The organism is Alkalitalea saponilacus (assembly GCF_900168165.1).
Lineage (GTDB): Bacteria > Bacteroidota > Bacteroidia > Bacteroidales > Marinilabiliaceae > Natronoflexus > Natronoflexus saponilacus.
Window position 1 is genome coordinate 57,672 of sequence record NZ_FUYV01000007.1, and the last position, 57,671, is coordinate 115,342.

General features: G+C 38.5%; 23 protein-coding genes (1 of these 23 only partly in view). 12 read left to right on the forward strand and 11 right to left on the reverse strand.

The genetic code is table 11. From position 1 onward, the window contains the following. From B5X70_RS07540 to B5X70_RS07550, 3 genes are all read left to right on the forward strand, one after another. Positions 1-1,440 carry the 3' portion of a tetratricopeptide repeat protein gene (locus B5X70_RS07540; RefSeq protein WP_079557290.1) on the forward strand. Its footprint begins 30 nt before the window's first position, so the window shows 1,440 of its 1,470 coding nt (coding positions 31-1,470); its start codon lies beyond the left edge, outside the window; it ends in the stop codon at positions 1,438-1,440. A gap of 317 nt (positions 1,441-1,757) precedes the next feature. Further along, a complete protein-coding gene (locus B5X70_RS07545; protein ID WP_079557291.1) occupies positions 1,758-5,795 on the forward strand; it encodes a PAS domain S-box protein in 4,038 nt (1,345 codons plus the stop codon). A gap of 71 nt (positions 5,796-5,866) precedes the next feature. Beyond that, positions 5,867-8,857, forward strand: a complete 2,991-nt coding sequence (locus B5X70_RS07550) for an ATP-binding cassette domain-containing protein (RefSeq protein ID WP_079557292.1) — start codon at positions 5,867-5,869, stop codon at positions 8,855-8,857. A gap of 184 nt (positions 8,858-9,041) precedes the next feature. Here B5X70_RS07550 and B5X70_RS07555 read toward each other — a convergent pair whose 3' ends face one another. Further along, positions 9,042-11,591, reverse strand: a complete 2,550-nt coding sequence (locus B5X70_RS07555; RefSeq protein WP_079557293.1) for a PAS domain-containing hybrid sensor histidine kinase/response regulator — start codon at positions 11,589-11,591, stop codon at positions 9,042-9,044. Positions 11,592-11,865: 274 nt separating this feature from the next. On the opposite strand from B5X70_RS07555, the gene B5X70_RS18045 reads away from it, so the two are divergent. The 5 genes from B5X70_RS18045 to B5X70_RS07575 all read left to right on the forward strand — a co-directional run bounded on the left by B5X70_RS18045 (position 11,866) and on the right by B5X70_RS07575 (position 18,279). Continuing rightward, complete coding sequence (locus tag B5X70_RS18045) at positions 11,866-12,021, forward strand: hypothetical protein (RefSeq protein WP_157666518.1); 156 nt, start codon at positions 11,866-11,868, stop codon at positions 12,019-12,021. Between the two features lie 23 nt (positions 12,022-12,044). Beyond that, a complete protein-coding gene (locus B5X70_RS07560) occupies positions 12,045-15,290 on the forward strand; it encodes an ATP-binding protein (protein ID WP_079557294.1) in 3,246 nt (1,081 codons plus the stop codon). Between the two features lie 255 nt (positions 15,291-15,545). Next, a complete protein-coding gene (locus B5X70_RS07565) occupies positions 15,546-16,712 on the forward strand; it encodes a hybrid sensor histidine kinase/response regulator (protein ID WP_079557295.1) in 1,167 nt (388 codons plus the stop codon). A gap of 23 nt (positions 16,713-16,735) precedes the next feature. Beyond that, entirely contained in the window at positions 16,736-17,626 is an 891-nt protein-coding gene (locus B5X70_RS07570; RefSeq protein ID WP_079557296.1) for a hypothetical protein, read from the forward strand. 203 nt (positions 17,627-17,829) lie between these two features. Beyond that, positions 17,830-18,279: a hypothetical protein gene (locus tag B5X70_RS07575; protein ID WP_079557297.1), complete on the forward strand. Its 450-nt coding sequence runs from the start codon at positions 17,830-17,832 to the stop codon at positions 18,277-18,279. Positions 18,280-18,350: 71 nt separating this feature from the next. On the opposite strand, the gene treY is transcribed toward B5X70_RS07575, so the two are convergent. From treY to glgX, 3 genes are all read right to left on the reverse strand, one after another. Beyond that, a complete protein-coding gene (treY, locus tag B5X70_RS07580) occupies positions 18,351-22,598 on the reverse strand; it encodes a malto-oligosyltrehalose synthase (RefSeq protein ID WP_079557350.1) in 4,248 nt (1,415 codons plus the stop codon). A 61-nt stretch (positions 22,599-22,659) separates the two neighbouring features. Then, positions 22,660-24,516, reverse strand: coding sequence for a malto-oligosyltrehalose trehalohydrolase (gene treZ / locus B5X70_RS07585; protein WP_079557298.1), 1,857 nt, complete (start codon positions 24,514-24,516; stop codon positions 22,660-22,662). A gap of 9 nt (positions 24,517-24,525) precedes the next feature. Next, complete coding sequence (gene glgX / locus B5X70_RS07590) at positions 24,526-26,655, reverse strand: glycogen debranching protein GlgX (RefSeq protein WP_079557299.1); 2,130 nt, start codon at positions 26,653-26,655, stop codon at positions 24,526-24,528. Between the two features lie 514 nt (positions 26,656-27,169). On the opposite strand from glgX, the gene B5X70_RS07595 reads away from it, so the two are divergent. After that, a complete protein-coding gene (locus B5X70_RS07595) occupies positions 27,170-28,384 on the forward strand; it encodes a 6-bladed beta-propeller (protein ID WP_079557300.1) in 1,215 nt (404 codons plus the stop codon). Between the two features lie 22 nt (positions 28,385-28,406). Here B5X70_RS07595 and pbpC read toward each other — a convergent pair whose 3' ends face one another. After that, a complete protein-coding gene (pbpC, locus tag B5X70_RS07600; protein ID WP_079557301.1) occupies positions 28,407-30,767 on the reverse strand; it encodes a penicillin-binding protein 1C in 2,361 nt (786 codons plus the stop codon). Then, a complete protein-coding gene (locus tag B5X70_RS07605) occupies positions 30,706-36,183 on the reverse strand; it encodes an alpha-2-macroglobulin family protein (RefSeq protein WP_079557302.1) in 5,478 nt (1,825 codons plus the stop codon). Before B5X70_RS07605 ends, pbpC begins: the two co-directional genes overlap by 62 nt. A gap of 1,112 nt (positions 36,184-37,295) precedes the next feature. Here B5X70_RS07605 and B5X70_RS07615 point away from each other — a divergent pair. From B5X70_RS07615 to B5X70_RS07625, 3 genes are all read left to right on the forward strand, one after another. Next, positions 37,296-40,538, forward strand: coding sequence for a SusC/RagA family TonB-linked outer membrane protein (locus tag B5X70_RS07615; RefSeq protein WP_079557304.1), 3,243 nt, complete (start codon positions 37,296-37,298; stop codon positions 40,536-40,538). A 133-nt stretch (positions 40,539-40,671) separates the two neighbouring features. Beyond that, positions 40,672-42,543, forward strand: coding sequence for a RagB/SusD family nutrient uptake outer membrane protein (locus B5X70_RS07620; protein ID WP_079557305.1), 1,872 nt, complete (start codon positions 40,672-40,674; stop codon positions 42,541-42,543). Between the two features lie 210 nt (positions 42,544-42,753). Then, positions 42,754-43,731: a glycoside hydrolase family 43 protein gene (locus tag B5X70_RS07625; protein WP_079557306.1), complete on the forward strand. Its 978-nt coding sequence runs from the start codon at positions 42,754-42,756 to the stop codon at positions 43,729-43,731. 498 nt (positions 43,732-44,229) lie between these two features. On the opposite strand, the gene B5X70_RS07630 is transcribed toward B5X70_RS07625, so the two are convergent. From B5X70_RS07630 to B5X70_RS07650, 5 genes are all read right to left on the reverse strand, one after another. Next, complete coding sequence (locus B5X70_RS07630; RefSeq protein ID WP_079557307.1) at positions 44,230-45,387, reverse strand: glycoside hydrolase family 43 protein; 1,158 nt, start codon at positions 45,385-45,387, stop codon at positions 44,230-44,232. Between the two features lie 236 nt (positions 45,388-45,623). Next, positions 45,624-47,795: a glycoside hydrolase family 43 protein gene (locus B5X70_RS07635; protein ID WP_232468318.1), complete on the reverse strand. Its 2,172-nt coding sequence runs from the start codon at positions 47,793-47,795 to the stop codon at positions 45,624-45,626. 298 nt (positions 47,796-48,093) lie between these two features. Then, complete coding sequence (locus tag B5X70_RS07640; protein WP_079557308.1) at positions 48,094-49,230, reverse strand: glycoside hydrolase family 88/105 protein; 1,137 nt, start codon at positions 49,228-49,230, stop codon at positions 48,094-48,096. 158 nt (positions 49,231-49,388) lie between these two features. Next, positions 49,389-53,603, reverse strand: coding sequence for a hybrid sensor histidine kinase/response regulator transcription factor (locus B5X70_RS07645; protein WP_079557309.1), 4,215 nt, complete (start codon positions 53,601-53,603; stop codon positions 49,389-49,391). A gap of 307 nt (positions 53,604-53,910) precedes the next feature. Next, positions 53,911-57,042, reverse strand: coding sequence for a beta-galactosidase, LacZ type (locus B5X70_RS07650; RefSeq protein WP_079557310.1), 3,132 nt, complete (start codon positions 57,040-57,042; stop codon positions 53,911-53,913). Between the last annotated feature and the right edge of the window lie 629 nt (positions 57,043-57,671).

A 57,671-nucleotide genomic window follows, 5' to 3' on the forward strand; every position in this document is an offset into this window, starting at 1 on the left:
ATATTATTTTGCTGCAAAGCCTCTTATGCTGAAACACCCACTGCTGATTTGAGAGGAAAACCCAACTGGCAACTTCGTGGTATGGCGCGCAGTGCGCTTAGAATGAATGATCATCATCAGGCTGCGATTTTTCTTGAAGAGCTTTACAGAAGAGATGCATCCAACACTCATGTTGGCATGCAATTGGGAAATATCTATATGGAAACAAGACAATACCGAAACGCAAAAGATATCTTCAAAAAAATTTATGAATCCGACCCACGCAGTCAACTCGAAGCCCGGTTTAATTATGCTTTTCTGCTAAAAATGTTTCAGGAGTATGAAGATGCTTTGGAACATTTTGAACTATTAAGAATGCGTGCCAGACGAATTCCCGGTAACCACATCACCCGCGAGCGGGTTGAAAACCTCATTCAAGGGTGTAACATGGCCATTGCTCACCGCGACACAATGGTTCATACAAAAATTGAAAGACTGGGATCAACAATCAACACAAAACAGCCAAAAACCGGAGTCATCATCATTAACAACAATGAGTTTATTTACGGATCGGCAAGAAAAAACACTCCGGAGATAATAAAGCTGGATAAGCCATATGAACCGGTGATGCAGTTCTACAGTGCAAATTTTGACAACGATCAATGGACAAGTAACCCTGAAACCCCAGCGCCATTTTTTAACTTAAATAATTATGATACGGGGCGGGGAGCATTTTCCCCCGACAAACAACGGTTTTACATCTCCGGCTGTCAGACCAGATTTGATGGCAAAACCATTTGTCATTTATTTGTTTCTAAATACGATAACGGCGAGTGGAGCCAACCCGAAAAACTAGGACCAACCGTTAACAATCCTGAATACACATCAACTCAACCTACCGTAGGAACAACTTTTGATACCAACCTGGAGGTTCTCTATTTTATTTCAGACAGACCAGGAGGAGCCGGTGGCATGGACATTTGGTTCTCAGTTTACAACAAACGCACAGGAGAATACCAACAGGCACAAAACGCCGGCGTGTTTATAAACACGCCGCAGGATGAAGTCACCCCATTTTACGATGTAACAAGCCGCAGACTCTATTTTAGTTCCAATGGACTTCCCGGGTATGGAGGTTTTGATATTTTCTACACCGAGGGAGCATTGGTTACCTGGCAGCCACCTGTAAATCTCGGAAAACCCATCAACTCCTCCTGGGATGATACCGGCTTTGTTAAAGCAGGCGATTGGGGATTCCTTACTTCCAACAGACATATTGAATACAGCGAGAATCATATCTTTTTCACCCCTGACATATACAAATTCAGCAGAACCGATGAACTTTTTATGATAAGCGACATAAACATAGAACTTAATCAACTTAAAGAAACAAGATCATTTTTCAATCATTCCGTGAAAAAAAAGCGTATATTTAAAGATGTGGTGAATTTTGAGGAATAGAAAATAATTAATCAGTAAAAGTTGGAGCTTTTAACCCAATTAACAAACAGTATATTTAACGATAGATTTTGCAAAAACCAATAATTCAATAGGTTTAATCAATCATAGACACAATTTGATTATCATTGGTAAATTTCTGTTTACCTGGAATAAAATAACCAGATAAGCAGGGGCATTCGCTTGTTAATTGAGGAAATCATAAATTTAATAATTAGATTACAAAAAAAGTCTTGTCGAACGCTTCGAAATAAAGGAGCCTGATTTTTGGCGAATTCTCAAAAAGCATTAGGATCAATAAAAACAAAAGTTTTGGACACATGAAAAATCTGACCCTGATATTCATCCTTCTTTTTGGTCATGCTACCTTTTTTCTTCAAGTTTCAGCTGAAGACACCTCTATTTATGCTCCAATTCGCAGGCAAATTATTATAAAAGGAGATCAATTTTACCCTCCATATGAATTCATTAATGAGAAAGGAGAACCCGACGGGTTCAACATTGAATTGTTTAAAGCCCTTGCAAATGAACTAAACCTTGATTATAAACTGGAACTAGCACCATGGCACCAGGTTAGGGAAGAACTTGAAGCGGGAAAAATTGATGTCATTACCGGAATGTTGGTAAGCCCATACAGATCAGAAAAATTACGCTTTGGCATTCCACACAGCGTTATGACCCACGGACTATTCACTCATAAAGACTCGAAAATACGATCGATCAATGATATACACGAGTTGGAGATCATAGTTCAGAGAGGGGATATTATGCACGACTACCTTATTGAGCACCAGATAACTGACAGAATTATTGCTGTAGAAGATCAGCTGGAAGCACTCCGATTGCTGGAAAAAAATCAGCATGATGCGGCTCTATTAGGTAACTTTCAGGGGATGCACCTGATTAAAAACTACAAAATCAAAGATGTTGTGTTAAGATCCTCCGATATAGAACCGCAGCGTTATGCTATGGCTGTTAAAAAGGATAATGATGCACTTTTGTGGACGCTCAACATGGGATTGTATCAGCTAAAAGCCAATGGAACCTATGATGAATTGTATAATAAATGGTTTTCAATATATGAACGTGGGTACTATACAAAAAAAATACGCCCATATATTTTAGGGTTGCTAGCCTTCATATCCCTGTTGGTGTTTTTTGTTATAATACTCAGAAAAAGGGTAAAACAGGCATTGAAAAAGCAGAAAGAGAGTGAAGACAAACTTCTTTCATTAAGCAAGGTTGCTCCCATTGGGTTGGGAATGATAAAAAACGATATCATTCTGGAAGTAAATGATTACCTGCTACAGATTTTAGGTTATAAGCGTAAAGAGATTGAAGGTAAAAATATTCGCTCGTTTTTTGAAACGAGCGAAGAATTCAACAGAATTAAAAACATCATATTACAACAGATCAACTCAGATAATTTTGGCTTCTGCGAAGCCAAAATTATTAATAAATCGGGCGAGTATATATACACCATCATTACAGCAGGCAGTATGGATGATACGGTAAACAATGATACCGTAATATTTACCCTTGCTGATGTAACATCTCACAAACAAAATACCAATCTCATAAACGAAGCGAATGAGCGTTTGAGATTTCATCTCGAAAACACACCTCTGGGAGTGATTGAAATTGATAAAAATCTAAGGATTAAAGTGTGGTCCAGACAGGCCGAGAAAATTTTTGGATGGAGTGCAGATGAAACCATTGGAAAAACAGAGAAGGAACTCAACATGATTCATGAAGAAGATGAAGAGTTTGTGTGTAATGCACTGAAACAACTAGCAGCCGGCCATTTTAAAAGAAATGTCATCATCAATAAAAACATCAACAAAAACGGGAATATCCTGCATTGCGAATGGTATAATTCAGCCATTTACAATGATAACGGGGAATTGATTTCCATCTTCTCGTTAATAAATAATGTCACCGATCTCAGAAAGGCAGAAAAACAGGTACAGGAAGAGCAACAACGATTAAAATGGAGTGTGGATGCAGCAGATATTGGAACGTGGGAATGGAACATTCAATCAAACCGGATTCGATGTAACGACAACTACTACAACATGCTGGGATACGGCCCCGGCGAACTAAATATTGACTCATTTGATTCATGGGAAAAAATGGTTCATCCTGAGGATTTAGCAGAATCGAAAAAATTATTAATGAACCACCTGGAGAATCCTGATTCCATATATGAAACAGAATTACGAATGCGTCATAAGAATGGAGGGTGGCTATCGGTTTTGGACAGGGGACGAATTATCTCCCATACACCTCAAGGCTTACCGCTAATAATGGTGGGTACACATACTGATATTTCCAGAATAAAAGAGGCTGAAAAACAGATTCGCCAGAATGAAGCCAGACTTCAGAGCATGGTAAATCTTATGCAACAAGACACAAACAACATACGCCAATTATTTGATTATGTGCTGGAAGAAGCCATTAAACTTACTGAAAGTCAAATTGGTTTCATCTACTCATACAACCAAGATAATAACCAGTTTCAGATGCAGGCAGTATCTCAAAAAACAATGGCCAATTGCCGTATTGATAACTGGATTGAATGCCTCGAGCTGGACCAAACAGGCATGTGGGGGGAGTCAGTAAAACAAAAAAGACCCCTTATATATAACAATTTCACTAAAGAAATTCCATTGCGCAAGGGATATCCAGAAGGTCATATACCCATTGAGAAATACTTAACGGTACCAGTTATAATAGACGGCATAACAGTACTTGTGGTTGGATTGGCCAACAAACGAAACGACTACACACAGCATGATATTTTGCAAACAACCCTTTTAATGGATACCATATGGCATGTGACTGAAAAAAGAAAATCAGATAAAGAATTACAGAAACTCTCCGTTGCTACGCAACAGAGTCCTGCATCGGTTATCATTACTGATATAGACGGTATAATTGAATATGTAAACCAGAAATACCTTGATACAACAGGTTATAAAAAAGAAGAGATGATAGGTAAGCCTCTCACAATTCTAAAGCCAGATCATACAACATTAGAAGAGCACAACAATATTTGGAGAAGTTTAAAAAATGGGCATAATTGGAAAGGAGAACATCAAAATCAGAAGAAATCAGGAGATTATTATTGGGAATCCGTAAGTCTCTCACCAATTTTTGATGACAAAGGGATCATTACAAACTTTGTGATGGTTAGTGAAGACATCTCATACGACAAACAGTTACAATCAGAATTGATTGAAGCAAAAGAAAAAGCAGAAGAGAATGATAAGTTGAAAACCGCATTTCTTAACAACTTATCTCACGAAGTGCGCACGCCTCTGAACGCAATAGTAGGTTTTTCTGAATTAATTGACGATGACACTTTGGCATCGTCAAAAAAATCATTCTACGCCAAATCTGTTGTAAAAAGCAGCAAGCAACTGCTATCACTAATAGAAAACATCGTTAGTATTGCAGTAATTGAAGCCGGACAGGTAAAAATAAATGAGAGTGAAACAAACATCAATCATTTATTAAATGATGTTTATAACCAGATGATAGCTACCAACGAAAACAAAGAAGTAAAACTAAAGCTAGTCTCCTCTATTGACCGATGCAACGAAGAAATAATAACTGACCCCGGAAAACTGACTCAAATATTGACCAATTTAATTGATAATGCCCTAAAATTCACTCCAAAGGGATATGTAACATTTGGATGTTCGAAAAATGAACGGTATCTTAACTTTTTTGTTGAAGATAATGGAGTTGGTTTCCCAATGGAAATCCATGATGAGTTGTTCCAGAAATTCAGACAGGGTACAAACAGCATTTCCGGACTGCAGTCCGGTATGGGTTTGGGATTAACCATTGCTAAATCGTATATTGATATACTCAACGGTTCAATCTCGATACAATCAGATCCCGAAAAAGGCACTAAAATTGAAATAAAACTACCTTATAAACCAAAACAAAATAACATGACAGACGAAACATCTATTTCCCCCATTCCTGGAGGTAAAACCATTTTGGTTGCAGATGATGTGGAAATAAACCACTTGCTTATTGTTGAAATGCTTGAGGAACTAAAACTTAATGTTCTATATGCGCGAAATGGCATAGAAGCCATTAAAATGATTGAACGACTTCCGGCCATCGAACTCATTTTAATGGACATAAAAATGCCCGGCATGGATGGGTATAAAGCAACGGCTGAAATTAAAAAGCTGAAACCTGAAATCATCATCATTGCACAAACGGCATATGCTCTTGCGGGCGATAAAAACAAGGCACAGGAAGCCGGTTGTGATGATTATATTTCCAAGCCAATTGACCGGAAAGAACTCATACGTGTTCTTTCCCAATATCTAAAATAAACCCATTCGTTATAGAAACTCTGTCTGAGTAGTTATTATTTTAAGGTCAAAATATTAAACCAAGTCTGTTTATGAAGGAGAAGGCACTTCAAAGTATCGTTTCAATTTTTGCACTCATTGCTGTTTTTAAACCCGGCAAGGGGTACACGCTTATTTCCAACATACTGGAAGTTTACCTATCCTCCAATTTCACCAAACAAACTACCGACATATATCTTGACAAATTTCATCAGCGAATTAAAGAATATATTCAGGTACAGAATAAAAAACCATCCGTTTTTCACCACTATTTCACCAACGAAATTGAAGCACATTGCTACATTCTATCCCGTGAAATCACCATCTCACAAAGAATGCTGGTGCTTATATACCTTATCGAATATGCGCCATATATGTCGGGTAAAACTTCGCTGTACATCACCAGCGAAGCCACAGAACTGGTTAGAACCATAGCCGGCAAACTGGAAATTGATCAATCAGATTTCAATGACGCGTTGGCCTTTAGTACAGATGTATTTCAAAAAATAAGTGATCGCAATCCTCTTTTAATTATTAGCGACAACCAAAACCTCAGCATTCCTGGAACAAAAATTAGCCATGTTGAAAATCTGAATGGCCAACTTATTTTCTTAAAAATCAGTTCAATCAATACAGTATTGTTTAAAGTGAGCGGTCAGGCTCACTTTGAAATCAATAACAGGAAACTTTATAAGCGAAGAACTTACATTCTGAATAAAGGAGCAGTAATTCATACCAATAACGATTTCGACTTTTATTATAATGATATTACCAAGGCATTAACAAGAAGCTATTCAGGCCAGAAATTGGCACTTGAAGCCCATAACATCGATTACAGATTCCGAAATGGCAATTATGGCATCCGAAAAATGTCATTCAGTTGTCACTCAGGAGAAATGCTTGCCATTATGGGTGGCAGTGGATCCGGCAAGACCACCTTAATGAACCTGTTGATAGGAGCCAGAAAACCTGAAAATGGCGTTGTCACACTCAATGGAGTTAACGTCTTCACCAATCCTGATAAAGTTAAGGGTTATATTGGTTACGTACCTCAGGACGATGCCCTCAACGAGGAGCTGACTGCTTTCGAAAACCTCTATTTTATAGCCGGCCTGTCGTCGGGGAATCTTTCAAAAAACGAACGCATCAGGAAAGTCAATAAAATACTGAAAGAGCTGGATTTATTCCAAATTAAAGACCTTAAAGTTGGCAGTCCTCTAGAAAAAGTAATCAGTGGCGGACAAAGAAAACGATTGAATATAGCTATCGAGTTAGTACGCGATCCCGGAATCCTCTTTTTGGATGAACCAACTTCGGGTTTATCGTCAGCCGATAGCGAGAACATTATGCAAATATTAAAAGATGCCACGGAAAATGGTAGAATGGTGATTATTAACATTCATCAACCTTCGAGTGACATCTTCAAAATGTTCGACAAACTCCTTTTTATTGATAAAGGTGGTTATCCTGTCTATTTTGGCCCGGCCATACAAGTAACCTCATATTTAAAACAGGCATTAAAACTTGCAGATGCACACGAAAATGAATGTCAGACCTGTGGGAATCTGAATCCGGATGATATATTCAGGTTTGTTCAGACAACAAACATTGCAACACCACACCGATCAGGTTCGAAACGTGTTTATACTCCGGAAAGATGGCATCGGAGATACATGCGCAGCATCCAAGAAAACTTCACCATTTTCAATGAAAAAACCACCATGCTCTCTCCGAGCAAAGTTGACATACCAAATAAAGTCAAACAATTTAAACTCTATTCGTTACGCAACCTTTTCACCAAACTGGCTGATTATCCATATCTGATACTTTCATTATCCTTGCCACCATTACTGGGAACACTCCTGAGTGTATTCTCGAGATATATAAGTCCTTTAACCGACAGTTATAGTTTTCATGAAAATGAGAACATACCGCCGTATATTTTCATGAGTGTCATCGTGGCCATGTTTGTCGGGATTATGAGTGGATCCACAGAAATCATAAAAGACCGCAAAGCACTTAAACGAGAATCGTTCCTGAATTTATCCTTTTCATCCTATTTGGGAGCCAAAATGTTTTACCTGGTAACATTATCGGCTGTTCAGATGGCCTCTTATGTTTTGGTCAGCAAATGGATACTTCAAATTCCGGCAGGAAACATCTCTTTTTTTACCATCATGTGGACAACGGCAATTGCATCGGGAATTATCGGATTGTTGCTTTCAACCATATTTAAAACCACCGCATCAGTATATGTTTCAATTCCATTTATTTTGATTCCACAAATACTCTTCAGTGGTGCAGTTATTGATTTTAACAAAATCAATCCATTTTTCTCTTCAGATAAATATGTGCCGCCTATAAGTGAGCCAATGTTATCCCGATGGTCATTTGAAGCCATATCTGTAAGCCTTTTTATGAAGAGTGAATACTCAAATTATTTTTATGATCTTGATCAGAGCATATATCAAACAGCCTATTACAGGAATTTTCTCATACCTGAACTTGAGAAGGCTTTTTTCAGCGACACATGGAGCAGTGATCACTCTCTCACTCCCGATTCAGCAAATTTTGCACTAGTGAGAAATGGCTATGCACAACTGGTTAATCATATAGAAAAGAAACTACCTGAATTGAACGATCAACACATCAACGGCAACGATTTCAATCTGTTCATCCGCGAAGCAAGAAATGCACTTACAAAAATCAATGATTCGGTGCAGAACCAAAAAGATGAACTGATTAATGAGTTGGGCCGCGACAGATACCGGCAACTGCAACAAACACGAAACAAAAAACTGGCACAAATTGTCAGCGACGAAACCAATGTTGAAAAAATAAGGATCAGTGAAGATCAGTTCATCAGAAAAATGACTCCCATTTACTTTATGCCTGAAAATATTCACGGACGATCTCACCTCTATTCGCCTGCAAAGCGAATAGGAAACATTTTCATTGATACGCCGCGTTTTTGCAATTACGTTATATTTACAATGAGCTTAGTACTCCTGATAGTAATTTATTTGAACAGACCAAGATATTAATTATTAGACTGTTAGACTTATAGGTTTTTAGATATTAGATGCTATACGCATTGAGGTGCCGCCTAGCGGGATAAAATAAATGTGTACACTTGATATTAAGCACATTATGCGTACGGAAATCAAGTTCACATAGACCTGTAATTTAACCAAATAAAAACCCCAAACTAATTCTGCCATAAGCAAACTAATAAACACTAAGAATTTTGAAAAACTGAGTGGGATCTATAGGTTTTACAAGGTACTTGTCAAATCCGGCACGAAGGCAACGTTGTTTCTCCTCGGAAATCATATATGATGCCTGAGCAATAACCGGGAGCGGGGGATACATTTTCTTTATGGCTTTAAATAATTCAAACCCATCCATATCCGACAACCTGACATCAGTAAACACCACATCAATGTCCTTGTGATCAAAAAGGAGGTCAATGGCTTCAGAGCCATTGGTTGCAAATAACAACTGAACATTATGATGATTAACAGCAGCTTTTAACTCATCTACCTTTTCGTAACCATATTGAACGATTAGAACTTTCCCAACTTTGAGTACTGATTTTTCTTCATCCGATTCCTTTTTGGAATTGGAAACTCGTAGAGGAATTTTAATTGTAAAGCGTGACCCTATACCAGGTTCAGAATCAAGATCAATAGATCCTCCAAGCATATCGATTAAGCCTTTTACAATGGTTAAGCCAAGACCGAGGCCACCATAGAGCACCGATTCTGAGTCGCTGACCGTAGTAAATGGCAGGTAAATACTTTGATGAATGTTCTTGTTTATGCCAACACCGGTATCTTCAACCCAGAATAGAAGATGATCGTTATTTAAAATCCTGATACCGCTTCGAATATGCCCTTCCTGAGTAAACTTAACAGCATTATCAAGCAATAATTTCAGGACTCGCATCAACATCTCTTTTTCACAATATATTCTCTCATTAAGATCAGCATGTTTCTCTTCAATCTTAAATTGAATGTTATGCTTTCCCGATTTATTTAGTAACTCTTTTCCTTCCTCATTAAGATAATCAATGAGTTCATAAATTTCAAACCAGCTCTTTTCAACAACATATTCGCCGCTTTCAATGCGGCTCACCTCAATCAGAATATTCAGAATATTCAAAAGATTATCGCAACTTTCACGAATCAACTTTAAATAATAGTTCTGACTCTCTGACAGACCATCATGCTCCAGCAACTCTACAAACCCCAGAATGCCATTCATAGGAGTTCTCACTTCATGCGACAAATTGGAAAGGAAAACCGATTTTAATCGATTGCTCTCATCGGCCTGCGACTGTTGCTCGCTCAGCACTTGTTCGTATTCTCTGCGCGATGTAACATCCTGTGTAATTCTCAAAATACTTCGAACGTTACCATTTCTATCAAAAATGGGATAAAAAACTGAATTAAACCATTTATCCGGGTTGCCGGGAAATTTAAAGTCAGTGGTTTTCGTAACATTCCCATTTAGAGTTTCATCCAAATAGGACAACACATCTACATCAATCCCATCATTGATTAAATTCCGGATCCCCGGATTTTCCAACTCGCAATTATCTAAATTCAACAATATTTTCATGCTGTCATTGCAGAAATAAATTCTCAGGTCGGGATAAAGCAGCATCGCTCCATCCGAAAGGCTATTCAAAACCGCAAGTGCATCGAATATGGCTGGTGTGTTTACCACATCTTTTTCACCAATCTCGGTTTCACGCAATACAATCATTACATGAGTATAACCTTCGAGAAATATATATTGTGCCTTAAGCTCAATCTCATTAACTTGAGATTCATTAAAGGTTGCAGCGTATAAAATTAATCGCTGCCGCTCTCTAAAATTATTATTCAAAAGAAGTGTTTGATCATCTCGTCCTTTAAATCGTAAGTTTCGCCACAAATCCTTACCTGCCACTTCCCGGGAAACGAGTCCAAAATAATTCAATGCTTTTTGGTTGATCAATTCTACTTCATCAATCTGACCTGAGCGATTGATACTACAAAGCATAACACCTTCCCCAATGTTCTCAGAGAATGTAGTTAAACGTCTTCGCTGAAATTCAAGTTCAGTTTCAAGATCCTTCAATTTCGAAGATAAGGTGTTACTTTTTAAAACAAGAGTTTCTTTCTCTTCTTCAATAAGTTTTTCGTTGTTGATTCTCCTCAATACAATAAGAGCATATTCTCTGGCGGAATCTTTTTTATTCAAAAGCGAACCGGAGAATAGATACCAATCTGCATTTATTCTAAGTTCTGTAGTAGATTTTCCTTTGCGCCAAATAGATTTATGAAAATTTTGAATTACCTCACATTGCTCATTCTCGAGAGGCCAATGATTTATATTCTTGCCGGTTAACTTCACCGTTCTCAAATCCTTCCATAACAAATCATGACCATAAGATTGCAATATCTCGCCATTAATATCGGTAATAAGAACATTCATTCCCGGTTGATTCTGCAATACACGTACCAATAGTCGGTTTCGTTTTTTTAACAGAAGAATCAAACCACTTCTTTTTTGAATCTGTCTGTAAATAAGAAGGAAAAGCAATATCGCTGTTACACTAACATATCCGGCTCCTTTATAAGTTTGAAACATAGTCATGGTATCCTTATCTACAACAAAAGGTAATCGAATCCTGTCAGAAAAATAAATCCATAACAAGCCTGCAACCAAATAAAGTACCGAAATGGTTAGTGCTGAAACCCAACTTTTTTTAATAGAAGTTTTAAACATTCAAATGATTTTTCTGAGCGATGATGCTTTATTACTTTAATAAATAGATTTCATTTGTGAAACACAACTAAAAAAGATTTTATATCTACCTATTTCACAACCACGTAGGTGGTTGTGAATTTTTCAAAAAAAACTAAAAACCTGAAAAATTGACTTTCCTTTTGTCTTCTGTTCTTTATCTTTCGTTAAATTAATAAAATAGTTGCATTCCTATCAACTTTTTTCTGATTAAAATAGAGAGTCAATTCTAAAAACAACAATTAAAGAACTTTTCATGCATAACATCGTATTAATTAATGTGCGGGTAGTCGGTGTTGATTTAACCTTAATAAATCGAGCCATGCGAAGCAATTCTCAAACAGGGGAATCTAAGATCGGCTTAGCCAATGACTATGATGGCGAGTTCTCCCAAGACCTCGAGAACCATTGAATAACAAATTTTAGACACATGAAATGACAGAAGAAAACACTCTATATGAATTAATAGGTGCCATCCCTCATCCTCTAATTGTTATGGATAACCAAATAAAGGTTACTTATATCAACCAAAAGGCAAGGGAATTGTTAAAGCTGGACTCCAGCAAGGAATACCGGGTAACACCCGGACTACTTTTAAACTGTCAAAATGCGATTAATCTGGGAAGCTGTGGCACCACTCTGATGTGTAGTAAATGTCGTTTGATGGATGCCATTGATTATGTGTTGCAAAATCAATTGCCATTAAAAAACCAAACCGGAACAATCTACACGCATGAATCAGCAGGTCAAAGCATTTGGCGTTTAAAATTCGACTGTTCATTTCTCAATTTTAATTCAGGTATGGCATTAATATCTTTACATGATGCCTTACTTATGCCTCCCTCATTAAATGAGATCAATATAAGCAACCCTGAGGAATCGAATGAAATGAATTCGAGTGCCCATTTTGTCTTAAAAAGTGAGCTAACAGAGTCACTCCTCAATTCTGAAGCATGCTTAAACGCCCTTTTAAGTAATTCAGAGGATGCTCTCCTGATCCTTAACCACCAAAATGAAATATTGAAATGGAACAGCAGCTTCTCTAAATTAATTAACGAATCGGAAGCAATATTAACCCATGATTTAATTTCAGAATCCCTTCAATTCCAGTTTTTGGAAAATGGAGAATTTCAATGCAAAACATGGGAAGAGATAGTAAAGAACCTGAATGCTCAAAAATCTTTTGAAGGTACAATTACAGCAGGTCAATCGCACGATATTTGGGTAAAGCTTAACATCATCCCATTTTATAATGAGGAGAAGAAACAAACAGGAACCCTGTTATCATTTAAAGATTTATCGGTAGAACAAAATATGCGCGATCAAGCAATGCTCCACCGCTATGCGCTGGAGTATTTTCCTGCTGAATTCTACTATATTCATGCAGATGGCCGCATTCTATACGCCAACAAACAGGCAAGAGACATATTAGGCATCGATTCTGATCTCTACAGCCACTTAACTGTTAATGACATCAACCCAAAAATTGATGAAAAATGGTGGAATGACCAGATAAAGAGACTAGAAAACGATGAAACTCTGGAATTTGAGACTTTACATAAATCAGAAGATGGAGAACTTTACCCGGTGCTTGTCAAGATTTTCATGCCCGACACTGATCAGCCTGACCTGTTCTGCTACTACAGCCACAATTTAGAATCACATAAATCCATCGAAAACAGCCTCATTAAAGAGTCTTTTGTAAATGAGAGTCTGGCAGAAATCAGTCGCGAACTTACCATCCATAATGAATTAAGTTCTGTAGAGCTTTTGATTCGTCAGTATGCCCTACAAATAACAGAAAGTGCATTCGCGTTTCTGGCCTATCGTGATCCCGTTAACCAGGAGCTGAAAATCACCATCTACTCCGACAGTTCCGAAAATTATTTAAATGAAGTAAAAAGAATTGAGCAATATTTTGCAAAGCATTTCAACAACATCACTCCCGTTACAGAAGAAGAGCGTAATATTTCTGATCGCATCGTGAATACAACAAGCGAGTTATTAATTGAGGGAATTCCATTTAATGATCTCATTCCCTTTAGCAGAATCGCCTCGGCGGGCATCTTTTTCAACAACGAATACAAAGGACTTTTGCTGGTAGCCGACCGATCAACAGACTACGAAGAAGACGACAAAGAGCATCTTGAAAGCCTCGCCAATTTATTTGCCCTAGCCATAAACAGAATACAGGAAAAGCAGCGTTTGGTTGAATCCATGGAGCAGCTTGAACTGGCAATTAATGTCTCAAACATGGCCGTTTGGGACATCTACCCCGAAAAAGATGAAATAATCATCAACCCGGCGTGGCAGGAGAAACTGAACATATGCAGAGAGAATCAGCATCCGCGACTATCTGAAGTCATTAATCTGCTTCACCCTGAAGACATGCCTAATCTGTTAAAAGGCTACGAAGAACACAAAAACAGCAACTCCCCATACTTCGAAATTCCATGCAGGGTAAAAATAAAAAACGGATCATATAGATGGATGCAAGGAACGGGAAGAATCGTTACCCGAACCCCCGATGGTAAGATCCATCGGATTATAGGTCTGGCCACCGACAACACCGATCAGGTTGAACTTAACCGGCAGTTGTTACAATCTCGTGAAGAAGCCGTTGCAGCCAATCAGGCAAAAAGTGTATTCCTGGCCAGGATGAGTCATGAAATTCGCACTCCCCTGAATGCCATCATCGGGTTTGCTGATATTTTGAAAAAAAACACCAGCGAACCTGTTCAGATGGATTATCTCAATAACATAAAAAAAAGTGGAATGACCCTGATGAACCTCATCTCAGACATTCTGGACTATTCAAAAATTGAAGCAGGTAAGCTGGAACTAAGCAAAAACGATACAAATATCCGTAATCTTATATACGAAACCCAAAGCCTATTCAAACCTGCAATTGATGAGAAAAACCTTGAGTTTATTACAAAGATTTCGGAAAACACTCCACATTTTATCAGGCAGGATGAACTCCGGCTGCGGCAAATTATAACAAACCTGGTAAGCAACGCCGTAAAATTTACAGAAGAAGGGAAAATTGAATTAATTGTTTCTACCAAAACAATTAATAAAGAAAAGGTGAACATTACCATAAAAGTTATAGATACGGGTATTGGGATCAAACCCGAATCTCAAAAGAAAATATTTGAAGACTTCACCCAACAGGAAGATCAGGATAACCGCAGATACGGGGGTACAGGTCTTGGATTAGGCATTGTAAAACGGTTACTTGAGTTGTTGGGTGGAAGTATTGAACTTAAAAGCGAACCGGAGGAAGGTAGCACATTCACCGTTCATCTTCATCATTGCGAAATCATTCATAAAAAACCCATCAAAAGAGGTCAGGGAGAGGCAAACAATAAAAGCATAACACAAGTAGATTCTGAAACAACCAAAATTCATGTTCCAAACACCATCTCTGAAGAGTGCAAAGATGATTGCATCAATGAATTAAAGCCTATATGGGACGAATTTAGTTTTCGACCATCTTTTGGCCCGGTAAAGGAGATTACAGAAATCATGAAGCAAATTAGTCTGAGACATAAGGACAAATTCATGGAGAAATTAGCCTACCGCATTGATAGCGCCACAGCCTCATTTGATGTGGAAGAACTAAGCAAATCTATTGCAGATTTTAATTCCTATTCGGGAATTAATGATTATTTTGGATAAGAATTAGACGCGGAGACACAATAGCGAAAAGTTTTTATTCTAAGATTAAAAAGCAGGTAAGGAGGTCTCATCGAAATAGAATTAGTGAAGAAACCTAAAATATTACTAACTTGTAGAACAACAGATCCTATAAACATAGAAACTCAGGCATAAATCATTCTCTGATTTTCTATCCTTAGCAATATTAGAGGTCAATTCAATACGAAGAGATGAAAAGTAGAATTACTAAACCATTAAATAAGAAAACAAGCAGTAATGACATATTCGGGACGCATATTAATTGTTGATGATAATCCTAAAAACATTCAGGTGGCTGCTTCAATTCTGAAGCAAGCTGGTTATGAAGTTGAATTTGCTTTGGATGGTGCATCCGGCCTCAGTTGGCTGGAGAGCAACTCATTCGACATTGTTCTGCTTGACATTATGATGCCTGGAGAGGATGGCTTCGAAATATGCAAATTGATAAAATCCAACCCAAAGCTAAATAAAATTCCTGTTATCTTCCTGACAGCCAAAACCGACCGTGAAAGTGTGGTTGAAGGTTTCGAATCGGGAGGAGAAGATTACATCACTAAACCATTTGACTCGCAAGAACTGTTGGTAAGAGTTAAAAACCAAATAGAGCTAAAGACCAACCGTGAGTTGCTTGAAAAGATGAACAAAAATCTTGAAAAACTGGTGGCAGAAAAGACTGAAAAGTTAACGGCTGCCAATCAGGATATGGAAAACACCAACAGGCAACTCTCCAAAAGAAATGAAGAACTAAAGCATCTGGAGGAATCTAAACAACACTTCCTTAATATACTCGGAAACGAAGTTTCAGGTTCGCTGAACGAGATCACAGGGATGCTGCAGGTCATAAAATATAAAGTTGACTCGAAAAAGGTAGCTCAACTTGTTGACCGCATAGATCATTCACTCTCAAAAATAGAAACTTTTGTAAATTCTGCTTTGCGTATAACTGAACTGCAATCCAAAGGTTCATTGCTTAAACCAGAGCGACTGGACATCAACAAACTAATAGGGTTTGCCATGTTTCAGCTGGATGAAAAAATCAGGCGTAAACAAATTGTTATCAACAACAAAAGCAATAAGGATTCAGTTAACATTACCGGAGAAAGCCAACTTATCATGGCAGCACTCATCATTACTCTGGATTTTTTTCTGGAACGAAATTTGCCTGACTCAGCCATACAGTTAGAATTAAGACAGGACAAACAAGGATTGGAAATAATTTTTCAGGACAATGGCCCAAATGTTTCTGAAGAAGAGATTTCATCATATTTCGATCTATTTTATACTGGCAGTCAGTCCTTAAACTTCCCTAGAATGATTGCCGAGGCACACCTTGGAGAAATGAGTATTAAAAACAGAAATAATATAACTGGGATCACTCTGAAATTGGGATTCTACACAAAATAAGATACAAAACCAAATAAGCAACCATGATCAAATTCATTAGAAACATTAAAATTTTACATAAAGGTTATACAAGATTTAACCTCTTCCTGATTATAGTTTTATTCACAACCTATGCCTTCAGTAATCCACCTGTAACGACTAAGAATCAGGAAAACCTGGAATTGGAAGTTGAGTTCTATGCCATCCCTTCGCCCGACGAAATTCTGGAGTACATTCATCGTAACGAGATTGAATATACACCGTCACTGATGGCTGATTTGGCTAAAAGAGACCAATATGTCACTTACAAAGAGAGACTGGTAATGTACGGAGTTTATATGGCAAACATGGCTTATGCTGCAAGTTTTGACCAAACCAATACGGCTCTTAGCTATTTTAATGTGATTGAGGAAACAGGAAGAAATATGAACATTTTCCCGCCGGAAATAGAACAACTGGGTGAAAGATTGATGCAAAACATCAATAATATGGACTCGGTTAACTACATCTATGATGAATTGTACCTTTTAACCATTTCAAACCTACACGAGACTGATCGTTTTGGAGAATATGCACTTATCACAGCCGGCGGGTTTATAGAAAGTATTTATTTGGCTCTTAACTCCAGAGGTTCAAAAATTAAAGAGAACGAATTCATGATGAGAGTATGGGATCAAAAAATGATTCTCAATCAACTGAATCAGATGTTTGAGCGCTATTTAAGTCCATCGGTTAAAAATCAGATTACTCTGGAGTTTGTAGAGTTAAACGAGGCTTACAACCAATTTGCTGGTGCAGACAACCCTGCCACATCAGAAAGGGAAGAGAACGGCAGGATTGTTATTGGAACTAGCAATGCAGACAGAACCATTAGCAACCCAATAGATCGGATTCATAAAGAAGTGAACAAATTGCGCTTAAAATGGGTTCAATAGGTAAGTGGATAATCGATTTATTTAGTCGAATAATAAAATAATTACTATTTTTATTTCAAGACATTTCCTGTTTTAAGAAAACAAAATTGCAGACGAATGAAAAACAGACGAAAAGTAACACGACAATAAAAGCATGAATAGCTGCTGCTTATGCAAGTTACTCTAATACATCTGGAGCAAATGAATTATTAAATTATTTTCGGATGAAAGAAAAATTTCTGATTCATATCATTTTAACACTCATTTTAGGCACTTTTGCTATACAAGAAAGTTATAGCCAGAGTTGTCGTGGTTATGAACGCAGATGTGAGTCAGCTCCAAGATACTTCCAGTCCAGTTCTTTATCGCGGGCTGTAACTTTGCGGAAAGCAAGGAAAATTATTATCAATCAAACTTTCTTTGGTAATCGGGAATATTTTGTCTCGGTATGTGGTCACAACAGGCTGGGAAAAATACATTTCCGTCTTATTGCTGATGACGAGGATCAAACAGTTCTTTACGATAATGCAGCCGATGATTTTAAAGAATCACAGCTATTTGTGATTCTGAATACCATGGCCGTTAAAGTTGAAATTTCTGCCCCGCACTATTTTGACGACAGAGGATCAGAATGTGCCGGTGTGCGAATCTTCTATAATCAACAAAAAGATTAGTCGTTAAGTTAATTCGATTTCGGTTTACAAAACCCATTGACCTCCATGCAAATGGACATACCAAATAACTTTTAGTCGGTTCTGCCAAATGCCCAAAGACTTTCTCTGATGGTTTCAATGGTTTCCTTATCGTCCGGAAGATTTTTAAGTCTCCACAGCCAATTTCCTTCTGCAACAGATGGTCGATTCATTTGGGCTTTAGCTCCTAGTCCTAATATATCCTGCATTGGAACAATGGCCAGCCAGGCTCTTGACGACCAAACCAAACGATTTACGATCTCATGACAATTTCTCCCGCGTGGTTTTAAACCCGTGTAAAACTGTAATCGCTTTTTACCCTCTTCCGACAGTTCGTTTTTATACCAGCCTCGCACCGTATTGTTGTCATGCGTTCCGGTATATACAACACTGTTAAAACAGTAGTTATGCGGAGTGTGAACAGAAACCGGCATATCATCGCCAAAAGAGAATTGAAGAACATGCATACCCGGCAGGTCAAACTCATCGCGAAGTTTATAAACTGATTTATCAATTTCGCCAAGGTCTTCAGCAATAAATGGCATTTTTGGGAAATGCTCCTTTACTTTTGCAAAAAAATCTTTTCCGGGAGCCTTTTCCCATTTTCCATGAACTGCGGTGGGTTCTCCAGCCATAACTTCCCAGTATGCATCAAACCCCCTGAAATGATCTAGGCGAACCAGATCGAACAGCTCCAGATTTTTAGACAAACGTTGAATCCACCATTCAAAATCCTGTTTTTTCATCACATCCCAATTGTAAACAGGCATATTCCATAACTGCCCGGTTTCGCTGAAATAATCCGGTGGCACGCCTGCAACAGCATAGGGAGTTTTATCGGAGTGAAGTTTAAACAATTCAGGATGACTCCAAACATCTGCATTATCGTAACTAACGTAAATTGGAACATCTCCAATTATTTTTATGCCATGATAATTGGCATATCGTTTTAATGCTTTCCATTGTTTAAAGAACAAATATTGTCTGAATTTCTCCAAATCAAGACGCTCTTTATAATCAGTAGAATATTGTTCCAGTACTTCGGGTACCCGAAGTACTACTTCCTGAGGCCATTCATTCCATGGCTTATCATTAAATAACTCTTTAAACAAAAGGAAAAGAGCATAATCGTGTAACCAATAGCTTTCGGCGTTACAAAAATCTCGGAACTGAGCCAAAGGCTGATCCAGAGCTTTTTGCCGGAAGCGGAACCAGGCCTTGGTTGTAACCTCTTCGCGTATGGCAAGAGCATCTTCATAGTCGGAATTATCGGATAAGCGTCTCTCCCATCGTTCCAGATCGTTGCTATAGATCAATCCTTCACTTGCCAAAACGTCGGGGCTTATAAACTGGATATTTCCGGCAAAAGCCGAAGGCGGGCTGTATGGTGACCAACCAGCGCCGGCCGTTGTCTGAGTCAATGGCAATACCTGCCAATAACTATGTCCTGAGGCCTTTAGGAAATCTATAAACCTGTAAGCATCGTGGCCAAAATCTCCGGCGCTGTATTTCCCGGGTAATGATGTGACATGCAATAATACACCGGCCTTTCTCGAAGTTCCCCGCTTTTCAGCGTGAAGCAGCCCCACAGGGCCATGCTTAAATAACTCATTTAAAGAGACCGAACCGGACACACTCATTGTGAGCCCAGAAAATACATGATGCCAATCTTCCGGTGTATCATCAGGCAATATAACCTGAGTGTCCTTCCAGTCAATATTTTCTGGATATAAAACCTCATCCCGTTTAAAAATTGAAGCCAGATATAAAGGCACAATTGTAACAGCCCAAGCATTTCCATGTTGTCTGGCAAAAGCCATTACATGTTTAATATATTTCCCTTTAACTTCGAGTGGCAGATAGGTACCTTCATTAAACAGGGTTTTATTCTCCTTTCTCAATTGCAATAATCGGTGTGTAAGCCATAGTTTTATGCTACCACTTTGCCTGTCGTTGAGCAGTGACTGAAGAAAAACTTCCGGATCTCTCATTTGGCGGTCAATCATTGACCGCAAAAGGATGTGTCTAAGCGAATAATCAACCGGACGCCGATTATCTGGATCAACAAGGGAGAGATCCCATAATTCAGTTCCCTGATATATATCGGGAACTCCCGGACAAGTACCTTTAAGTGCTAGTTGAGCCAAGGAATTATTGATTCCCCATGCGGCTATTTTATCCTGAAATGGCAAAAATGATTGAAGAAAACCATGTTCATCATCAAGAATCTTGTGAATAAAATCAATTACAGCTTCTTCCCATGATTCATCGGGAGTACTCCAATTGGTATTTAACTTTGCCTCTCGAAGAGATTTGACCATATATTCATCAAGCCTGCTAATGAAAAAAGATGTCACTTTTTGGTTAAAAGGCATGACACCAACCATGGTCTGATAAATAAAATATTCCTCAGATACAGATGGCACCTCCAGACCTTTCATCTCCCTTTTAAAAGGTTTATTCATCTTCATCCAGACTGCAACCTGAGTCAGCCATTGTTCGGGCATTTCACTGATTACATTTAGTCTGGCTCGTACATCTTCGCCCCTTTTGGTATCGTGTGTAGAGGTGGTATTCATTGACAGAGGCCACGACTCCCGACGATTTTCCATTGCCTTGTGGAACTGCTCAATGGTAATTCCATGTGCATCTGGGGCATCACCAACCTCGTTATGCGTTATGAAAGCGTTGTACCGATACATGGTGGTATCTTCCACACCTTTAGCCATCAGCGGCCCGGTAAACTGCATACAACGCATAAAGAAACGATTGGCAATCTGATTTTTAACCTCACTGGAATCGCCACCCTCAAGAAACAGGGATTTCAGAATAATTAATGCTTCCTTTAACCCGGGATTTTTATCTAAAGCACCGGAAAACATGCCTTCCACAATCACCCTATCTTTTCCTTCCAGCGGCAAATGTTCAGAATACAAGCGATACACCGGGGCTTCCATTAAAAATGCGCCAATGGCATCCCTGATTGAATTTCGACCAAGCTGGTCCAGTTTATCGTCATCAACCAAGCCACTGCTTATAAACGTTTCCGTGAGATTATCCCATTCACCTCCCATTCGTTTACTGAGAATGAACGATTTGGCTTCAGAAATAATTTCGCGGGGTTCTTTATTATTGTCGGTTATATAGTTATAAAACGATTGAAGTTTTTCATAATTCTCCTGCCTGGTTAACAAGTTGTTCACCAATCCCAGGAAATCGTATCCAGAAGTTCCCTGAACCGGCCAATTTGGCGGTAATTCTTCTCCTTCCTCGAGAATTTTTTCCACCACAAGATATTTATCGTCTCCGATTTGCTGACGAAGACGGTGCAAATATTCACCAGGGTTATACAAACCATCTATGTGATCAATCCTGAAACCGTCAATCCAACTCTTATGCTGCCAATACTCTATTATTTCATGATAGTAATCGAAAACGGATTTATCATTCATCCGTAAACAAATTAAATCATTTACCGTGAAAAACCGGCGGTAATTAATTCTTTTCTCGGTCTCTTTCCAGCAACAGAGTTCGTAGTGTTGCTGATTAATTATCTCAGTAAGGAGTTGGCTGCTGTTGGTGACATTTTTTGCAACTTGCTTCAAAAAATCTGTTACATCACTGTTTTTTTCTGATAATTGCGACAGCTGTTCCTTGAATTTTGCCCACTCGTTATTCAAAAAATCTGATTCAGGTTCAGTCTCTGATTTTGGAAACCTGCTTATAATTCTCCCAATGGATGTTGGCATATCCCCGTCATCCATCTTCATCAAACCAACAAAAGTTTTGTAGTTTACAGGAAAAAGATGTTCATGATATACAATGGAAAACCGATGGTTTTTCCATTGCAAAGACAAACTCCCGCTATTTATGGCATCTTCAATGCTGTGTCCTAAGACCGGTATCATCAACTTCCCTTCGCATAAAGGGTGATTCCAATCAATATCAAAAAAAGATGCATAAAGAGACTTCTCCCCTTTCTCCCAAACATCCCAAATCCACTTGTTGTGATGATTGTAACCCATATGATTGGGAACGATATCCTGAATCCAACCAATCCTTCTCTTTTTTAATGATGACGAAAGAGACCTGAACTCTTTTTCGTCTCCCAATTCGGGATTAACCCTGTGAGGATTAACCACATCATAACCATGTAAACTGTTGGGGGTAGCTTCAAAAACAGGTGCAGCATAAACCGAACCAATGCCTAAAAGATTATAATATTCAACCTGCTCTTTGGCGTCGGCAAAAGAGAAGTTTTTATTGAACTGAATTCTATAAGTTGATACGGGATTATGCATGGTTTTATCGATTTTAGCATAAAGATAAAAAGATTTTAAAACCATTCATTTCACTTTCCTTCTATTTTTTAGAATTATATTTTCGTATAACACAAAATGAAAAACCGGGAAGGTTTAATTCATACCCTTGCGGGGTATGAATTAATGCCTCATTTTGACTCCCCCCCCATTGCTCCGATGAGGAACAGAAAACCATGCTTTGGAAGGTGGTATTTTCTTCTAAAATTCTTTTAACTCTTTCATCTGAAAAATTAAAGTAGATATCCAATCCTGATATGATCTTATTCTTTCTTAAGATCACCAATTCTCCCTCATTTGATACTTCAATATTTGCACGCGAAAAACGGGGAGAAAAGTCAAAATCGGATTTCCTTAACTGTATCAAGGCTTTATAAAAACGATGCAACAACCGTTGACTTTCATTAATCTGATTCCAATTCGTTAATTTTGAACGATTAAAAGTATCTTCTGCCTGCGGATAGGGAATTTCGCCATCTCCGCTCATAAACTCTTTAAATTCATTGGCTCTCCCTTTTCTTACAGCTTCAATCAAATCTTTGTCGCCATGATGCGTGAAATACAGAAACGGTGCATTTTCTCCATACTCTTCTCCCATAAATATTAAAGGAACGTAAGGCGATAAAATTGTGAACCCTGCAATCAGTTTAAGATTTTCAAAACCAACCAAATGGCTTAAACGGTCACCATTCATGCGATTGCCAATTTGATCGTGGTTTTGCGAAAAAACCACGAATTTTGAACCGCATTGTCCATCGGTTTTACTGCCAAAAAACTTGTCTCTGTGACGTGAATAATTTCCATTGTACACATAGGCATTTTTCAGGGTTTTAACCACCGGGTCAACTCCGCCAAAATCAGAATAGTAGCCATTTTGCTCTCCAGTCACCATGCTATGCAAAGCATGGTGAAACTCATCGCACCACTGTGCATTTAATGCGTAACCTCCGGATTGAATAGGGTTTATGTATCGCACATCATTCAAATCGCATTCACCAATCAAAAAGTGATTCTTCCCTGTTTTTCTGTTCAGATTCTCAACTTCAATATTTAATTCCTGAAGAAAATGCAACGCCCCTGAATCCTTAATGGCATGAACGGCATCAAGTCTCAGTCCGTCAATATGAAAATCGCGCATCCACATCAGCGCATTCTGAATAAAGAAATGGCGCACACCGTGCGAGCCGGCATCGTCGAAATTAATGGCATCGCCCCATGGAGTCTCATATTTTTGAGTAAAATATGGACCAAAACATCCAAGATAATTACCTTCAGGCCCCATGTGGTTATAAACCACATCCAGAATAACTGTAATCCCTTTATTGTGACAGGCATCTACCAGTTTCTGAAGCTCTGAAGCACCTCCATAACTGTTTTGCACGGCATAAGGAAATACACCATCGTAACCCCAATTGCGCTTTCCGGGAAACTGAGCAACCGGCATCAGTTCTATTGCATTTATACCCAAATCAACCAGATAATCTAACCTTTCAGAAATTCCTCGAAAATCGCCTTTAGCTGAGAATGTGCCCGCATGTAACTCGTAAATGATCATTTCATCTAAACCGATTCCTTTCCAGGAACGATCTGACCAGGTATACTGTGATAAATCAACAACGCGTGAAAAACCATGAACACCCTCCGGTTGGCAGAGAGATGCCGGATCCGGTATTGTTTTCTTGCCGTTTATCCGAATTTTATATGAATCACCTTGCTTTAGGTTGGTCTCTTTATTACACCAATAGCCAAAATCGGTTTTACCCAATGATATAACAAGGCTTTTATCAGTAACAATTTCAACAGAAACGGCATCCGGCGCCCAAACAAGTGCCGATGAAGTTCCATTTTCGACCGTAATACCAGGCCGAACTGATGGATATGATTCTTTTGTTGTTTCCATTTTATCTCTTTAACGTGGATGGCAAAACAAAACAACTGACCGACCCTGCACTACTATTTCACTTGCAGCCCGGTAACTGGATCCATCACCCTTTTCATCAAAAAAAGCAGTATAAGTATCCATAATTTTCAACCAACCGCCACCCCATTTATCAGCAGGTAAAGTAAAAGTCAGTGGCTCATGGTAAGAGTTAAACATGAGATAAAAGCTGTCATCAACTATTTTTTCACCGGTCTTGGATTTAGCACGCACTCCGTATCCCGAAAGAAAAACAGCCAAAGATTTTGCATAGGATGAATTCCAGTGCTCATCGCTCATCTCGATGCCATTGGGGGTAAACCACTCAATATCGGTTACATCCTGGCCTTTTATAGGCTGATATTTAAACCATTGCCGGCGACAAAAAACAGGATGCTTTTTACGATAATGAATTAATTTGGAGGTAAACAAGAGCAAATCCCTATCCATTTTGTCCCAATTAATCCAGCTTAGCTCATTATCCTGACAATATGCATTATTATTTCCTTGTTGAGTGCGCCCCAACTCATCACCGGCTACCAACATTGGCACACCTTGTGATAAAAACAGCGTTGCCAGAAAGTTCCTAACCTGTAGTTTTCGTAAGTTATTGATATTTACATCATCTGTTGGTCCTTCAACTCCGCAATTCCAGCTGCGGTTATGACTTTCTCCATCGTTATTGTTTTCCCCGTTGGCCATGTTGTGCTTTTCGTTATAGGAGACCAAATCCAATAAAGTAAAGCCATCGTGAGCAGTAATAAAATTAATGCTGGCTGTTGGAGTTCGCCAATTATCAAAATAAAGGTCGGAACTGCCAGTAAGTCTGTTGGCAAATTCAGGCAGCATTTCGTCCTCTCCTTTCCAGAAATCCCTCATACAATCACGATATTGAGCATTCCACTCCATCCATCCCGCCGGAAAGTTACCTACATGATAGCCGTCTTCACCCAGATCCCAGGGTTCGGCAATCAGTTTCACCTGCGACAATACAGGATCCTGATGTAACACATCAAAGAAAGACCCCCATTTATCCACATCATCAAACTCACGAGCCAAAACGGGAGCCAAGTCGAACCTAAAACCATCCACATGCATCTCTAAAACCCAATAGCGTAAACTGTCCATGATGACCCTTAAAATATTGGGATGAACTGTATTTAAGGTATTTCCGGTTCCGGTGTAATCCATATAGTAACGCGGTTTTTCTTCAATGAGGCGGTAGTATGAAACATTGTCAATTCCACGAAAACTCAAAGTTGGCCCGGTATGACTTCCCTCCCCGGTGTGGTTATAAACCACATCGAGAATCACTTCAATTCCGGCAGCATGAAGATCCTTCACCATCTGCTTAAACTCCCAAACCTGTTCGCCTTTCATTCCCGAAGCTGAATATCTGGCATCGGGAGCAAAAAAGCCGATGGTGTTATACCCCCAGTAATTGGTTAAACCTTGCTCTACCAAATGGCGATCGGCCACAAACTGATGTACAGGCAACAATTCCACAGCATTTATTCCTAATTCCTTAAAATATTTAATGGATTCAGGATGGCCTACTCCGGCATATGTTCCTCTGAGATTTTCCGGAATTTTTTCTGAAAGTTTGGTAAAACCTTTGACATGCATTTCGTAAATAATGGTTTCATGCAGAGGGATTTCGGGAGAACGGTCGTTCTCCCAGTTAAATTCATCATCTATAACAATGCATTTTGGAATATAGAGTGCACTATCTGAAATACTGAAAGAGCAATCCTTCTTTTTATTGTTAATTTCATAACCAAACATCGCATCGTTCCAGTTAATTACCCCATCAATTGCTTTCGCATATGGATCCAAAAGAAGTTTATTTGGATTGAATCTGTGACCGGCTTTTGGCTCATAATTTCCATGTACCCGAAATCCATAACGCTGGCCCGGTTTTATGCCTGGCAAATAAACATGCCAATGATTATGAGTTCGTTCAACTACTTTAATCCTGATTTCTTTATCGGCAGCATCGAAAAGAGACAACTCCACTCCATGCGCATGATCGGCAAAAAGCGCAAAGTTTACACCTTCACCATCATAAGTTGCTCCAAGGGGATAAGGCTTTCCGGGCCATATTTGAATATCATCTGACATATTGAATGGTTTAAAGAAGAGAAAAAGAAGAAATTTTGAGTTTCTTGTAGATCAAATGCCGGTTAATGAAACAAACTTGTTGATTAATAGTTTTTTTTTGCATTCGATATGAAAATCAAATCTCTCGCATCTTTTAATTTATCGGAAATCAAGATTAGATTCTTATAAATAAATGCATTTTAAAGCAAATTCATGACAAAATCAAGTTGACAGATGTTTAATTTATGATTAAATCACTACTGTCCGACTATTTTCTAACCAAGATCTTTATTAAGTGACAATTATAATCACCTTAGAGACAATACATCTTAAAACCGGAAAATAGCTATTATGGATAATGAATGTTATAAAAAATCATTAATAAATTATTACTCTCAAGTATACTCTATCCAAGTTTTTTCTATATTTACGAAGAAAACCCATTAAACATAGAGTGATTTACACAAATAAGATAATATAGAGTCATACCAATTGACACAATAAATATTCTTTTAACCTTAACAATGCTAACTCAATGAAACATCCATTCAAAAAATCGATCCAAAAACTTATTCTATTCGTTTTCGTTGTATTTTCATCACTAATCGGTTGCAATAAAAAACAGAGTAGTGACCTGGATATTTTTTTAACCATAGACCTGTCGGCACCCGCATCCACAATATTTTTACCCTTAACAGAAATAGCTGAAGACATTCAGATGGCACGATTGGAAACCCGTAATGATTGTTTAGTAAGTCATTTCCGTGGTTTTGCAGGAAAAAAACACATCATATGCTTTGAGAGAAATAACATTTTACACTTTTCATCTGATGGCACTTTTATTCGTGAAATTATGCGTGCAGGGAAAGGTCCTGATGAATTCTCTCATATTGGAGCCTGGGATGTTGATGATTCTGAAAGATTTTTAATTCTTTACGATAGCAATAAAGATTTCATATACAGATATGATTTAGATAATGGGGTTTTTGTAAACCCCATTAACAACGTTATCCCAACTTTTGCAGATGCTATGCAGTTTCTGAATGACAGTATGATTGCCTTCCTGCCAAGCGTTTATTCTAATTCTGAACATCATTATCTGCTATACTCCTTAAATGGGGATGTAAGTAAGGGTCCCAAACGTGAAGCTATAGAAAATGCCCGGTTTCAGTTCACCGGCATTTCTTCCGATTTCAGAAAATCAACACTAAACAATATTGTATATCGGCCTCGCACATCAGACACGATATACCAAATAAACGAGACTGAAATGACACCGCTTTTAATTCCCATCATTGATAAAAAGAGGCAGTCCGGCAATGTAACTGAAGGCGAATATACAGAGCACATCTATCTGTCAGAAGACCTCCTGTTTCTCTACAAAAATCAATTTAAACATGAGACCAACAGCGAAGCTAACAGCATCAGCATAAGAATGAACCACGGAAACTTTTATGTAATAAATTTAAAAACCAGAGAAATTTTTGATTCAAGAGGAATTTCTGCTAAACATTTGGGAGTACCCCTCCCTTTGTGGAGAATTTTTCCCTCAGGTGGAAACAGATTTTATTTCTCGGTTCCTGCTATGGATTTCATTGAAAGTATTGACCGAAGCATAAAAGGGAGCCAAATCTCACCTGAAGATTTAGAATTCATTACACAGTTGAGGAAAAGCATCAGTGAGGAGGATAATCCAATAATTTTTTCGGGTACATTTAAAGAAAACATAGATCTTTCGCATCTCAAATAGTTCGGTTAAACCGGTGGCTATTCTATTCCCTCATCGTTGCAAAAACTCTGCGGGAATCGGATGCCCCGGATTCATCAACAATTTTCAGAGTATTCCAACCGTTTCTAAAGACAACGCTCATGCGATGTTCGCCTTTGGATTCCCCAAGGTACTCATCATCCAGATACCAATAAACCGTGGAGCTTGTAGAGATGTGCCCTGCCCGACATACAACCGGTTGAATTTGCCCATCAAAATCGCGCGGCAGAAAGACTTTTGCCTCCATATCAGGATATATGATTTTTACCGCCTCATCGGCTCGATAAGCGGGACATTCGGGATTATGCCCAGCAATAGGTTCAATGAACTGTCCTTTTGCTCTCAGATAATAAGCAACATCAGGGGGATAAATCAATACCGGTTTCCGGTTACTACCTGTTTCAGTCCAACATCTTGAACACGTCTGATGCTTCCCATCATCAGAGAAGAATTTAAACTGATGATAATTACATGTTTTTAGAGGCTTCATTCCCCACGGTAAGTCCATCATCACATAATCGGGACAAGCATCGGTAGCTCTGAAACCGGACAGTTTACAAACTTTTTGCTGCCTGTAATCAATGTCGCTTTTTTGAAACCAGACAGACTCTCTACTGAAAGGTAACGACTGTAAAACATCAAACAATATGGCTCCGGCTGATGTTGCTCCGCTCAAATTCTTATTTCCTTCGCCATTGAAATTGCCCACCCAAACGGCGATGGTGTAATCAGGATTTACGCCGATTGCCCAGGCATCTTTATGTCCGTAGCTGGTTCCTGTTTTCCAGGCAAAAGGCCGTGCGCTGTTAAAATGATACCAATAATATTCGCTGCCGGGTCTTTTCAAGTCATGCAACATATCAAGTACGAGATAACAACTGCCGGGACTCATTAACCTTACCGATTGCGTGTTTTTCTCTCCCTGAATTACATAATTATCTGAAAAAACACCTTCATTGGCCAGACCCCGATACAGTTTGGTCATTTCCCACATGGTAACTTCCGACCCTCCCAAAATCAGTGGCAACCCATATTCATCTGCCGTCCGAAAAAGAGTTCTCATTCCGGCACTTTCCAGAAAACTATAAAACTGATACAATCCATAGGCATTCAGCAGCCGTACTGCCGGAATGTTGAGCGATTGCACCAAAGCATCGCGCGCAGTTGCCACTCCACTATACTCCCGGCTGGCATTTCGCGGAGAAAAACCATCAAAATAGGTTGGCAAATCACGTATAAAACTCTCCGACGAGATAAGTCCTTCATCTATGCTTAAACCGTACAAAAACGGTTTAAGTATTGACCCACTTGATCTCCATGCCATAACACCATCCACCTGTCCTCCATGGTCAAAATCAAAGAAATCGGGTGAACCCACATATGATTTTACAGCGCCGCTTTTTGTATCAGTAACAAGAATTGCCAGATTATGAATTCCATACGATGAATACCTATGCCGGTATATAGATGCCAGATGATTGCATTTTTTCTGTAACTCTTCGCTTATTGTAGTCGGTAAAATGTGTCGTTGCGGATGATTTCGTCGGAGACGGAAAGCCAAATGAGGAGCGTGAGACTGAAAACGGTGAAACCGTTGAGGCACCGGCTCAAGTAATGCCAACTGAAGAGTCAGCTCATTGATGTGACCTTTTTCATGTAATTTCTGAAGCAACTGGTTGCGCCTGTTTAATAAAGCACTGGATCTTTCCGAGGGATAAATTAACCCGGGTGCGTTTGGCAATACAGCCAATGTTGCAGCTTCTGCCCAAGTGAGTTCATAAGCCGGTTTATCAAAAAACATCAGAGAGGCTGTTCGGTAACCAATTACATTACCCCCGTATGGTGCATGATCGAGATAAATTCTTAATAAATCTTCGCGTGAATAATGCAGGGTTAATTTTATAGCAAAAAAAGCCTCTCTAATTTTATTAAAATAGGTACGTGGCCGCTGATGGCGCATGCGCGCAATCTGCATGGGTATGGTGCTGGCTCCGCTGGTCACCCTTCCATGCCTGAAATTATCACGGGCTGCTCGAAAAACAGCTTTGAAATCAACTCCTATGTGAGAATAAAAAGACTCATCCTCAAAAGTAATAACAGCCGTTTTCAATTTATCCTCCACCGTGCAAGTATCCGGGGGAAAATGCCATTGTTCGTTTTTATTGAGAAATGCATGTAAAAGATACCCGTTTTCGGAAAGCACGACAGTACTGTAATCGTCATTGAAAATTGGCGACGATGGTGGAATCAAAAACCAGAAGAAGACAATGACCGGCAATATGATTGCCGGCCATTGCCAGTATTTAATCCTGTTTAAAAGCTTCAACATAAACCTTCCTGCCCCTTGTGGTAGCTTTAAAATCATTATTGTACATGGCTTCAACCAGAGTTCCCGGCAACCAATAGCTGCCTGCGGTGACGCAATTCAACTTTACTACAAAATCCAACGACTCCCTGTCTCTTAAATCAAAGAACCACATAATTCTGTCATCCCTGATATCCTGATAATTCTCTTTATTAAGATTCCAGCTTTGTGTCCATTCGGGCAATACGGTATTATTCAGTCTGATATTTTCAATCTGCCACCCCGAAGGCATCATCTGCATCAATGCTATTTCGGAAACACGGCTTAACGGACTGCTGTTGTTTACTGTAAACCTGCCGTAGAATGTATCGCCCTGCTTTAGTGAGCCGGGTTCAAGAAGACGGCCGTTTTCATCGTACCAATTCACTTCCAGTTTCAGGTTTTTGGTAACAGGTTCACTTTCATCCTTCAATGGCACACCGTTCCACGATAAACTGGCAAACACCTGGTTCACATCAGAACTATTGGCAAGATGGATTTCAATGTCCCGGTTGAAGCCATCCCTGATGGGGATAACAATTCTGCCCTTTTTATTGAATTCAACCTTTTTGCCATCGGCAAAATGAACATGTCCTGTTATTATCTGGTCTCCTCCCACGTCCAATCCAATGGAGTCAAAATATCGACCCAAAGCCAACAGCATATACCCTGAACTTTGGGTACTTAGAAAGTCAGTTCCTGATAACACTCCGGCCACAGATTCAGCAATGGTTTCTGCCATTGCCTCCATCCCCATTAATGTAGCACAATACAGAATGATCGCGTCATCGCGGTGACTACTGCCAAAATTGTAGTAAAATGGTTCATACAATTCGGTAGTTGTCCCCGCGTTGGCAAGAATCCTATCCCTGATGTTCTCTGCACCCACCAAATGATAGGCGGTTGCCAACATCCAACGGCTGGCATTGTTAAGTTTCTCCAGTTCATTTTCCATGAGCATATTCATTTCGGCCATGGGTTGCCGTCCTGCCAATGCCAAAATAAATGCTCTGTATGCACGGGTGGCCAAGCGTCCCTGATGCCTTCTTGCCTGAGTTTCCATGCCGTTAATGGCGTTATTATATAGAAAATCGGGGACTGAATAACCTAAGTTCCTTGCTTCAATTAAGAAATGAGATGCATAATTACTGCTCCATTCGCATGTAGTCGTGTTTCCGGGCCAATAGGAAAATGCTCCATTTTGCAGCATAAATTGTTGCAAACGATTGATGCCGGCATTCAGGTTTTCATCAATACTTTTTTGTTCTTCAGCATTAAAATAACCCATCTTTTTAAGATACAACTGAGGGAAAAGAGCCGATGTGGTTTGTTCCAAACAACCATACGGATACCTGATAAGCCAACGAAGTCTGTGGTCAAAGTCCATGTTTGGGAAAATATTGATATCCAGAGAGGCATTGTTTGTGCCGGCAACTCCAACCTCAGGCACTCTCATTCTGATGGTTGACCCTTTTTCAACACGTTCGGTTTTTTTGTCGTAAACCCTTACCGATGAAGGTACTACGCGAATATTGGTTTCATTCTCAACACGAATATCCCCTGAAACTCCTTCGAGCACAATTTTTGCCTGACCAATTTCCTCTTTTGCTCTGACTTTAAACTTAATCAATGCCTCATTGCTGTTTCTGAAATCCACATTAACCGACCGATTACCCACTACTTCCAAAGGCCCCTCGGTTCGGATGGAAAAACGAGCTTCCTGAACCGAGTTAACCATATTAAACAGCGATACTGGCACTTCAAATTCATCAAGGGGTTTCAGAACCCGAGGCATATTTGATTGCATAATAATATCAGAACGAACAGGGATGGTTTTATCAGCATGACCAAAACTGCCTTTTTCAGTGCCAACCACCATCACCCTTACTGCTCCATTATAGTTTGGCATGTGAAACTTTACGGTTGCACGTCCTCTGCTATCGGTCTTTATTGGCCCCTTGAACATGCTCACCGGTTCAAAACGTCGCTTTCCGTCAACCGGATCCAATTGTGATTCACGATAATCCAGATCATCGGCACCTCCTATGGAAAAAGTCTGAAGGACATCATCCCGATTAACACTCATCACATGGGAAAAGATATCGAATGTCTCCACAAAAAGGCCAATCTTTTTGTAAAACTCACGCCAGGGATTTGGGGTTCTGAACTGCGTGAGACTTAGTAATCCTTCATCCACCACAGCTATGGTAAACTGCGCCGGCTGTCGATTTCTGGTACTTATTACCACTTCAAAATCTTCATTGGGTGAAAGCACCTCCTTTGTAGAAATATCAAATTCAATTTTGGTTTCAGCATCCTCAATACGCAACGGGATGATTCCGAACATTCTGATTGGACGATCGTTAACCGTTTGACTATGAGGCTGAATAACCGACACCGTTGCGTAAATATTTGGCAGATAATCCTTTTTCAGAGGAATATCTATCACCAGTTCATCACCGGAAGTTCTGGAAGGATCAACCCAAAACCAATCTAACATTCTGCGGCCGCGTTCTAAAGTAACCAAAACATTTCCCTGTTTCGGATTTGGCAACATAATCCGTGCAGTTTCACCGGATGAATATACCTGTTTGTCCGATTTTAAAGAGAGTGTTCCCTCGTTCATATCACCGCCCGGAACTCCTCCATATCTGTAAGCACTAAAAAAGAGAGAAGAGATATGCCCATTCCCACCATCCATCACTTCTATGAGATACTCCCCATTTTCAGAAGGGGTAAAACTGACATGATTCAACCCCTCTCCCAATGTTAATGATCCTTCTGAAACAATATATGTTTGAGTATCCTCCTTATATTTAAGCTGATAGCTTCGGCGATCTCGGTATTGATACCACCATCGGCGGTCGTTTCGGTACACTCTGTAATTCAACTGTCTGCCGTTAAGCCTATTTCCATCCGGGTCAAGTAGAACTACAGGAAATCGAACCTCCGAACCGGTCTGATGATAACCATACCCGCTCGGATCCTGAATTCCTACATATCCAGGGTAAACATGCAAATCGGAAACATTCCATCCTTCGTTTGGCTGGCCTCCCTGCTCCAGAACGGTTGCCGATATTTTCAATTTTAAACCGGATGGAACATCGCCCAAAGAAGGAAGAATCCATTCTCCTTTAAGTTTTCCGTCATTGTCCAATCTACCTTTAAGTACATTATGCGTAAAAGAGCGAAAATCTACGTCAGCTCTGGAAAAATTGTAGTTAAGATACCTTGGGAACTTCATTTCATGAGGATGAACCTCAATGTTCACATCAGTTTGTAAATTTGGTGCCGGTGCACCAAATAAATACTGCACGTCCACATCGAAACCTATAACCCGGTCGTTCCAATTAAAAGTACGTTTAGCAGGTCTCACCTGAACCCGTAGCTGCTCTGCAACAACTGTTTCAATTTTTAAATGATCGTAAAAATATGCTCCACCAGCATTAATCTGAACATTGTAGGTACCGGTGGGAGCACTCTCTTCGGTTTGCATTGAAAAAACATACATCCCATCGGTTGACCGTACCTGTGTTTGTTCATGCACAATTCTGTATTGCGGATTACGCACAGTTATACTAACCGGATGGTTTGCAGGGAAAGTATTATCCCTGTTCTTAGCAATGAAACCGATGTTGATAGAATCTCCGGGACGATAAACACCCCTTTCGGTGTATATAAAACCACGCACTCCGTGGTGGTTTTCCGAAATACCCCCCACATCAAATCCGGAATTACTCCAACGCATTTCATTTCTGCTTATGGCAGAAATTTGTTTGTCACTTTTTGCCGTTATGTAATAAAAATAGCCGGATGAACCAAACCGTACCATGCCCAGATTATTAGTCCGGCCGTTTTGCATAATACTCCCGCCATAATTAAGCAATTCAACATTAATACCAGATATTGGCTTGCCGGTAAGAATATCCGTTACAAAAACCACCACACCGCCATCCAATGCCTTCGCTGTAATACCGAGATCGCTTAAAAAAACCGGTTTGTATATCTGCCCCTTTTCTTCAATATAGCTAAGAACTTCTCCTTCTATGGGTTGACTAACGTCACCTGGGTTAAAATTAATTCTTATGAGAAAGAGACCATCGTCATACTTCGAAAAAAGTTCAGAAAGGTCAAACTCGTTCAAAATCCATTCATTTGGTTTTTCGGCCAGTTCTATGGTTTGGTTTTTAACAATAACCCCAACTGAGCCGGAATAATGATCTCCAAACCCCCTGTTGCGGGTTCGTTCACTTCTCAGTTGAGAAGAATTCAAAAAGGCTCCGATCTGGCTGGTATATACCTTCTTCACCTCAAGGTGAACCCTCTTAAGGTTTGTGGTATAGAACTGTACTCTCTTTTGATTGGATTGAGGCAAAATGACTCCATCGGAAGCAAACTCTAACTGTGGTGGAATATCAGAGAATCTTAATTCTCTGGTTACTTTAGAATCAGTGACTGTTCCCCATCGGCTTCTGATACCCGGCTGAACCGTCACTTTATAACTGCTCCCGAACTTAAACCCACCATCAATGGAAAGCATGTTCCCCATTTTTCGAACCTGAAAATCAACATCCGGCTCAATGGAAATCAAACCATCAATATTTTGGTCAATATCAAGTTCATCTGAGAAACTGATGCGCACAGCAGCGCTTCTGCCTGATTCATCAACTCTGAATTCTCCGGCAACCATTTTTTTCAATGGAGAAACTTCAAAAGTTTCTGTGTAATTTTCTGATAAATCAAGATCCCTGCGGTTAATAGAAAATGTATACCTCCTGTTTCTGTCAGTTCTGATGATTTTATCAGATACAAACTGAAAATGAGTATCGCTTAACCGACTCCAGTTAAGTTTAATTTCCTTATCTCCCTTAAGACTTGCAGATTTATTCAGGATATCCAAATCAGCAGGTTCTGAAAACAGAACCGCTCCCCGATAAACCAGCTCTTTTGGCTCGTTTCGGTCAATTAACTCCAGAGTACCAGAGAAACTTGAGAGATTACGTCCGAGTACATTCAGATAAAACTCCAGATTCTCAAGCTTTTTTTCTCTAAAATCTTCGGAGAGTTCTTGGAGATTTAATACCCCTTTAATCACTGTTCTTGAAGGTAACCCGTTCTCAGGTTGAAACTCCAATGTATGAGCACTTGTCCATACGGCTTCACCTCTTACCCTCGGATTAAATGTAAACACGTTGCCCGGAGTTGATCCAATCTTTTCCTCATCTACAACGGGATTGTTAAATATAACTCGGACAATGTCGCTGGATCGCACATCACCGGATGTTACAAAACTTATTTCACGAACAATTTCTTCTGAATAAATAACTTCAGGTAAAGATTCACCGGGAGCGGGTGATTGAGATCTTTTACAAGAAAAAACAACGCAAATGAACAATATAACAGTCCACATGCATAATGGGCGAAAAGTGGAAATCATTATTTGGGTATAAATTAAATTAAGGAATTTGATTATTTACGAAAATGCAAATAACAAATTTAACTTTTATTATCTAATTCCATCATTGGTCGTTGAAATTTCCTATAAAATAAACTTCTATTTAGGCATTCTATTGAATTACAACAAAACGAACCTCTTTAATTTTCATTTCATCCGAAAATAATTTAGTTAATTAATTGGCCGAATGGAACTTCCATGAGGTGTTATTTTCATTTTCTTGTTGTGAGTTTCCCACTCATGGGCGTTTCATTTGAAAATAATTTGTTTAAGTCATTGGCCAAATGGAACTTCCATGAGCTGTTATTTTCATATTCTTGTTGTGAGTTCCTTACTCATGGGCGTTTCATCCCTTAACAATTAAAATCTATCACAAGCAAACGAAATTTTTCGTAAGTCATTAAATATAAAATCATAAAACCATTTTACATACTAATAGGATTGCATAATCTTGATTTTTACAGATAATATTTGTCACTTCTAACTAAAACCTCCACAATTTTTTTTATGTTAAATTTATCGATAATACAGTTCCTACATAAAGGTAGGCTTTTAGCTATATAAAAAACCGCATATACATTAACATTATCGAGCAAATAATACAAACACGACAATGAACTTCTAAAACAAACTCAAATTCCTCTTATTATTGCTTACAATCTATTATTCAACTTCTTTCATAACTTAATTTAACTATTGACTATTTGAGTCGAATTAAATTTAAATCTATTATCAAATTTAACAAATTTTAAAACAGACATAATTTGTAATAACATGTCATGTTATCTATTTCTTTTTCTGAATTAAACAACCAATGTATCAATATTTATATACACAAATCTAAACTATTTCTTTTATCAGGACATAACTTCATTTAAACTAAGCAATTTTTTAATTACGGAATAAAAATGTGTATCAAAATGTTTAAATAAATGATCAAAATGTGCATTGTTAAATATTGTGAATACACATAGATTTGTTTTAACAATAAAGAATATGTGCGTATATATTTTTTATTTTGTTCATTATCGAAGCCATTACAAGCCATAAACCGATCAACTTTTATTTTTTTACTAATTAAATTCAAAATCATCATGAAAAAAAAGGAAAAACTGAAACTTTGGAGATTTTTGGAAATCTTCCGGGAACCGGTTTCACTGGTTCTTCGATCAACATTTCTAAAAGCAGTGGTGGTTTGTGCTCTTATGCTCCTACCCATGGCAATATTTGCACAATCGAACACCATTACGATTAACGGAAGGGTGGTAGATCAGTTTGATGAGCCAATCCCTGGAGTAACAGTGGTGCTAAAGGAGAGTGCAACAGGAACAATAACTGACGCACTTGGTAACTATACCATACAAGCACCCGAGAATGGAGTATTGGTGTTTTCGTTTATTGGATTTAGAACCAAGGAAGTTACCATTGAAGGAAGAATGACAATAAATGTGATGATGGAAGATGATGTATTGGGATTGGATGAAGTTGTTGTGGTTGGATATGGTACAGTGAGAGCAAGCGATGTCACAGGTTCTGTTTCAAGGGTATCTTCTGCTCAGATTGAAGCTATGCCTGTTCAAAACCCATTGCAAGCATTACAAGGAAGAGCTGCTGGAGTAGACATTACTTCTAGCGCAAGACCAGGAGAAATTGGATCTATCCGAATTCGTGGAAACCGCTCTATTACAGCAAGCAACGAACCTCTTTTTGTAGTTGATGGAATTCCTTTGGCAGCTGGCGGTATAGAAGCCATAAATCCAAATGACATTAACTCAATTGAAATCCTTAAAGATGCCTCAGCAACCGCAATATACGGTTCAAGGGGAGCCAATGGCGTTGTGCTAATTAGCACAAAACGAGCTCAGACAGGTGTAGCACAAGTGAATTATCATGGAACCTTGTCTTTTGAAAGAATCAATGATTTAGCTGATAATTTCAACTCTCAAGAGTATGCCGAATTTCGTAGGGAAGCTTACAGAACATTTGGACAATACTCAACTCCATTCCCTAATCCAAGTGAAGACTACGCCATTTTCGGAGCTGATCCACACGCATGGAACAATATAGCGGAAGGATACACTTGGATTGACCGAGCGAACAGAGTGCCACAAATGCGAGCAGCAACAACTGAAGAACAATTAAGGTGGGGTGTTAGTGAAGTTCCGGTATATGATGGCAGCCGCATTCCAACTACAGATTGGACAGATTATGTTGAAAGAACAGGAATTACACAAGACCACAACATAAGCATCAGCATGGGTACTGACAGAATGAAGACATATATGTCAGCAGGCATCTTAGATCAACAGGGAACCAATGTTGGACAGGATTACACCAGATATACCGGGATGTTAAGTCTTGAATTCAGCCCAAATGATTGGTTGACTGTTGGTGGGAATATTACCGGAAGTTATGCAATTCAAAATTATGGATACACAACTGGAGGTTCAAGGAGTGCCCGCACAATATATGATGCTGCAAAAGGGATGTTACCATTTGCCGTACCATACGATGATAACGGAAATTTCCTTTACAATCCAGGTGGGGATGCAAATATTGTAAACCCAATCCGTGAAGGAGACATGGTGACAAACGAGCGCACAACAATACGAACCCTGGGTAGCTTTTTTGCAGAAATTCAATTATTTGAAGGTTTAAAATATCGTGCCAACTTTGGTCCTGACTTTAGAAATTACCGTTCGGGTGAATACAATGATGCACTATCCATTACCAGAGGTACCGGATCAGGCACTGATCGTGCAAGATATCAAAAGAACCAATGGATTGCCTGGACTTTCGACAATCTCTTATACTACAATACAAACATTGACAATGTACATGATATTGGGGTAACATTACTTCAAAGTTCATCCATGTCAAGAAATGAAGGGATCGACAACACCGTAACTGATTTACCATATAGTTCGCAGCTATGGTACAATTTAGGATCTACAAACCGTGGTGAAGTTGACGGTTGGGGATCATGGTACTCTAAATCAACTCTCATGTCATACATGGCAAGAATAAACTATGCTTTCCTAGACAGATATTTGGTAACTGTATCAGGAAGATGGGATGGAGCTTCTGTTCTTGCAGATGGAAACAAATGGGACTTCTTTCCTTCATTCGCTCTTGCATGGAAACTACATCAAGAAGATTTTATGATGGGAGTAGACTTATTTAATGAGCTTAAACCAAGAATTGGTATGGGAACCACAGGTGCTGCAGCCATATCGCCATACTCAACGCAGGGAGGACTGGTTAGAATTCCATATGTATTTGGTACAACTCCGGCAAGTGGATATGTAACTTCGAACCCGAAAGGACCAGCCGCAGAACAAGGATCGCTGCCTAACAGAGATCTGGGTTGGGAAAAAACAACACAGTGGAATTTTGGTGTTGATTTTGGTATTCTCAGAAACCGAATTTCAGGTTCTATCGACTATTATGTGGCCAACACCTCTGATTTATTGCTCAACAGAGGGTTACCATCTGTATCTGGATATAACCAAATTATATTCAACGTTGGAAAAACAAAAAACAGCGGTGTTGAACTTGTACTAAACTCTATCAACGTAAATACCGGAAACTTTCGATGGGATACCAATCTTTCTTTCTCTAGAAATAATGAAGAAATTGTTGAACTATATCAAGGAAAAGAAGATGATATTAGCCGACAACTTTTCATAGGACAACCCATCAACGTGTTCTATGATTATGAGAAAGTCGGAATCTGGCAATTAGAAGATGCAGCAGAAATGCAGAGATTTAATGACAATGGACATAATTATCGTGCCGGAGACATTCGTGTAAGAGACCTTAACGGAGACTATTCAATAGATCCAAACAACGACAGGAAAATTGTTGGTACTGCCGCTCCAAAATGGACCGGAGGGATAACCAATACCTTCAAATACGATAATTGGGAAATGTCAGTATTTGTATATTCAAGATGGGGGCATACTGTAGCAACTGTTGCTCCGGATATGCAAGGTCGTTACCAATCAAGAAAAATTGATTACTGGACGCCAGATAATCCGACCAATGCATATCCAAGACCAGACTATGGAAATGGAGGTCAGCCTACTTACTGGAGTTCTATGAACTATGTAGACGGATCATTTGTAAAAGTAAGGAACATCTCTCTAGGATATACAGTTCCAAGGAATGTTATTAATAATTGGAACATTACAAATCTTAAATTATATGCTCAAGTAATGAACCCATTCCTGTATTCAAAAACTGATTACATTGATCCAGACGTAAGATTTGATTCCAATTTCACGACATCAATCTCTTCCAGGAGCTTTGTACTTGGTCTAAATGTTACTTTTTAAACATAACAGGAAAGTTATTAAACAAGCCAAAAAGAATTACCTGAATGCTTTTGTTCTCCAAAATAAAAGCGAAAAAATCAGGAATTAAACAATCTGGCAAGTTTTATATAACCAAAAAATAAAAAAATAGATTATGAAAAAAATAGTTTTCGGAATATTGGTTTTCTCACTCATGTTTGGAGCATGCTCCGATTTTCTTGAGGAGGAAATGGTAGGAACCCTAACTCAGGAACATTTCAGTACTGAAAAGGGTATTGAGGATCTGATAAACGGAGCCTATGAAGGCTTTCGTTTCCACTTCGCTTTTGAGTGGTCTTACTCGTTAACCAACTTTGGGACAGATGAATTTACTCATGGTGGTGGTATGGATCGTGCATATTTTAACAATTATGATGGTGCACTAAATCCTGGTGAATGGCGCGATTTGCAACCTTTTTGGGATAATATGTTTGCTCATATTAACCAAGCCAATACTGGAATAGCCAGAATTCCAGAAGTATTAGCAGGAAAAAGCCAGCACAACACACGCTTAGGTGAAGCATATTTTATTCGCGGCTTTAATTATCTAAAACTGGTTGAACAGTTTGGGGGAGTTCCCATAAAATTGAACCCTACATCAAGCATTGAACTCGAGTTCAGAAGAGCTTCGGCAGGAGAGGTTATAGAGAGAGTTATTGCAGACTTAAGAATGGCTGAACAATTATTGCCTAACGAACCTGCACAAAAAGGAAGAGCAGCAAAGTCTGCGGCACGTCATTTTCTGGCTAAAACATATCTTTTCAGAGCCAGTGAAAGAAATGCGGAATTTACAAGATCCACTGATCTTGATAGCGCAGTCTTTTATGCAGAACAAGTAATAAATGATCCTCGTCACCAATTGGCACCGGACTTTCATGACATCTTTAACTACACAACAGTAAATGGGCCTAATGAGCATCTACCTGAAATCATCTTTGCTGCTCAGTTCGACGACAATCAAAGTCTTCTTGGAAGATATGGCAACCGTGTTCATCTCTATTTTCCATCGGTATATTTCACTTTACCCGGAATGATGCGTGATTTAGCAAATGGAAGAGAATTCCAGCGTCTACGTCCTACAAATTTTGCTTTGGATGTATTTGATCGTTCAGTTGATTCAAGGTTCTACAAAAGCTTTAAAACAGCCTACTTCTCAAATAATGCAAATACATTACCTAGATGGACTGAAGATAACGCTCCAAGTCCCGAATTAGTGGGCGAGCCAAGATTCCAGGTTGGAGACACTTCAATTATCTACATTGTTAACTCACTGGACGACGATCGTTTTGTACGAGCCGATATTGATAATGCTGCTCCTCATACCTACATTAGGAACTACATTAATGATGAAGGCCAAAATGCTACCAATTACACTTTAAGCCAATATCCAGCACTTTCTAAGCATTTCGACCACAACAGGCAAACACCAAATGACGAAAGAGGCACACGTGATGGAATTCTGGCCAGACTGGCTGAAACATATCTGATTGCTGCAGAGGCTTATGGAAGAAAAGGCGATTATGCAGAAGCTCTCGAATTTGTTAATGCAATTAGGGAAAGAGCTGCCTATAAAGAGGGGGAAAAAAGAAAGATTGAATACTACATCTCTGAAAACATACCATTTGGAGAAACAGGAAGCACTGTGGAAGATATGCGTGCTACCGTTAATGCCTTTACTCCGGGAACTCCGGAAGCGGATCAAGAAATGTATCCGGCGGGTGTTACCTCACAGGAACAGATGTTTGTTCATTTTATTCTGAATGAAAGAGCCAGGGAGTTAATGGGAGAATTAATACGCTGGGTTGATCTTTCAAGAACAAATACTCTTATCACAAGAGCAACGGCATTTAATGCACAAGCTGCTCCTAACATCAGAGATAGACACGTATTAAGACCAATTCCTCAATCACATTTGGATGCAATTCAATGGAATGGAAGACCTTTATCGGCTGATGAGAAGCAAGCTGAACAAAACCCCGGTTACTAGTCTCAACTTAAATACAAGAACAAAAGTCGCCCCCAATAGGGCGACTTTTTCTTTTATTACTAGATTCTCCTTTTATCAATAATTTGGTAAAATACATGCGTCCACCATTTTTAAACTAAAATCCTCCTGTTTTTACAACAATCACAGGTATTTTTGTGTCATAAGCTGAAACTACATATATAATTCAAATTATACATTAAACTAATTCACATGAAAAAAAGTCTGTTATTTGTTGCAGGATTAATTCTAGCCATCTCATTTATTCGCTGTGATCAAACCCAGGAGATAAAATACAGCGGCAATCCCTTATTTGACGAACCATTCACTGCCGATCCTACTGCTATTGTTTATAATGACACCTTATGGTTATTTACCGGAAGTGATGAACAAGAAGAAGGAGTCGATGGGTTTCTTATGAGAAGATGGTATGTATTTTCAACCGCCGATATGGTAAATTGGACCAACCATGGAGCAGTTTTATCTGTAGATGATTTCGAATGGGGATCTCACAATGCATTCGCAGCCGATGTTGTAGAAAATCATGGAAAATTCTGGTGGTATGTGCCAATTGTGCATGCAGACCCTGCTGCACGAGTGCATGAAGGTTTTGCCATGGGAGTTGCTGTTGCTGACCATCCTGCAGGACCATATCACGATCCAATCGGAAAACCATTAATCGCTGACACTACTGCAAACTCCATTGTTCTAAACATAGACCCAGATGTATTTGTAGATGACGATGGCCGTGTTTATATGTATTGGGGATCGTGGGACGAAGTAAGAGTTGTAGAATTAAAAAGCAATATGGTTGAACTGGCTGGCCCAGTAATGAATGTAGAAGGACTTGACAACTTTTTTGAAGCACCCTTTATGCACAAAAGAGGTGATATTTACTATATGAGTTACGCTGCAGGATATCCATCACGAACTGAATATGCTATCAGCGACAATCCTCTAGGTCCTTGGGTAGAGAAAGGCGTCATTAACGATGTAATTCCAAACTCACCAACCAATCACCAGGCCATAGTGCACTTTAAAGGAAACGATTACTTTATTTATCATACAGCAGGACTACCTAATGGAGGTCCGTTCCGTAGAAGTGTTTGCATTGACAAACTTGAATATGACGAAAATGGCCTGATAAAAAAGGTAGTAAGAACTACTACTGGAGTTCCTCAAATTAAATAGTTTTCATAAGGTGTGATATACACAGATGTTAAAGAGAGTATTCTAAAATCAAGATTTTAGAATACTCTCTTTTTGTTTAAGTCTATTATAAAAAGGTACGATAATTAAATCATGACAAATTTAACGTATCTCAATTTATTACCACCTGGGTTATATTATTCCGATTGTACTCTCTGTTGCCATATCCAATAATCCGAACATAACGTGGGTTTATCGACGCAAATTTATACATCTCTGGTTTACTAACACTCCCGCATGAACGATCCTCACAAACCTCAACAAAAGACACTCCATCCTCTGAAATTTCAATACTAAAACATGATAATGTCCATCGCCTCCGAAGAAAGCGAACTCCGCAGTTGAGACTTATTTACTTACCTTCAGATCACAATATCCACCAGTTTATTGACACTTTGCAAGACCTTCCGCCAATTCAATATAATGTTTTAGGCAAACACCCTGTAATGATCATATAAAGAAGTAGATGATTATATTCATTTAGTTATCAAAAATTGACAGATCCCATTCATCGTACCACTCGATAATAGGGCGATCATTTTTGAAAACAATAGGTAACCAAACATAACGGCCATCAATAGGATTATGCGGCCTCCAACGATCACCCATATATATGAAAGCTCCTTCCTTACCCTGAACAGGCAGCACAAACGTGCTTTGAGATTGAAAAGTAATTTCCGCACCCGACCCCACACAGGGGTTACCCAAGGCAGTCCATGGACCAAAAACATTCTCAGCAACAAAAGATCGTGCTGCGTTGGGTTCCCAACCAGTACATCCTGAAGCTATCATATAATACAAATCATTGTGTTTAAAAACTGCTGGTGCTTCATTATGTCCTAAAGGAAAAATTCGCTTATACCTTCCGGTATGCGACAGGAAATCATCTGATAACTCAGCAATATGTAACGTAAGATTTTCTTCTGATGAGAAGATATGATAGGCAGTTCCATCGTCATCCAGGAAGAGTGTCATATCTCTTGCCATTTGACCGCCTTCAAAATCTCTGCGAATAAAAAGTCCCTTATGCACAGCCTCTTCCCAATCCGGCGTCCACCATTCAAAATCATCAATGGTTTCAGTCAATTCTTTAAATTCCTGATTAAAATTCATGGGCCAGTGCCCGGCATTTGGCCTTAAAGATTCAATAAACTCATAAGGTCCAGTAACATGATCAGCTACAGCCACAGCAGTGCGAGCGGCACTATAACCCTGCCCCTTTAACTCCAAGTGAAACCACATTACAAATTTTCCGGTTTTCTCATTATACAAAACCTTGGGACGTTCAATAACTGAACCACGCTCAATGTCGTGACCTAAAACATCTACCACTTCCAATGCTGTACCTTCATTTTTCCAATTATATAAGTCAGTTGAAGAGTAAACCTGTACACCCACCAGTGCAGTATTTCCACCCCGACCAGCTGTTTTAAACTCGCCAAACCAATAGTACACGTCCTCATGAAAAAGGATTCCTCCCCCATGAGCATTAATATGAACACTATCAGTGTCAAACCATAGCTCTCCAGGGATAAAACTGGAATAATATCCTTTTTCTGAATTATGACTACATGCCACCAACAGACTAATTAATAAAAAGCTAAGTCTAATAAAACTTAAGTAAATTGAATTATTCATATTTTAATATTTAAAAAGGCACATAACCACATTCAAAATAATACATTAGCCCTGATGCACACTGGGAATATCATAAAAGAAACCATAATTCTATTGGCACAAATTCTGCTTTTTATACAACAAATCAATTAGATCGTAAAAATAAAACTGCCGGAACACCCGAGGTGCCGACAGTTTTAAACACAAACCACACCTTACAACTTCTTGTCAGGTTACAACAAAATTGAACACAATTACTAAAGACTTACAGGAACTATACCTTCCAAAGTAGGCTGAACACGGATGATATAACCGTTTTCGTCAAAAGTCATTTGATCTATACAAGTTTCTCTATGAAATCCAGCATTTCCTCCCATGGTTATACCTTCCGGTCGGGTAAAACGGTGGTATATAATATACCACTCATCTCTTCCGGGAATCTGTATCACACAATTATGGCCTGTGCCATAAATACCTTTTGAGGGATCTTTAGCAATTACAAGGTTATTTTCAGGAATATAAAACTCTCCCATAGGTGAATCAGACATGGCATAGCGAACCCTGTAATCTTCACTTCTAGTATCATTTTCAGACCATAAGAAATAATATATTCCATTGCGATAGAAAACTTCAATACCTTCTCTGAATGTTCCACAGACAGGAGTCATCACTTTAACAGTAGATTTGTCAATGGAGATCATATCTTCATTCAATTTGGCACCGGCCAGATATCCATTTCCCCAATAGAGATAGTCATTTCCCGAAACCGGATCGGTAAATACATCCGGATCAATTTCCTGTCCACCTCTAACCCCGTCTGGCTTCCAATCAATTAATGGCTCACCAATGTCTTCAAATCTACCTGCAGGATGATCAGAAACTGCTACGCCAATTTTTTGAGCCGCGGTAAAATAGTAGAAATATTTATAAGTATCTCCCATCTTTTTCTCAATCATTGCAGGAGCCCATGCATTACGAGGTCCCCATGGTACATCTTCAACAAGATCAAGAATCACACCTTCATCAGTCCAGTTTACAAGATCGGTTGATGAAAATGCTTTAAAATAATCTCCTGACCATCCATGGTATCCATCGCTTGTGGGATATAGATAAAACTTTTGATGTTTTTCAGACCAAATGATTTCAGGATCGGCATAATATCCGGTTAAAACCGGATTATTATCTACTTTAACAGTAACATTGAATTTTTTATCGGTTAACCCTTTAACCGAAACAGTATACTCAACAGATCCCTGGCTGAAGTCCTGTGGACCTGAAGGACGAATTCTTGCATCGAAAAATGATTCAAAAACGGGTTCAAACGACGACAAATCCGTGCCATATTTAACCGGAACATAAATTGTTCCATTATCTCTATGAATGACAACATTATTGGTTTTAACGTTTTCACCAATTACAGAAGCAATCCCTAAGTCGCCAGCAGTTCCCCATTTATTAATAAGAGATTCTAACTCTCTTTGGGTAATTGGAATCACTGTTCCATGGCGCGGACGAAAATTCATTGAAATCTCATCATCAATAACTGTGAAATTCTTTAAATCCGTACTTTGAGTAAACTGATACTCTCCACGGATGTAAACGTCATACATCAAGATGTATGTATCACTGTCAATTAGTTTAAAAACACATGAGCCTTCTACTGCTTCATTTGTTTGCTGCAGATACTCATCGTGCATCACATACCCTTCTGTTAATCTATCTGAAACAGCTTTCTTTATTCCATTTCCGTGGCCTTCAGTTTTAAAAAACAGATGATACTGGCCATCTTTTTTCACGATATCGCCATCAATACAGGATCTGTTTTCGGGATGAAAGAACAATTGTTTTGGCTCTGTTTCAAGACTTGTAAAATCCTCGTTTGCGTAAGCGTAATAGATTATATCATAACCTCCAGGTTGCAACATGGAGAAATAAACCATGATTTTACCTTCCTCCTCGTCGAAATAGGACTGCGGAGCCCAGACTCTTCGCACATCATGGAAATTTGGAAATAATTCAGAGACATTAACAACTGAATGCGTCCAGTTTATTAAGTCATCTGATTTGAGAAAAACCATGGCCTGATTATTTGACCATCCGTCATTTGAAACAAACAAATCGGTAACTACCATATAGAATTTACCATCGGGAGCACGTAAAATATGCGGATCACGAACACCACCCCGAGAACTTATTGTATCGGCAGCAATCACGGGACGATTATTATTTAATGCTACATAGTTAAAACCATCCGGACTTACAGCATAAAAAATTGCTTCTTCACCAGGTCCGTTACCAATAAAATAAGCAAACAAATATGCTGTATATTTATCTTTGTTTGAACAGGAAACATTCAGCAATGTAAGAATAACTATGCAACCATAAAGAATTGGTTTAAAAACAGAATAGACAGAATTCATTTGTTTCATATTATAATTAGTTTTTAATTTAATTTCTCATGAAAATCAATATCCAAAAATAGACCTACAATTCGAAAGTATTTTTCACAAAAATTAAAAAGACTATAACAAACTCGTATATTGTTGTATTTGATAAAAGAAACTTCAAAAAATGATGGCTTTTAGCCTTTGCAAAATCCAGGATTTCCTTCAAATACAACCAGCTACAATGAATCAGGTTAGGTTGACAACACTTCTATATATGATTCAAAAAAATGCTGCTAATAAAAGCAGCATTTTCCAATTCTATTAAAGTTGAGATTTAGATCTATTTTGAAACCATCCGATACATTTCAGAAGCAGCTAATAAATATGCACCAACCCCGAAATTTGCAGTAGAATTTGCATCAACTACCTGACCAGGAATGGCTCTTTCTCCAATGGGTTGAATATACCCTACCTTACCGCTATCATGTAAAGCAACACCAGATAAATACTCCCATGCTGCTATTGCTACAGGCAAATATGTATCTCTGTCTAAATATCCATTATTAATGCCCCACAGGTATCCATAGGTAAAAAACGCTGTTCCACTGGTTTCATAACCTGGTGCATGTTCCGGATCCAAAAGACTTCGGGTCCAATACCCACCTTCTTGCTGAGCACTGGCTAATGCAGAGGCCATTTGCCGAAATACTGACTCGAAATGAGCACGATGCTCATAATCTGAAGGAAGATCTGCCAATATTTTTGCTAAACCGGCGAAAACCCACCCATTTCCTCTCGACCAAAAGTCTTTTAATTCATTCACACTTTTGTGTTCTGGATATACATATTTTGCATCTCTATAAAACAAGCCATCATCATAATCAAACATTAACTCCTCAGCGTACTCGTAATAATCCCACAAACGCTTCAAATATAATTCATTACCAGTAATATGATAAAGCTTCGTCATAACAGGCATTACCATGTAAAGGCCATCTGCCCACCACCAATAGTCTACAGAATCGGTTTGCATTTGATACTCCATAACCTCAATGGCTCGTTCAATTTTATATCTATTCCCGGTAATGTTATACAAATCGATATACGTTTGAAAGCATATTTGCCAATCGCCGAATAAAACATAGTCATCAGTTTCACCATATCCATATCGCCATGAGGCACGATCGTCGGATTTTGCACCTTTCCATTCGTTCATTTCTCCCCACAACAAAGAGTAATCAAAATACTCTTGTTTGCCGGTTACAAAATACGCTTCCATGTTCCCGGTATGGTAAGCAGCATGTTCCCAGAAAGACCAACCCGGAACAGGGTGTTTTTCCTGCCAATAGTTGTTTACCCTTGTAATAATTTCAAGAACGTCATCAGAGTCTGGTAAATTATACTTTGCAGAGTTACATGAAACAAGAAATGAAATTACCATTAGAACAACGGAAAAAGATTTTAGATTTTTTATCATAACAATTTGAATTAACAATTAATTTATACTACTTAATAGTTCAACAATTTTCTAAAACATATGACACATGAGCACCAATAATCATCCTCAACAACTCTCAATAATTCTTTTATTACCTCCCATCAAAAAGTTAATTCCATTATCACGGAACTAAAAAACTATTCTTCTATTGATTGATCTTCAAACTCATCATTTTCTTTTTCAATATATTCTGAAGGGGTACATCCAAAAAAATCTCTGAAACAACGTGAAAAATACGAGGGACTCGAGAAACCCACCATATAGATGATCTCTGAAATATTTCTTTTACGTTGAATGAGCAGCTGAGCTGCAGTTTTTAAACGATGAATACGAATAAACTCCTTGGCTGTGTATCCTGTAAGCGCCTTTATCTTTCGATAAGTTTGGTTTGGCGTTAATCGTAGCTTTTCGCTCAATTTCTCAACATCAAAACTGGGATTATCTAACTGTTCATCAACGGCAGCAACAGCATTTTTCAGGAATTCCTCATCCAGAGAGGACAAGCTTTCAACATCTGGTTCCAAAATAGCATCAGTTCTAAACCTATTTTGCAAGATACTGATGTTTTCAAGGATATTTAATAATTTCAGACGCAAGGACTCCATATTGAAAGGCTTGAAAATATAATCCACAGCTCCAAGTCTCAGGCCTTTTATTTCGTCCTCTTGCATTGTTTTAGCAGTTAAAAAAACTACCGGGATATGCGATGTATTTATATCATCCCGCAACTCCCGGCACATCTCAAATCCATCCATTTCAGGCATCATGATATCTGAAATGATGATGTCAGGATTGTTCTTTTTGGCATATTCGAGTCCTTGTTTACCATCAATTGTACTAATCACATTGAAGAACTCCTGCAGTCCATCACAAATAAAAGTATTAAGATCTTCATCATCCTCCACGACCAACGCTACAGGTTTATTCTTAGATATAGATTTGGACTTCTTTACAGACAGATCCACATCTGCGTTTTTTCCTTTAGCTTGGATACCGATACCAGACTCAACAAAAGCATCATCCGAAACATTCATTTCTGTGCTTTTTTGAATAACATCTCTGATAAACTCCGGAGTAGTACCTAAGTCGGTAGGAATTGCTACACGGAAACAACTACCTTTTCCGGGTTCGCTTATCAAATCTATTTTACCTTGATGCAAATCCACAAAAGCTTTAGCAAGATACAAACCAATTCCTCCTGTGCTTTTTGATCTTTTTTCATCAACCTGAAAAAAGCGTTCAAAAATCTGATTTTTATTTACATCAGCAATTCCAATCCCATCATCAATCACCTCTATATACAAATGTTCTATTTGATTTTCATCATCCTTCTCAATCCCGGCATTGAGGCTTATATGCCCATTGTTCTCGGTAAATTTAACCGCGTTAGATAACAAATTAAAAAGCACTTTTTCTAATTTGTCTCTATCTACCCAAGCAATAATCTCCGCAGGCGAGTAATTTACCTCCAAATAAATCTTTTTTGCCTCTGCCAAAGGCAAAAATGAGTCGTAAAGATCGTCAAGGATCGGGATTATGTTCTCTTTTTGAAGAAATAGCTCCATCTTCCCCCGATCAACCTTTCGGAACTCCATTAGCTGATTTACAAGACGTAATAATCGATGGGTATTTCGATGAACCAATTTAAGTGATTTTTCAATATCCACGGACACTTTGCTTTTTGACAAAATCTCCTCAACAGGCCCAAGAATTAGTGTTAATGGAGTTCTGAACTCATGTGTTATATTTGTGAAAAACCTAACTTTAAGATCGTATAGTTCCTGCTCTTTCTCTCTTTGAATTTTTTCAAGAAACAGATTACTTTTTTCCTTTACTTGAATAATTGAGTATTTCTGGAAAAAATAGAGAAGAATTAAAATGATAAAAATATAGACACTAAATGCCCAGGTGGTTTTCCACCAGGGGGGAGTAATTGTGATGTTTAATATTGCTGGTTCTTCAGCCCATACACCATCACTATTGGCAGCGAGAACTTTTAAAACATATTCTCCATCGGGGATATTAGTATAAGTGGCTGTATTTCTTTCTCCCACCAAGTTCCAATCATCGTCAAACCCTTCAAGTATGTAGGCATATGTATTTCGTTGAGGATCCATATAATCCATTGCAGAAAACACGAAAGTTAGAACACGATCAGAATACGAAAGGCGTAAATCATTCATGTAGGGAACGCTTTTATTAAATCTGCGTTCACCATTCGTAACCATATTCGATATACTTGTGTTAAAAATTTGAATATCAGTAAATGTCACCTCTGGTGGCATAGACAAAAAGTGCAAATTTTCAGGATAAAATGTAATAAAACCATATCCTCCTCCTATTATGATCTCTCCATCATAAGTTCGGAACGCACTGTTACGCTCTACTCCCACACGTTGATATTCTCTCATTTGAAAATAATCAATCACGGTTTGATCAATCACGGAAAACTTGACCATTCCTTCATAAAGTCCAAGCCATAAATCCCCTTCACTATCCAAAAACGCATTAGTTATCAGCTCACTGCTAACAAACCTCTGAGCAGGGAAGCGTTTAAAACTTATTACTTCTGTTCCATCAGACAGAACATTTACTACTTTTTTATTAAGTCCTGAATTCGTTGCAATCCACAAATTACCTAACGAATCTTCTAGTAAAACATTAATTATATTATCATTGATTGTTGATGCATCACCACGTACAGAGTAAAAATTAATAAAATCTTCAGTTTCCGGATCAAACCGATTTAATCCGCGTTGTGTGGCAATCCAAACAAATCCGTTTTTATCTTCTATAATATCTCTAATGTTATTATCAGATAACCCGGAATTGTATGTTTGATAGTTTCTAATTTCGGAAATTACATTATTCTTTATGGATAACCGGGCGAAACCAGTTTGCAAGGTCCCAATCCAAAATTCACCAGGATATTTTTTTGATGCAGTAATTATGTCAACTTTATTACCAGGAAGTGCTAAATTAGTTTGATTATTGACAAACTGAAATCTCGAATTAGGAAATCGATCCAATTCATTTTTGGTGAAAAACAACAATCCGGCATCATCAGTACCAACTAATAGACCTTGATCAAAACATTCTAATGCCAAGACTGAATTTGACTCAAACAAATTACCATTGAAATGATAACTAAGATTCTCTAACGAAGATATAAGCTGATAGGTCTCTGTACTTCTTCTAAAATATTTTAAACTTCGAGATGTTCCAACCCATAGATTTCCTATGCTATCTCCTGCTATGGAACGTACTGCATTTTCAATTGCTCTTCCATCTTGAATTTCGGTGGTACTATAACGAGTTATTCCAGAGGTCTTAAGAACGTTAGCTCTATCGATAAGTGCACCACTCACCCATAATATGCCGGATCGGTCAACAAAAAGAGCAGAGATATTATTACCGGAAAGGCTGTAACGATTGTTCAAATCATGTTCAAAATTATGGAAAAATGCTTCTTGAGGTGATTTTATCTGTTGCTCCTCCTCAAATAAAATCAAGCCGGCATCCCATGTCCCAATCCATAGATTGCCATATTCATCATAATGCAGTCGATAAACTTCATTGGAGCTCATACTCCCTTCTCCTTCTCTAACCTGGAAGTGCTGAAATGAAAATGCTCTGGTTAAACTATCTCTTGACATTTTTGACACGCCCCCTCCCCAGAAGCCTATCCAGAGCGCACCATCATTGGAAGTGGCTAAACTGGTTAACACGGAATGTATTATTGAAGTAGAAGGGGCATCTGTATTAGTGGTATACCTAAGATATGTTTCTGAATCTCTGTCAAACAAAACGAGACCTTGATACGTGGCAATCCAGAAATCATTATGCTCATCTTCAATAATATCACTAATAACATTATATTCAAGGAAAGTATCACGCTGACCTGTTTCAGGGTTTAATCTGACCAAACCTTCATCCCAGGTTCCAACCCATATATCGCCTCTGGAATCCTGATAAATTGAAAGAATCCTGCTTTCAAAATCATAAATATCAATATTCCCTGTCTCAGGATTTAATCGATTCAGACCACTCGAAGTACCAATCCATATATTTCCCTGATCATCTTCGCAGAGTGATACAATTTCCCGGTTACTTATTACACCGTGTTCCTCAATTCCTGAAGTATAAACAACTGTATTATATCCATCGAAACGGGTAAGTCCATTCCAGGTTCCAATCCAAATAAAACCTTTTCGATCCTGTATAATGGCGTTGGCTTTACTGCTGGAGAAACCATCTTCAATAGAATAAGAGTCAAAATCTAGTATCTTATTTGGGAAAAGGTGTTGGAGAAATAGAAAAATCAAAAATAATGAAATACAACCACGTTTCATAGCAAGAATAATTAGTACTGACCTATACGATTTTGTGTTTAGACATCCAAAACACCATCCTTCATTTTAACATTGTCTTTTAAATAAATTAAACAATAAAGATATAAAAACTATTATCACGCGATTATTCTGTATATACAAGTTCATTTAAATTTTAAATGATTGTTTTATAGATAATAGAGAATCAACTAATTAAAATAATCACAACCAAAAAAGATAGTACTGTTCCACAATTTCAAACAAAGACTTTTGCTTTTTCAAGCAAAAGTCTTTGTCTTTCTATTTTGCAAAAATAAAATCCAAAATATTAAGGTATCTCAGCCCTAATTATATATGAATAGGAGTAGCTATCGTCGTGTAATCTATACTCACGATGAGGATGACTGCCCCAGCTGGTATCTCCACCAACACCTCTTTGCAAAAAATCAACATTCAGAACGATGTCTTCACGTTCAAACACATCAACTGTACGCTGCCCTTTTTTGGTGAAACCTGGATCAAAATCTTCGGTATGAAAATGAAGTGCGCTTACACTTAATGGCTGAATTCCTTCAATTCTTAACCCAAAGCCTTCGTCATTGGTAAGTGTTAACCAACGAACATCGGTCTTGTATCCATTTTCCTGAGGTCTGGTGTAAGGCACATATTGATCAGCCACCTTGCTGTTATAAATTCCAACATGAGAACTTAGTTTTCGATCAGAATAGTTCTCCCATGGACCACGTCCGTACCAGGTGAAATTATCATATTGGCGAGAAAGAAACATCTCCATACCAAATCGGGGAATTTCGGGTAACCCTTCAACTCCTGCCTGATAATTAACATCCACACGAACAGCGCCGTCAGGTGTTACCGTGTATTTCACATGATAATCTGATTGAACGTCGCGAAGGAAGAAATGAACCTCCATTCTGACTTCATTTTCAGACTTCTCTACAGTGACGTTACGTACATCTTTATTTCTACCTGCCTGTCGCCAAATGGTGCTGTTGCGATGCATGTTATTTCCAAAATCATTATCTACAGGAGCTCTCCAGAAGAAAGGTTCTGGCGATCCCTGTATCAAATTACGATATCCAACCCTGTAGTGTCCAAGCACTCCACGGCGCTTATCCAGACGAATATTGAAATTCTCACCTTCAATTACCACTGAGTTATCATCTTCTGTCACTTCAAATGATCCATCTTTAGATACGAACTCACGGTTAAAGTAATCGCTCCCTGTCATTTTAAACTGTTCGCGGGCAATTTCATGACCGGCAGGAACTAACTGTCTCTCCTCCTTTGTGAATGCATATACATTTAGCAGATATTCATCGCCATTTTGTGGAGTTGAATAGGAAAAACCAGGTCTAACAACCCTGCTCTGTTGAGGTGCAAGATTCAATGAAAAAGTTCCTTCATCAACCTTCTCTCCATTTTTCAATAATTCCCAGGTAAAGTTATAATCGCTGAGATTTGTGAAATAAAAGCGATTTTCAACGCGAATGGTTCCATTCTGAAGATTTTCTTCAGTAAAGTTGATGTTCTGATGAATTTTTTTAACCTCCATTAAAGCAGGTTGTGGAGTTCTGTCGGGAAATACCAGTCCATTCATACAGAAGTTCTCGTCGTGATGCAAATGACCACTTCCCATATGCCCTCCGTAAGCATAGAATTTATTTCCAAAGCCATCATCGGCCAAAATCCCCTGGTCAACCCAGTCCCATATAAAGCCACCTTGCATATGAGGTACAGCATAGAAAATGTCCCAGAATTTGTAAAAGTTTCCGGTGCTATTACCCATGGCATGAGCATATTCACACAAAATATATGGACGATCTACATTCTCGCGCTGAGAATATTCAGTGATTGACCGAAAATTGGCATACATGGGTGCAACGATATCAGTATTTGATTGTTCGCCTGCCTGCTCAAACATGATTAATCTGGTAACATCTCTATCCTTTATCCAATCATAGGCATCGAAAAACACCTGTCCGTTACCGCATTCATTCCCCATGCTCCATGCAAAAATGCTCGTGTGGTTTTTATCCCTTTCAACCATTCTGTATATTCTATCCATATGAGCAGCATGCCACTCCGGTAGATATGCAGGGTGTATGTCACGATTATACCAACCCTGATGTTCAGCTCCCATACCATGAGTCTCTATGTTTGCTTCATTCACAACATACATCCCGTACTCATCAGCAAGGCGATACAAATCAGGAGAATGCGGATAGTGACTGGCACGGATTGCATTGATATTATGGCGCTGCATCACCTCTATATCTTTTTTAATAACATCGCGGGTAACATAATGACCATTGATAGGACAATGTTCGTGCAGATTTGCCCCTTTCATTTTTACTGGCTTTCCATTTACAAGAAGCAACCCGTCTTTGAGCTCAATGGAACGGAATCCGATTCGCCAGCTCGTTGATTCAATAGTATTACCGCCATTATCTTTTAAAGTGATCAATACCGTGTATAAATTGGAAAATTCAGCACTCCACAATCTCGGATTGCGAATCCTCCTGTTAATATTAACATCACGATCGCTGTTTGCAGGAACAGTTACGCTGAGATTTTCACTAAAAACACGATTTCCATCTTCATCAATAAGAGCAACTGAAACCACCCTCGAAACAGATGATGGACTATAATTTCTAATGGTTATTTCTCCGTTTAAGTTTCCATGACGATAATTATTATCTAAATCAGGACGTAAAAAGAAATCCGCGATTCTGGTATCGTCTGTGCTATATAAATAAACATCCCGTTCGATACCGCTTAACCTCCACATATCCTGATCCTCAATATAACTGCCATCAGTCCAGCGATAAGCCTCTACAGCAATCATATTCTTACCTTTACGCACGAAAGGTGTGATATCAAATTCCACCGGATTTTTGGTTCCCTGATGATAACCAACTTTCTGACCATTAACCCAAACATACATTCCGCTTGTTCCGGCCTTAAAGTGAATAAAAACTTTACGGTTCTCCCATCCGGCCGGTAAAGTAAAATCTCTGCGATATGATCCTACCGGGTTATCTTCGTCTCCAATAAATGGAGGATCTGTTTTATGCGGATATCTGATGTTGGAATAGATTGGGATCCCATACCCATGAAGTTCCCAATTAGATGGAACAGGTATTTCATCCCAGTGATCAACAATATAATCTTCCTTATAAAAGTCTTTGGCTCTTTGTTTGGGATTTGGCGCCCAATAGAACTTCCATTGCCCACTCAACAAATAATAGTAAGGGGATTCCTGATGGTTGTGCTCTAATGCCCTTCTTTCATCCGGGAAGTTATAGAAAGTAGCTCTTGGAGGTTCAGTATTCCTTGTAAAAATGGTCGGATCTTCCCAATCTCGCTGAGGTCTTTCTGCACCAGACAAAAAAGGCAGTCCAAGTGCGACCATTAAAAAAGTAATCAAACATCTTTTCATTACAAACTTTTATTTAAGTTATTATTAATTGACATCATCAACATTCGCATCAAAAACACATAAGCTAATATGTATTTTGCTACAAAACATGTTTTAAGGAAATGTTTCAAAAATAAAGAGTTATTAATTATACAACTGCCATATTTTTGAAATTTGATATAAATTATTTTAACGGGTATCTGATTAGAAACATATTAATATAAGCAAAAAAAGAATTCATCATTGAAATCATTACAAATTCTTTGAAATTTATAACATATACGACATCTAAAATACAACAATCACATTTCGAAAATAAAATATGTCTGTTGCTTTGTCACGCTAATTATTCAGATCATCATATAGCTTTTCTTTGCTCATGTTTGATAATTATTACACATTTTCAAATTTGTGACATCCAAATACTTTTGTCTATAATAAATTTGTAATTCCATAATATGGAATGCAAAGGTCATATTGATCACATATTATTCAGTATCGCCATATACTTAACAGATTTGAAGAATTTTCTGATTTGATATTTTAATGATCAAACAAAACCGTTGAAATCTGAAAGGTGACATAAGTAAGCATTAAGCTATTTTTCACTCCTCATCCAAACCAAAAACAGTAATACAAGAGACAAATTA

What these genes read in the sequence shown, in the direction of transcription:
- B5X70_RS18045 (WP_157666518.1), top strand. Translation starts at nt 11,866, where the DNA reads ATGCATAACATCGTATTAATTAATGTGCGGGTAGTCGGTGTTGATTTA.
- B5X70_RS07550 (WP_079557292.1), top strand. Translation starts at nt 5,867, where the DNA reads ATGAAGGAGAAGGCACTTCAAAGTATCGTTTCAATTTTTGCACTCATT.
- B5X70_RS07560 (WP_079557294.1), top strand. Translation starts at nt 12,045, where the DNA reads ATGACAGAAGAAAACACTCTATATGAATTAATAGGTGCCATCCCTCAT.
- B5X70_RS07650 (WP_079557310.1), bottom strand. Translation starts at nt 57,042, where the DNA reads ATGAAAAGATGTTTGATTACTTTTTTAATGGTCGCACTTGGACTGCCT.
- B5X70_RS07630 (WP_079557307.1), bottom strand. Translation starts at nt 45,387, where the DNA reads ATGAATAATTCAATTTACTTAAGTTTTATTAGACTTAGCTTTTTATTA.
- B5X70_RS07615 (WP_079557304.1), top strand. Translation starts at nt 37,296, where the DNA reads ATGAAAAAAAAGGAAAAACTGAAACTTTGGAGATTTTTGGAAATCTTC.
- pbpC (WP_079557301.1), bottom strand. Translation starts at nt 30,767, where the DNA reads ATGATTTTAAAGCTACCACAAGGGGCAGGAAGGTTTATGTTGAAGCTT.
- glgX (WP_079557299.1), bottom strand. Translation starts at nt 26,655, where the DNA reads ATGTCAGATGATATTCAAATATGGCCCGGAAAGCCTTATCCCCTTGGA.
- B5X70_RS07555 (WP_079557293.1), bottom strand. Translation starts at nt 11,591, where the DNA reads ATGTTTAAAACTTCTATTAAAAAAAGTTGGGTTTCAGCACTAACCATT.
- B5X70_RS07565 (WP_079557295.1), top strand. Translation starts at nt 15,546, where the DNA reads ATGACATATTCGGGACGCATATTAATTGTTGATGATAATCCTAAAAAC.
- B5X70_RS07640 (WP_079557308.1), bottom strand. Translation starts at nt 49,230, where the DNA reads ATGATAAAAAATCTAAAATCTTTTTCCGTTGTTCTAATGGTAATTTCA.
- B5X70_RS07575 (WP_079557297.1), top strand. Translation starts at nt 17,830, where the DNA reads ATGAAAGAAAAATTTCTGATTCATATCATTTTAACACTCATTTTAGGC.
- treY (WP_079557350.1), bottom strand. Translation starts at nt 22,598, where the DNA reads ATGCATAATCCCGTATCAACTTATAGAATTCAGTTCAATAAAAACTTC.
- B5X70_RS07625 (WP_079557306.1), top strand. Translation starts at nt 42,754, where the DNA reads ATGAAAAAAAGTCTGTTATTTGTTGCAGGATTAATTCTAGCCATCTCA.
- B5X70_RS07545 (WP_079557291.1), top strand. Translation starts at nt 1,758, where the DNA reads ATGAAAAATCTGACCCTGATATTCATCCTTCTTTTTGGTCATGCTACC.
- B5X70_RS07620 (WP_079557305.1), top strand. Translation starts at nt 40,672, where the DNA reads ATGAAAAAAATAGTTTTCGGAATATTGGTTTTCTCACTCATGTTTGGA.
- treZ (WP_079557298.1), bottom strand. Translation starts at nt 24,516, where the DNA reads ATGGAAACAACAAAAGAATCATATCCATCAGTTCGGCCTGGTATTACG.
- B5X70_RS07595 (WP_079557300.1), top strand. Translation starts at nt 27,170, where the DNA reads ATGAAACATCCATTCAAAAAATCGATCCAAAAACTTATTCTATTCGTT.
- B5X70_RS07605 (WP_079557302.1), bottom strand. Translation starts at nt 36,183, where the DNA reads ATGATTTCCACTTTTCGCCCATTATGCATGTGGACTGTTATATTGTTC.
- B5X70_RS07570 (WP_079557296.1), top strand. Translation starts at nt 16,736, where the DNA reads ATGATCAAATTCATTAGAAACATTAAAATTTTACATAAAGGTTATACA.
- B5X70_RS07645 (WP_079557309.1), bottom strand. Translation starts at nt 53,603, where the DNA reads ATGAAACGTGGTTGTATTTCATTATTTTTGATTTTTCTATTTCTCCAA.
- B5X70_RS07635 (WP_232468318.1), bottom strand. Translation starts at nt 47,795, where the DNA reads ATGAAACAAATGAATTCTGTCTATTCTGTTTTTAAACCAATTCTTTAT.